The 57,671-nt window shown below is 35.5% G+C and carries 60 protein-coding genes and 1 pseudogene; 20 read left to right on the top strand and 41 right to left on the bottom strand.

The window, feature by feature from the left end; genetic code table 11:
• Positions 1-95: 95 nt before the first annotated feature.
• The 4 genes from BAQ46_RS01995 to BAQ46_RS01980 are packed head-to-tail and all read right to left on the bottom strand — an operon-like array spanning position 96 to position 1,833.
• A complete protein-coding gene (locus tag BAQ46_RS01995) occupies positions 96-284 on the bottom strand; it encodes a hypothetical protein (RefSeq protein WP_016088942.1) in 189 nt (62 codons plus the stop codon).
• Between the two features lie 11 nt (positions 285-295).
• Positions 296-595, bottom strand: a complete 300-nt coding sequence (locus BAQ46_RS01990; protein WP_001006054.1) for a hypothetical protein — start codon at positions 593-595, stop codon at positions 296-298.
• Between the two features lie 25 nt (positions 596-620).
• Positions 621-983 carry a hypothetical protein gene (locus tag BAQ46_RS01985; RefSeq protein ID WP_071741557.1) on the bottom strand — a complete coding sequence of 121 codons (363 nt, stop codon included), beginning with the start codon at positions 981-983 and terminating at the stop codon, positions 621-623.
• A gap of 1 nt (position 984) precedes the next feature.
• Positions 985-1,833 carry a CPBP family intramembrane glutamic endopeptidase gene (locus BAQ46_RS01980; protein ID WP_001067975.1) on the bottom strand — a complete coding sequence of 283 codons (849 nt, stop codon included), beginning with the start codon at positions 1,831-1,833 and terminating at the stop codon, positions 985-987.
• A 141-nt stretch (positions 1,834-1,974) separates the two neighbouring features.
• Between BAQ46_RS01980 and BAQ46_RS01975 the strand changes: the two genes are divergently transcribed.
• Both BAQ46_RS01975 and BAQ46_RS01970 read left to right on the top strand, forming a co-directional pair.
• Complete coding sequence (locus BAQ46_RS01975) at positions 1,975-2,679, top strand: response regulator transcription factor (RefSeq protein WP_000272687.1); 705 nt, start codon at positions 1,975-1,977, stop codon at positions 2,677-2,679.
• A gap of 9 nt (positions 2,680-2,688) precedes the next feature.
• Positions 2,689-4,431 carry a sensor histidine kinase gene (locus tag BAQ46_RS01970; protein WP_071741556.1) on the top strand — a complete coding sequence of 581 codons (1,743 nt, stop codon included), beginning with the start codon at positions 2,689-2,691 and terminating at the stop codon, positions 4,429-4,431.
• A 370-nt stretch (positions 4,432-4,801) separates the two neighbouring features.
• On the opposite strand, the gene BAQ46_RS30530 is transcribed toward BAQ46_RS01970, so the two are convergent.
• From BAQ46_RS30530 to BAQ46_RS01950, 3 genes are all read right to left on the bottom strand, one after another.
• On the bottom strand, positions 4,802-4,954 hold the full coding sequence (locus tag BAQ46_RS30530; protein ID WP_000394952.1) for a hypothetical protein: 153 nt from the start codon (positions 4,952-4,954) through the stop codon (positions 4,802-4,804).
• 182 nt (positions 4,955-5,136) lie between these two features.
• Positions 5,137-5,502, bottom strand: a complete 366-nt coding sequence (locus tag BAQ46_RS01955) for a VOC family protein (RefSeq protein WP_071741554.1) — start codon at positions 5,500-5,502, stop codon at positions 5,137-5,139.
• A gap of 59 nt (positions 5,503-5,561) precedes the next feature.
• A complete protein-coding gene (locus BAQ46_RS01950; protein WP_061131518.1) occupies positions 5,562-6,464 on the bottom strand; it encodes an AraC family transcriptional regulator in 903 nt (300 codons plus the stop codon).
• Between the two features lie 136 nt (positions 6,465-6,600).
• Between BAQ46_RS01950 and BAQ46_RS01945 the strand changes: the two genes are divergently transcribed.
• Complete coding sequence (locus tag BAQ46_RS01945) at positions 6,601-7,086, top strand: RNA polymerase sigma factor (RefSeq protein ID WP_000823996.1); 486 nt, start codon at positions 6,601-6,603, stop codon at positions 7,084-7,086.
• Positions 7,087-7,091: 5 nt separating this feature from the next.
• Entirely contained in the window at positions 7,092-8,210 is a 1,119-nt protein-coding gene (locus BAQ46_RS01940) for an anti-sigma factor (protein ID WP_071741553.1), read from the top strand.
• 40 nt (positions 8,211-8,250) lie between these two features.
• Here BAQ46_RS01940 and BAQ46_RS01935 read toward each other — a convergent pair whose 3' ends face one another.
• Both BAQ46_RS01935 and BAQ46_RS01930 read right to left on the bottom strand, forming a co-directional pair.
• Positions 8,251-9,228, bottom strand: a complete 978-nt coding sequence (locus BAQ46_RS01935) for an HD domain-containing protein (RefSeq protein WP_071741552.1) — start codon at positions 9,226-9,228, stop codon at positions 8,251-8,253.
• Positions 9,229-9,441: 213 nt separating this feature from the next.
• Complete coding sequence (locus BAQ46_RS01930) at positions 9,442-10,548, bottom strand: metallophosphoesterase (protein ID WP_061131512.1); 1,107 nt, start codon at positions 10,546-10,548, stop codon at positions 9,442-9,444.
• Between the two features lie 314 nt (positions 10,549-10,862).
• On the opposite strand from BAQ46_RS01930, the gene cytK2 reads away from it, so the two are divergent.
• Entirely contained in the window at positions 10,863-11,873 is a 1,011-nt protein-coding gene (cytK2, locus tag BAQ46_RS01925; protein WP_000830621.1) for a beta-channel forming cytolysin CytK2, read from the top strand.
• A gap of 145 nt (positions 11,874-12,018) precedes the next feature.
• Here the strand turns inward: cytK2 and BAQ46_RS01920 are convergent, their stop codons facing one another.
• The 6 genes from BAQ46_RS01920 to BAQ46_RS01895 form a co-directional block, all read right to left on the bottom strand.
• Positions 12,019-13,041: an S-layer homology domain-containing protein gene (locus BAQ46_RS01920; RefSeq protein WP_071741551.1), complete on the bottom strand. Its 1,023-nt coding sequence runs from the start codon at positions 13,039-13,041 to the stop codon at positions 12,019-12,021.
• Positions 13,042-13,130: 89 nt separating this feature from the next.
• A complete protein-coding gene (locus BAQ46_RS01915; protein ID WP_061131511.1) occupies positions 13,131-13,382 on the bottom strand; it encodes a hypothetical protein in 252 nt (83 codons plus the stop codon).
• Positions 13,383-13,494: 112 nt separating this feature from the next.
• A complete protein-coding gene (locus BAQ46_RS01910; protein WP_071741550.1) occupies positions 13,495-15,027 on the bottom strand; it encodes a fatty acid--CoA ligase family protein in 1,533 nt (510 codons plus the stop codon).
• Positions 15,028-15,188: 161 nt separating this feature from the next.
• Positions 15,189-15,617 (bottom strand): hypothetical protein, encoded by a 429-nt coding sequence (locus BAQ46_RS01905; RefSeq protein WP_000832616.1) that lies wholly within the window; start codon positions 15,615-15,617, stop codon positions 15,189-15,191.
• 254 nt (positions 15,618-15,871) lie between these two features.
• On the bottom strand, positions 15,872-16,861 hold the full coding sequence (gene lplA, locus BAQ46_RS01900) for a lipoate--protein ligase (RefSeq protein ID WP_000897258.1): 990 nt from the start codon (positions 16,859-16,861) through the stop codon (positions 15,872-15,874).
• Between the two features lie 9 nt (positions 16,862-16,870).
• On the bottom strand, positions 16,871-17,605 hold the full coding sequence (locus BAQ46_RS01895; protein WP_000784663.1) for an MBL fold metallo-hydrolase: 735 nt from the start codon (positions 17,603-17,605) through the stop codon (positions 16,871-16,873).
• Positions 17,606-17,785: 180 nt separating this feature from the next.
• On the opposite strand from BAQ46_RS01895, the gene yhfH reads away from it, so the two are divergent.
• Positions 17,786-17,914 (top strand): protein YhfH, encoded by a 129-nt coding sequence (gene yhfH / locus BAQ46_RS01890; RefSeq protein WP_000567010.1) that lies wholly within the window; start codon positions 17,786-17,788, stop codon positions 17,912-17,914.
• A gap of 39 nt (positions 17,915-17,953) precedes the next feature.
• On the opposite strand, the gene BAQ46_RS01885 is transcribed toward yhfH, so the two are convergent.
• Positions 17,954-18,967, bottom strand: a complete 1,014-nt coding sequence (locus BAQ46_RS01885; protein ID WP_000103718.1) for a LacI family DNA-binding transcriptional regulator — start codon at positions 18,965-18,967, stop codon at positions 17,954-17,956.
• A gap of 197 nt (positions 18,968-19,164) precedes the next feature.
• Between BAQ46_RS01885 and BAQ46_RS01880 the strand changes: the two genes are divergently transcribed.
• The 4 genes from BAQ46_RS01880 (at position 19,165) to BAQ46_RS01865 (ending at position 23,268) form a co-directional block, all read left to right on the top strand.
• On the top strand, positions 19,165-20,106 hold the full coding sequence (locus tag BAQ46_RS01880; RefSeq protein ID WP_071741549.1) for a helix-turn-helix transcriptional regulator: 942 nt from the start codon (positions 19,165-19,167) through the stop codon (positions 20,104-20,106).
• An 84-nt stretch (positions 20,107-20,190) separates the two neighbouring features.
• The gene (locus BAQ46_RS01875) at positions 20,191-20,691 is read left to right on the top strand and encodes a DinB family protein (RefSeq protein WP_000713022.1); all 501 of its coding nucleotides are present in this window, start codon (positions 20,191-20,193) and stop codon (positions 20,689-20,691) included.
• A 581-nt stretch (positions 20,692-21,272) separates the two neighbouring features.
• Positions 21,273-22,010 carry a hypothetical protein gene (locus BAQ46_RS01870; protein WP_000733102.1) on the top strand — a complete coding sequence of 246 codons (738 nt, stop codon included), beginning with the start codon at positions 21,273-21,275 and terminating at the stop codon, positions 22,008-22,010.
• 64 nt (positions 22,011-22,074) lie between these two features.
• On the top strand, positions 22,075-23,268 hold the full coding sequence (locus BAQ46_RS01865) for a hypothetical protein (RefSeq protein ID WP_071741548.1): 1,194 nt from the start codon (positions 22,075-22,077) through the stop codon (positions 23,266-23,268).
• Positions 23,269-23,299: 31 nt separating this feature from the next.
• Here the strand turns inward: BAQ46_RS01865 and BAQ46_RS01860 are convergent, their stop codons facing one another.
• Both BAQ46_RS01860 and BAQ46_RS30990 read right to left on the bottom strand, forming a co-directional pair.
• Positions 23,300-23,605: a DUF2087 domain-containing protein gene (locus BAQ46_RS01860; RefSeq protein WP_000138195.1), complete on the bottom strand. Its 306-nt coding sequence runs from the start codon at positions 23,603-23,605 to the stop codon at positions 23,300-23,302.
• Positions 23,606-23,641: 36 nt separating this feature from the next.
• Positions 23,642-23,857: a hypothetical protein gene (locus tag BAQ46_RS30990; protein ID WP_071741547.1), complete on the bottom strand. Its 216-nt coding sequence runs from the start codon at positions 23,855-23,857 to the stop codon at positions 23,642-23,644.
• A 339-nt stretch (positions 23,858-24,196) separates the two neighbouring features.
• Between BAQ46_RS30990 and BAQ46_RS01850 the strand changes: the two genes are divergently transcribed.
• Positions 24,197-24,907 (top strand): hypothetical protein, encoded by a 711-nt coding sequence (locus BAQ46_RS01850; protein ID WP_071741546.1) that lies wholly within the window; start codon positions 24,197-24,199, stop codon positions 24,905-24,907.
• 90 nt (positions 24,908-24,997) lie between these two features.
• On the opposite strand, the gene BAQ46_RS01845 is transcribed toward BAQ46_RS01850, so the two are convergent.
• On the bottom strand, positions 24,998-27,811 hold the full coding sequence (locus BAQ46_RS01845) for a YhgE/Pip domain-containing protein (RefSeq protein ID WP_071741545.1): 2,814 nt from the start codon (positions 27,809-27,811) through the stop codon (positions 24,998-25,000).
• A 215-nt stretch (positions 27,812-28,026) separates the two neighbouring features.
• Entirely contained in the window at positions 28,027-28,599 is a 573-nt protein-coding gene (locus BAQ46_RS01840; protein ID WP_000963374.1) for a TetR/AcrR family transcriptional regulator, read from the bottom strand.
• A gap of 427 nt (positions 28,600-29,026) precedes the next feature.
• On the opposite strand from BAQ46_RS01840, the gene BAQ46_RS01835 reads away from it, so the two are divergent.
• Positions 29,027-29,872, top strand: a complete 846-nt coding sequence (locus tag BAQ46_RS01835; RefSeq protein ID WP_000984154.1) for a membrane protein — start codon at positions 29,027-29,029, stop codon at positions 29,870-29,872.
• A gap of 54 nt (positions 29,873-29,926) precedes the next feature.
• On the opposite strand, the gene BAQ46_RS01830 is transcribed toward BAQ46_RS01835, so the two are convergent.
• Both BAQ46_RS01830 and BAQ46_RS01825 read right to left on the bottom strand, forming a co-directional pair.
• On the bottom strand, positions 29,927-30,226 hold the full coding sequence (locus BAQ46_RS01830) for a hypothetical protein (protein WP_001148847.1): 300 nt from the start codon (positions 30,224-30,226) through the stop codon (positions 29,927-29,929).
• A 150-nt stretch (positions 30,227-30,376) separates the two neighbouring features.
• Positions 30,377-32,743 (bottom strand): DUF6359 domain-containing protein, encoded by a 2,367-nt coding sequence (locus tag BAQ46_RS01825; protein WP_071741544.1) that lies wholly within the window; start codon positions 32,741-32,743, stop codon positions 30,377-30,379.
• Positions 32,744-32,983: 240 nt separating this feature from the next.
• Between BAQ46_RS01825 and BAQ46_RS01820 the strand changes: the two genes are divergently transcribed.
• Positions 32,984-34,336, top strand: a complete 1,353-nt coding sequence (locus BAQ46_RS01820; protein ID WP_061131501.1) for a DUF4026 domain-containing protein — start codon at positions 32,984-32,986, stop codon at positions 34,334-34,336.
• A gap of 41 nt (positions 34,337-34,377) precedes the next feature.
• On the opposite strand, the gene hemY is transcribed toward BAQ46_RS01820, so the two are convergent.
• The 4 genes from hemY to BAQ46_RS01800 form a co-directional block, all read right to left on the bottom strand.
• Complete coding sequence (gene hemY, locus BAQ46_RS01815; protein ID WP_071741543.1) at positions 34,378-35,799, bottom strand: protoporphyrinogen oxidase; 1,422 nt, start codon at positions 35,797-35,799, stop codon at positions 34,378-34,380.
• A 19-nt stretch (positions 35,800-35,818) separates the two neighbouring features.
• Positions 35,819-36,754 (bottom strand): ferrochelatase, encoded by a 936-nt coding sequence (gene hemH, locus BAQ46_RS01810; RefSeq protein ID WP_000726777.1) that lies wholly within the window; start codon positions 36,752-36,754, stop codon positions 35,819-35,821.
• A 14-nt stretch (positions 36,755-36,768) separates the two neighbouring features.
• Complete coding sequence (gene hemE / locus BAQ46_RS01805) at positions 36,769-37,815, bottom strand: uroporphyrinogen decarboxylase (RefSeq protein ID WP_000252614.1); 1,047 nt, start codon at positions 37,813-37,815, stop codon at positions 36,769-36,771.
• A gap of 179 nt (positions 37,816-37,994) precedes the next feature.
• Positions 37,995-40,112, bottom strand: coding sequence for a transglycosylase domain-containing protein (locus BAQ46_RS01800; RefSeq protein WP_071741542.1), 2,118 nt, complete (start codon positions 40,110-40,112; stop codon positions 37,995-37,997).
• Between the two features lie 127 nt (positions 40,113-40,239).
• On the opposite strand from BAQ46_RS01800, the gene hmoB reads away from it, so the two are divergent.
• On the top strand, positions 40,240-40,737 hold the full coding sequence (gene hmoB, locus BAQ46_RS01795) for a heme-degrading monooxygenase HmoB (RefSeq protein WP_000644055.1): 498 nt from the start codon (positions 40,240-40,242) through the stop codon (positions 40,735-40,737).
• A gap of 187 nt (positions 40,738-40,924) precedes the next feature.
• Here the strand turns inward: hmoB and BAQ46_RS01785 are convergent, their stop codons facing one another.
• The 11 genes and pseudogenes from BAQ46_RS01785 to BAQ46_RS01735 all read right to left on the bottom strand — a co-directional run bounded on the left by BAQ46_RS01785 (position 40,925) and on the right by BAQ46_RS01735 (position 50,230).
• A complete protein-coding gene (locus BAQ46_RS01785; protein WP_071741541.1) occupies positions 40,925-42,343 on the bottom strand; it encodes a PH domain-containing protein in 1,419 nt (472 codons plus the stop codon).
• A complete protein-coding gene (locus tag BAQ46_RS01780) occupies positions 42,336-42,812 on the bottom strand; it encodes a PH domain-containing protein (RefSeq protein WP_001182705.1) in 477 nt (158 codons plus the stop codon). Before BAQ46_RS01780 ends, BAQ46_RS01785 begins: the two co-directional genes overlap by 8 nt.
• A gap of 74 nt (positions 42,813-42,886) precedes the next feature.
• A complete protein-coding gene (locus tag BAQ46_RS01775; protein WP_000606841.1) occupies positions 42,887-43,183 on the bottom strand; it encodes a hypothetical protein in 297 nt (98 codons plus the stop codon).
• A 246-nt stretch (positions 43,184-43,429) separates the two neighbouring features.
• A complete protein-coding gene (locus BAQ46_RS01770) occupies positions 43,430-44,413 on the bottom strand; it encodes a hypothetical protein (RefSeq protein ID WP_071741540.1) in 984 nt (327 codons plus the stop codon).
• A 632-nt stretch (positions 44,414-45,045) separates the two neighbouring features.
• Positions 45,046-45,417, bottom strand: coding sequence for a DUF1304 domain-containing protein (locus tag BAQ46_RS01765; RefSeq protein ID WP_000402491.1), 372 nt, complete (start codon positions 45,415-45,417; stop codon positions 45,046-45,048).
• A gap of 467 nt (positions 45,418-45,884) precedes the next feature.
• Positions 45,885-46,199: pseudogene (locus BAQ46_RS01760) on the bottom strand (L,D-transpeptidase family protein); the annotation flags it as partial.
• Positions 46,200-46,710: 511 nt separating this feature from the next.
• Positions 46,711-46,914 carry a hypothetical protein gene (locus BAQ46_RS30980; RefSeq protein ID WP_249024538.1) on the bottom strand — a complete coding sequence of 68 codons (204 nt, stop codon included), beginning with the start codon at positions 46,912-46,914 and terminating at the stop codon, positions 46,711-46,713.
• 564 nt (positions 46,915-47,478) lie between these two features.
• Entirely contained in the window at positions 47,479-48,930 is a 1,452-nt protein-coding gene (locus tag BAQ46_RS01750) for a PH domain-containing protein (RefSeq protein WP_071741538.1), read from the bottom strand.
• Positions 48,923-49,399 (bottom strand): PH domain-containing protein, encoded by a 477-nt coding sequence (locus BAQ46_RS01745; protein WP_000371358.1) that lies wholly within the window; start codon positions 49,397-49,399, stop codon positions 48,923-48,925. The genes BAQ46_RS01750 and BAQ46_RS01745 overlap by 8 nt, the downstream gene beginning before the upstream one ends.
• A gap of 79 nt (positions 49,400-49,478) precedes the next feature.
• Entirely contained in the window at positions 49,479-49,646 is a 168-nt protein-coding gene (locus BAQ46_RS30525) for a hypothetical protein (RefSeq protein WP_000783813.1), read from the bottom strand.
• 2 nt (positions 49,647-49,648) lie between these two features.
• Positions 49,649-50,230, bottom strand: a complete 582-nt coding sequence (locus BAQ46_RS01735; RefSeq protein ID WP_000164849.1) for a TetR/AcrR family transcriptional regulator — start codon at positions 50,228-50,230, stop codon at positions 49,649-49,651.
• A 155-nt stretch (positions 50,231-50,385) separates the two neighbouring features.
• Here BAQ46_RS01735 and BAQ46_RS01730 point away from each other — a divergent pair, with 155 nt between their 5' ends.
• A complete protein-coding gene (locus BAQ46_RS01730; protein ID WP_000522746.1) occupies positions 50,386-50,529 on the top strand; it encodes a YjcZ family sporulation protein in 144 nt (47 codons plus the stop codon).
• A 40-nt stretch (positions 50,530-50,569) separates the two neighbouring features.
• Here BAQ46_RS01730 and ecsC read toward each other — a convergent pair whose 3' ends face one another.
• Genes ecsC through ecsA form a run of 3 tightly spaced genes read right to left on the bottom strand, consistent with a single transcriptional unit; the run spans position 50,570 to position 53,238 of the window.
• Positions 50,570-51,277, bottom strand: coding sequence for an ecs operon protein EcsC (gene ecsC / locus BAQ46_RS01725; RefSeq protein ID WP_000634130.1), 708 nt, complete (start codon positions 51,275-51,277; stop codon positions 50,570-50,572).
• Between the two features lie 13 nt (positions 51,278-51,290).
• On the bottom strand, positions 51,291-52,502 hold the full coding sequence (gene ecsB, locus BAQ46_RS01720; RefSeq protein ID WP_071741537.1) for an ABC transporter permease EcsB: 1,212 nt from the start codon (positions 52,500-52,502) through the stop codon (positions 51,291-51,293).
• Positions 52,495-53,238 (bottom strand): ABC transporter ATP-binding protein EcsA, encoded by a 744-nt coding sequence (ecsA, locus tag BAQ46_RS01715; RefSeq protein WP_071711167.1) that lies wholly within the window; start codon positions 53,236-53,238, stop codon positions 52,495-52,497. The genes ecsB and ecsA overlap by 8 nt, the downstream gene beginning before the upstream one ends.
• 559 nt (positions 53,239-53,797) lie before the next feature.
• On the opposite strand from ecsA, the gene BAQ46_RS01710 reads away from it, so the two are divergent.
• From BAQ46_RS01710 to BAQ46_RS01700, 3 genes are all read left to right on the top strand, one after another.
• Positions 53,798-54,232 (top strand): HIT family protein, encoded by a 435-nt coding sequence (locus BAQ46_RS01710; protein WP_001016840.1) that lies wholly within the window; start codon positions 53,798-53,800, stop codon positions 54,230-54,232.
• 178 nt (positions 54,233-54,410) lie between these two features.
• Positions 54,411-54,773, top strand: coding sequence for a YtxH domain-containing protein (locus BAQ46_RS01705; protein ID WP_000030300.1), 363 nt, complete (start codon positions 54,411-54,413; stop codon positions 54,771-54,773).
• A 298-nt stretch (positions 54,774-55,071) separates the two neighbouring features.
• The gene (locus BAQ46_RS01700) at positions 55,072-55,629 is read left to right on the top strand and encodes an HTH-type transcriptional regulator Hpr (protein WP_000834918.1); all 558 of its coding nucleotides are present in this window, start codon (positions 55,072-55,074) and stop codon (positions 55,627-55,629) included.
• A gap of 5 nt (positions 55,630-55,634) precedes the next feature.
• Here BAQ46_RS01700 and BAQ46_RS01695 read toward each other — a convergent pair whose 3' ends face one another.
• Positions 55,635-55,970 carry a DUF1878 family protein gene (locus BAQ46_RS01695; protein ID WP_000383660.1) on the bottom strand — a complete coding sequence of 112 codons (336 nt, stop codon included), beginning with the start codon at positions 55,968-55,970 and terminating at the stop codon, positions 55,635-55,637.
• Positions 55,971-56,088: 118 nt separating this feature from the next.
• Here BAQ46_RS01695 and BAQ46_RS01690 point away from each other — a divergent pair, with 118 nt between their 5' ends.
• Positions 56,089-56,283: a hypothetical protein gene (locus tag BAQ46_RS01690; protein ID WP_000172692.1), complete on the top strand. Its 195-nt coding sequence runs from the start codon at positions 56,089-56,091 to the stop codon at positions 56,281-56,283.
• 426 nt (positions 56,284-56,709) lie between these two features.
• Positions 56,710-57,576 carry a peptidylprolyl isomerase PrsA gene (gene prsA, locus BAQ46_RS01685; protein WP_001993409.1) on the top strand — a complete coding sequence of 289 codons (867 nt, stop codon included), beginning with the start codon at positions 56,710-56,712 and terminating at the stop codon, positions 57,574-57,576.
• The last annotated feature ends 95 nt before the right edge of the window (positions 57,577-57,671 follow it).

Below are 57,671 nucleotides of genomic sequence, written 5' to 3'. Positions count from 1 at the left end.
AAGTTCGTACATGCTAAATTAGAACAAGCTTATTACGCGAATTGCTCGAGAACCCTCTATTTACATAAAAAAACTCTTCTACATAAAGAAGAGTTTTACCTACCTTTAGACACTTTCTTCGGTTCATACTCTGGGATAAGAAACGTACTTACAACCCAGCATATTAAACCAGCGCCTTTTATATAGCGTATATATTCATAGTCTTGAAAAAATAAAGTCGTTACAATAAGCGTAAAAAATCCAATTAAAACTAGTACATATCCTATTTGCTTCTTAGATAACATAACGTACCTCCTTAAGGAAGTACATCCATTAATAAGCTAAAATCTTGCAGAGAAAAAGAACTATATTTCATAATCCCTTGTACAGCTAAAAGTAAAATAAGGCCGGTCACACACATATAATTAACGCTTTCTTCACTCTTTTTTTCAGCAACTACACCGCCACTGATACAGAGAATTCCTAACAAATGAAGCGCTAAATACATAAAGAAATAAGCTTCCTCCCAGCGAAGAATAACGTTGACTGTCGTTATTAGCACTATACTAAGCACAATCAAATAAAAAAACTTATTTGATGATATTGTTTCATTCATATAATTTTATACATCCCTTTCAAATTTAGAATGAATGATGTTTCAAAGCTATAAAGTAAATGATTGTTTTCATACTATAAAACAAAAGGAAAGCCACTATTACTTTCTCGAATACGTTATGAACCCACATATACTTCTCTTCATTTTTTCTGAAGATGCGCTTCATCATTTCTTCTACAATTAGACCAAATAGTAGTAAAACTCCTAACACAATGAGAAGAGAAATAATATTTTCTTTTACATGCGTACTAGAAAATAAGTAATACTCCGGAAACACAATCGTATCTACTACAGGTTGCAGCCAATGACAAACGCTTTTATCACACATATCTGTAATAGACGTAGCATCTATAATGTCTTTCAATATTTTTTCAATCGTCTTCTTCATCTCATTTACTCCCCACTACGTCTGAAAAGCTTTTTTCCTGCTCTACATATATAGCGGGCATTTCTTTACTCCAATATTTGCGGTTAACAAATAAAAAGATGAGTACTAAGTTTAATCCTGTTATAAAAATAATAAGTCCTGGAAAGAACGTCGTATAATTTGAGAAATCTGTAAAACTCATTATCTCTTCTTTATTTATTAAAAAAGAAGCACCGATTACAAATGCATTGTTTAACATGTGAATAGCGATTGGCATGAGTAAACTATTCGTACGAATATATACGATTGATAGTACAACGCTAAATACAATTGCACCTAGGAAATCAACATGTAACAATGCAAACAATATTGCTACAACAATGATCGCTATACTCGTTCCCCATTTTGCTGCGAAGCGTTGCAGTAAAAATCCGCGAAAAACAAATTCCCCAATAATTGGTGCGATGAATACGACCATAATAACTTGATAAACGTATCCTCCAGTGCTATCCATAATCGGTTCGCGTAATGCGTTCATAATAAATGTCGGTGTAATCCATGCAAAGCTATACATGTACAAAATAAGATATCCATAACTAAACACGCATAACATGATCGTAATGTATAAAACTTGCACCAGGTTAAATGTTTCATTTCTATTAATAAATAATGAAAATGAAACACGGTGTTTTTTATACTCAAAATAAATCCACGTAATCGGCAGGATATAGAATATAAGAATATTTATAAAAGTAGAATTTTGCATATGAAATGTATTTTCTATCAATTCATTACTGGCTCTTGCAACTACAGTTAATAGTGCAAATACAATTAAAAAATATCTAGCTCGCATCGTTTGAAACGGATTCACACTCATCTCCTCCCCTATGTTACTTTTATCATATCATTTGATTCTTAATTTTTTGAGAAAGAAAACCTTAAAATTTCCTTAAAAATTCCATAAGTTACCGAAAGATGATATGATATTCGAGGAAATTAGGAGGGATTTTTTATGTATGAAGCAAATATTTTGCTCGTTGATGATGAAACAGCAATTTTACAATTACTAACTACCATTCTTGAAAAAGAAGGTTTTTCTCATATTACAACTGCAACATCCGCTGAAATAGCTTTATCTCTCACTCAGCAAAACGATTACGATTTAATTATTTTAGATGTCATGCTTCCTGGACAATCTGGTTTTGATATTTGTCCAATCATTCGTCAAAAAACAGATTGTCCTATCTTCTTCCTCACAGCTAAAACATCTGATTTAGATAAAATATCTGGATTTTCACACGGTGCAGATGATTATATTACGAAGCCATTTAATCCACTTGAAGTGGTAGCTCGTATGAAAGCACAACTCCGAAGACATATGAAGCAAGTTATGCCACACGAACAAAAAGCACAATCCAGTTCATTTGGTAGATTTGAAATTGATCGATATTCCGCAGAGCTTACAGTAAATGGGCGTGTTGTCGAATGTTCCGCCCAGCTATTTCAGCTATTACTCTTCTTTTGCGAGAATCCGAACTACGTATTTTCAAAAGAAGAAATATACGAGAAAGTTTGGGGAGCACCTGCCTATAATGGCGATGACAATACCGTTATGGTCCACATTCGAAAACTACGTGAAAAAATCGAACAAGACCCAAGTAAACCAGAATATATAAAAACCGTTCGCGGGCTTGGCTATAAGTTCATTACAAAGTAGGGTGACGATATGAACTTTAATAAACGACTTATTATCCAGTTTATCATGCAACACGTATTTGTTTTAGTTACATTACTGATTGCTGTAGTAGCTGCATTCACGTATTTAATTTTTCTTGTTACGAGTACTTCATACGAACCGAACATTCCAGATGCTGAAAATTTTATGATTGCAAGATACATTTCTTCAGAAGATGGCGATATTTCGTTAAAAGCTGAAGTAAAAGACTTAATTAAAGAGAAAAATGATTGGATTCAAGTTGTAGAGGAAAACGGAAAAGTTCTCTATCACTTTAATACACCTAGTGACGTACCGACATCTTATACGAAAACATCTTTATTCTCGTATATACAGAATCACATAGAAAGTCCTTATACATTTACATATTGGGAAATTGAATTAGAAGAAAAAAACGTACTTGTTATTTACGGCGGTATGTTAAAAAGCAATGTATTACTGAAAACGATACAGAAAGAGCACCCTTCTGTATCTACAGATTCATTCGCATTAACAGAAGAAGAAAAACAGTTACTTTCTAAAGAAAAGGCTACTCTTCAAATCTTTAATAGCGTTGGCGAAGAAGTATTCTCCTATCCAGATGGAAAGAAAAAAACGTTTTCTGTCATACAAGCTGCTCTTAGCGAAAAGGAACCGTGGAACCATAAAGAAAACACGTCTAGCTTTTACGACACAAATAGCAATCATCTTCTCGTTGTAACTGCCAAAAATGAGTACTACTACCCAGATGATGAAATAGACGATGTATTTGCTAAAAAGTTTCTAATCGGATGCGGATTAATCCTTCTTATCGTATTTGTTTATTTAGTCATTCTTTCTATTTGGTACGGTAATAAATTTGGAAAACCGTTATTACATGCGATGCGCTGGCTTAAAAACATAGCTGGTGGAAAGTACGAAGAGCCTGTTAGTAAAAAAGGAAAACCTATCAGGTTCAGGAAATCTGGTAAAGAAAAATGGTCATTCCGCTTATTTAGTGATGTTACAAATTCACTAGAGCACCTTTCTATTACACTCAAAAAAAATGATGCAATGAGGCAAGTACTGCAGCAAACACGTGAAGAATGGATTACTGGTCTAACGCACGATTTAAAAACACCACTAAGTTCTATATACGGCTACGCATTATTACTAGAATCAAAACAGTATAACTGGACCGATCGTGACATTCAGCAATTTGGCAGCGTTATGAAAGAGAAATCTCAATATATGACCACACTAATTGATGACTTAAGCTTAACGTATCAATTAAAAAATAATAGTCTTCCTGCGCAGCATGTAAACATTGAAATGAATCAATTCGTCCAAAAAGTATTATTACAATTCATTAATAATCCGACACTTCAAAATCAAAATATTGAATTCGTACCAAGCTCAAATAAAATTCAATATTTCATTGAAGAAAAATGGTTCCAACGTATTATTGAAAACTTACTCGCAAACGCTGTAAAACATAATAATGAAACGACTAATGTCATCGTAAAACTTTCGCAAAACGCTACTTCATTTACACTCTCTATTTCAGATAACGGAAAAGGAATGGATGATAAAACGAAAGAGCTTCTATTTGAGCGATATTACAGAGGAACAAATACAGAAGAAAGCAACATTGGAACTGGACTTGGCCTCGCTATTACAAAGCAACTCGTTCATGCTCATAACGGAACGATTTCTATCGATAGCGAACTTGGAAAAGGAACGACGATTATACTTGTGTTTCCGTTTCGTTCATAGAAAAGGCGCTATGTGGCGTCTTTTCTTTTTTGGGAGAGTTTAGCGGTATATGAAATTATATCGGCGATTTTGCGAATATATCGTCGCAACTCACAATATATCAGCGATTTTTCAAATATATCAGCGCAACTCACAATATATCAGCGATTTTCTAAATATATCGACTTACCGACAAAAATCGACAACGCTAACCTACTTCCTCTACTATACAAAGTAAAAATAAAACTATTAACAAATACATTTCTAAACTGTTATACTATAAATAGAAGTATAAACTAACTAAGTTTTGCATAAAATGAAGTAGACGAGGTGCTTCCAACACCCCGTCACTGCAACTAATTACCGCAAGGTGGAAGGTTGCAACTAAAGCTTATTTGCGCTTAGAAGACTTCCCACGCTTCGCAGGCAGACGGGTGGTCTTCTTTTTGCGCTTTTTTGTCGTTAATTTCTTAAATCCCATAACTATACCTTCTCTAGCTATAGTTTTTGTGATTTCCAACAAAATTTGCAAAAGAAATTCCATACGATTACACCTCCTTTCTTCACCAAATGAAGAAAGGGCGTAACCTTCCACCCGCAATATTTAATTGCTATTTTATTTTACCATTTTCAAATGTATTACATATAAAGCAATACAAATTTAACAATCCACTCATAAAAAATAACCTTTCATAACTCACTATGAAAGGGCACTCCATATTTCAGCTATTTTCCTACCAATACAAACACATTCTCATCAGGTGCTTCCATTACCGCAACGTGTCCTAATTCTGTTGGAAATGGTTCACGAATCCATTTAACATCTTTAGTATCTTTTAAACTTTCATACGTTTGTTGCACATCTTCTACTAATACTTCGACTTCCATAAAATGAATATCCGGATGATTGCTTATTACTAACTCCGAACTTTTCTCATCTGGAAACTTCAATCCGATTAACGTCCAAATAACCCCTTCTTCTAGTTCTCTTTCTATAACCCAGTTTTGCTCCATTCCCATTTCTTTATAAAAAGAAACGGATTTTTCTATATCCTTCGTATGTATAGATACACATTCTAGTTTTTTGAACATATTCCCACTCTCCCTTTATAAAAAAGCGAACCATTTCTCAATGACTCGCTCTTGCTCTATTACTTCTTCTTCACCGGTATCCAAAGCTCTACTTGAGCGAACTCACTTTTATCTTCGTGACAACGCTCATCGTATAATTCAAACTCTGTAACGCCGCAATGTTCGTATCCTGAATGCGGGAACCACTCTGAGAATACTACATTCCACGTTTGGTGAATAGACGATACCATTTCTTCATGAGGAACTTTCGGCGTTGTAAATACCGCATATGTTGCTGCCGGGAACGTGCGCTTTGCAATTTCATTTGGTACATTTTCAAAGTCTGTGACTTCCATTCCGATAATATAAGTGAAGTCCCCTGTTTCTAAATTAAAATCAGTACATAATCCAAGCTCTACCCATTGGCTCGTATCTTTACGATTCGGAATTGTCGTTCCAAGATCTTTTTGTAAATATTCTTGCCAAAATGCTGGAATGTCTTGATGGTTCTTCCCTTCTTTACTTGTCGTCTTCAGTTCATAACCCGCCACTAAAAATCCCGGTTTATTTACAATACGATATTCCATTTGTATGCCTCCTAAATACGGATTTAATTTTCTTTGCTTTACATTCACGCTGTAATACATCGGTGTTTCTATTTCCTGCTTTCGATATTCACTCGGTGTCATTTGAAATAATTTTTTAAAAGCTCTCGTGAACGTTTCGTGAGATTGAAAGCCATGTTCAAATGCGATATCAATAATTTTTTCATCCGTATGAGAAAGTTGATAAGCTGCCCGGGCTAACCTCCTCTTCCGAACATACTCCATTACCGTATCACCTACTAACGCCTGGAATACACGATGAAAATGCGACTCAGAAAAACCTGCAATGCGAGCTAACTTACGCAGCGTCTGTTTTTCCATTACATCTTCCTCGATATAATCAATGGACCTTTGAATTTGTGTTTCATAGCTTTCCATCTCTGTTCACCCGCCTTATATGTATTATGATAAAAGAGAATCTTATCCAATTCTTGACGTTTTTTACTATAATTCCATAAAAATTGTAACTTTTTTATATGTTTTTCGTTGTTATGTGTGAAGGGAGGGAAATGTAGTGAAACGTAAACAATCATTAGAAGAAATTTATTCAGAACATATGCAAGATTTATTTCGCTATCTTCTCTCCCTAACCGGAGATTCCCATTTTGCTGAAGATCTCATGCAAGAAACCTTTTACCGCATGCTCGTCCATATTGACTATTACAAAGGCGAAGAAATTAGACCGTGGTTATTTACAATTGCCTACAACGCCTTTATCGATTGGTATCGAAAAGAGAAAAAATATAAAACAACTACAGTGGAAGAATTCCATTTACCAAACGTGCCAAGTACAGAGCACTCTTATTTCATAAAACATGAGATTGCTAGTTGGTTAGAAGGTTTATCTTCTCTTCCGCTTGAAAGACGAAATGTTCTGTTACTACGAGATTACTACGGATTCTCATATAAAGAAATAGCAGAGATGACCGGTCTCTCACTAGCGAAAGTGAAAATTGAATTACACCGTGGTCGAAAAGAAATGAAAAGCATAAAGGAGTGATACGGATGGGTTGTACAGAATTTAAAAAACTATGGGAGAAGTACGAAAACGGAACGCTCATGCATGATGAACAGAAACTGTTAGAAAGTCATATTGAGACATGTGAAGAATGCGAGGCTTACTTAGATCAATTGCTTTCAAAAAGTGAAACAATAAAGAAAAAACTACCACCACAAAACCTGAAAGTTCCGTTTTGGAAAATAAAATGGAAACAACGTTGGCAAACCGTTAGTTTTGTCCTTGCCGTTTGTATTGCAATCTATTTTGTCGACCATTTTTCGTCTTCTCTTTACTTCTATAATATGAAAAAGTTAGTCGAAGTAGATGAAATCCCAGCACTCGCACTAGAAGCAACAATTCCAAATAGTCGTTCCACTGGAGGCAGTACAAAGATTAAACCCTTTTTCCGTACAGAAATTGAAATGAATTTAGTTAAAACGGTCGGTAAAAAAGAAATGCCAATTGGTACAGTAACAACGCGTAGCTTCTTATCATCTGTAACTGACACAAATCAATCATGGGCAAATAAACCCTATTCCAACAAACTTTCCTTTGTTCATCCAAAAATAAAGCAAGATGATCATTTGAAAGAAATCTCTAAAAAAGTTTGGAGTACACTCGGAAAGATACATGAGGGCACCGTTGCAGAAGTAGCGATATCTTTTGACAAACCTTACACTTTACAAGAATTAGCATCCATTCTATATAGCACATTTGAAGCACAAGAAATGCCGCCCACTCCTATATGGTACGCTTTAGACACAGGGCAAGAAAGAATAGATGAAGAAGATTTCATTCTACATGGCGGAGAGGTTATCGGATTTTCAGAACATATAAATCTCCCTGATAATGAAGCAAAACGACCGAAGACAAAAGAAGATGAAGTAATCGAAATGATGCGTATTCTTTCTGAGCATAAAGAAACTGTAAGTAAAACTACTCAGACTTCTGAAAAAGAGCTGAACTTAGATAAGCGTTATGAGTATGTAAAAGATAACGGCGTAAAAGTATATGGCATTGTCATTACTGGGCCGTCGAAAGAATTGTTAAAATTACAAAACTCACCTCACGTACGTTATGCGACTCTTGGAGATATTGAGGTTTGGAATTGGTTTGATCAGTGATGTGGGAAAAGGAGAGCATCTAGGAGTGATGCTCTCCTTTTTAATCCGAAATCACTTTCACATACATCCCTTTCACCGCTTTTTCATAAGCGCTATCACTCATCCGTCTTATGTTTTCTGACACAACAGACGATGGAACGACTTCCCCTTCACGAAGTATCGGAGGATCAATAAGGCGTACTTTATTTTTCTGATACAAATCATAATCGTTTTTATCTTCTTTTACTTTTACATTCGGATGAACTTTGCTTACTAAAGCATGTACTTCTGGATCACTACATTGCTGCAATTTCGAAATTAGCTCATCATCTTCAAGAAGAAAATCATCTGCATGAATAACCTTTTTGTGTAGAGCTAACTTTAGCGTTTTTGCTAACATATCATTTCCATAAATATTCATTGGTTGCATAAAGAAATCGATGACTTCTTTGTAATACGTTTCTGTAAACCACTCTGCTATTTCGATATTTTGAAGGACCATTCTCCCCTCTACTGCGATAATATCCTCTAAAAATCTATGAACCTCTTCTAAAGAAATATACCCATATGTATACATATCTCGTAACGTATAATCCACTCGATCTGCACATAATTCTGGCGCTGACCTTTCCAGTAACGTCCACTTCGAATCATCTAACAAAATCTCTTCATAGTTATAGCCATACTTCGCAAGAATTGCTGGAATTTCTGAATTTTTCACAACAGCACTAAATATCTCTTCATGATAACTTTCATTTCTATTATCAAAAACGTAATCAATCACATGAGAAAAAGCAGTATGCGATACGTCGTGCAGTAAACCAGCAATTTGTTCCTCTACTGAGCCACCGAGTTTCTTAATTAACAACATAACGCCAACTGAATGATCAAAGCGCGTTACATTCCATTCCTCATTTATTAAATAGCTTGCGCCAGTTTGATGAATACCTTTTAACCTTTGCACAGACTTACTTACAATTAATTCTTCTACTACTGGATCCACTTCAAATTCTCCGTATAGCACATCTGATATGATCACTTATAATCCCCCTTTATCTTATAATCGTAACTCTTTTATGAAATCGACACCAACAAAATATTAAATTCAAATATATTGATTTTAAATTATAAGTATTGTATATTATACATGTCTGTTATTTGTTTTAATTCATTTATTTTTATTGAGTGCTCCTTATATGGAGCCTTTTTTATTTGTAAAAATAGAGAGCCATTAGCTCTCTATTACATACACTTATTCAAACGTAACCTCCACCTGTACAATCTCCGACCTACTTCCAAGTCTTAATGGTGGCCCCCAAAATCCGAAACCAGAAGAAACAATTGCGTGGAATGCACCTTTTTGTGCGTATCCCCAGTCTAGTTCGTACATTCTTCTAGTTACAATATGATTCGGTGCCATTTGTCCGCGGTGCGTGTGACCAGATAATAGTAAATCTACGCCAGCATCCGCTGCTTGTTTCAACTCAAATGGTTGGTGATCCATTGCGATAACTGGCATGGATTTATCTACTGTACTCATAAGTTTTTCAAAGCTTTGGCGATCTCGCTCTGTTTTATCTCTTCTTCCAACGAGATAAAACTGATCTTCAATTGTAATTACTTCATCTAATAAAATGCGAATATCGATCTTATCCATCTCTTGCAGGAATTCTGGAACTGCTCGCCCGTAATATTCGTGATTTCCTAACACACCATATACGCCTAGTGGAGCTTTCATTTGTTTCATAATATGTCCCATATTTTTTTGAATGAACACACCTGGATGATCATCGATAATATCACCTGGCAGTAAAATAATATCCGGCTCCATTTCATTTACATGACGAACAAGCCTTTTCAAATGCGAAACGCCAGATAATTTACCGAAATGCATATCAGAAGCCATCGCAATGCGTAAGCTTTTACGTCCCTCTACTTTTTTCGGAATGTGCACCTCATACTTTCTTACTACCGGGCTATATGCATTAAATACTCCGTACGCAAAGATAAAAATAAATGCAGCTAACACAGCTGCCCCTGTCCAAATAATTGCCGCTTCTTTCTCTACTACAAACTGTAAAAGAAAGACTGTAATATTAGCTAACGGCAATAACATAAGCGCGTATTGTATAACCGCAAACCAAATCGAACCTATCGTTCGTAGAAATGGCAAAAACTTAAACACTTGCACGAGAATGTACGCATAGGAAATGAAGCCAACAACGAAAGCGTAATATCCCCAAGACTCCCAGCCAAATACGGCATGAAGCCAAACCCAGCCGTTCCAGCCTATGTAGAGCATAAGTAGTGTGTATATAATTAATATCGTAAATATATTGAGATAACGAAGATTCTTCACAACTAGCCTCCTTATTGATTTCTTCTATTATAACTTGTTATGCACTTATAGCGTAAATATTAAGCACAATGACCTTCACAATAAAAACCTCTAACTGTTTAGTGTTATTGCGTTTGTTACGACGCAAATTGGAGAGTTGATGAGGAGGAGTATATAAACAATACAGCGGCGATTCCCTTGATAAAGACTCATAAAATTTCATTATCCAAAACTCACCTATGTAATTATGCATAACCATCCCTTCTGTTTTATTTTCATGTTACGATATAAATGAAATACGACATATATCGACAAAAATAAAAGGAAGTGATTGTATGAAACGTTCTAAAACATATTTAAAATGTTTAGCATTATCCGCTGTTTTTGCTAGTAGCGCTTTAGTGCTTTCAACACCTGCTGCTTACGCCCAAACGACGTCACAAGTTGTAACAGATATCGGACAAAATGCAAAAACACATACGAGCTATAATACATTTAATAATGATCAAACTGATAATATGACAATGTCTTTAAAGGTAACTTTCATCGATGATCCAAGCGCTGATAAACAGATTGCCGTTATTAATACAACTGGTAGTTTTCTAAAAGCAAATCCTACTATAAGTAGTGCGCCTATTGATAACTACCCAATCCCTGGCGCTAGTGCAACATTACGCTATCCCTCACAATATGATATTGCCTTTAATCTTCAAGATAACAGCGCTCGTTTCTTTAACGTAGCACCTACAAATGCTGTAGAAGAAACGACTGTAACCTCTAGTGTATCTTATCAACTTGGCGGTTCTGTTAAAGCTTCTGCAACGCCAAATGGACCTAGCGCTGAAGCGGGTGCAACTGGCCAAGTAACTTGGTCTGATTCTGTAAGCTATAAACAAACTAGTTATAAAACAAACTTAATTGACCAAACAAATAAAAACGTAAAATGGAACGTATTCTTTAACGGATATAACAATCAAAACTGGGGTATTTACACACGTGATTCCTACCATTCTTTATATGGAAACCAACTGTTCATGTACTCTCGCACATACTTATATGAATCTGATGCAAAAGGTAATTTAATACCGATGGATCAACTTCCAGCGCTAACAAATAGTGGTTTCTCTCCTGGTATGATCGCTGTTGTTATCTCTGAAAAAAATACAGACCAATCTAACCTACAAGTCGCTTATACAAAACATGCCGACGACTACCAACTTCGTCCAGGCTACACATTCGGAACTGCAAACTGGGTTGGAAACAACGTAAAAGACGTTGATCAAAAAACATTTAATAAATCGTTTACACTAGATTGGAAGAATAAAAAATTAGTAGAGAAAAAATAAAGAAAACCGAACCGTCACTTAGGTGGTGGTTCGGTTTTTTATTGAAATAAAAAACTCCTTTAGTTCTTTCGGCAACATAAACAGACTTTTTTTCACTTTATGGAAAGATTCATGTGCCTTTCTACTTAAAGCTAATATTGGTACTTTATTTCAACTTATCCGCCTTCGCAATAAATTGTGCTGCTTCCGCACGACTTACCGCTTTATTTGGAGCCCAGCCATTATCTGTTCCAATTGAAATCTTTTCTTGGATTAAAATATTGGCATACTTCGCACCCCAATGATTGTTTAAGTCAGCAAATTCTTTCGGTAGTTTTATATTTTCATTTCTTTCTAATTTATATGCATTTACTAACATAGAAGCCATTGATGCACGGTTAATTAACCCGCCCGGATTAAAGTTTCCCTTCTCATCACCTTTTACAATACCTGCTTTTTCAACAGCAGCGATATACGGCGTTGCCCAGTGATTTTGTGCATCAGGGAATGATGGCTTTGCATCTTTCTGAATTTCTAACCGTAAAACAGTTGCTACTATTTTTGCAGCGGAACTACGATCAATATTTTCAGCTGGTGCAAATGTACCATCTGGCTTACCGTGTACTGCTTCTTTATCTACTAAATATTGAACTGATTCTTGTGCCCAAGTTGGTACGTCAGAGAATTTAGGCTTCTGTTCAATTGCACTCGCATCGATTTCAAACTGTACTTGATATGTATGATCATATTTAATTGCTGGAATTAATATATGCATTTGCATATTATATTTTTTCGAAAACTCATCAATTTCAAATTGAACAACTTTCGTACCGTTATTTGCTTTATCTTCGGAAATTACTTTTACATCATGGAATGTCCCTACTTTATTCGTATCTTCTACTCTAAGATACTGGAAATAGCTACTATCTTGAACTGTTAACGTAACGATTTTTTTATCACCTTGAATGGTTACTTTTGCATTTTTTAAATATGTAGAAGCAACTGATGTATCATTCGTTTGATCTTTATAAGTCTTTAAAATAACGTCATACGTACCATCTGCTAATTTGCTAGCTGCTTTCATTTCTACTACCGCTTCTGCTTTCGCAATCGGTGCCATCATACCGCTAAATGGAACTACTAACGTTGCTGCTATAACGAATGCATTCATATATTTTTTCTTAATCATTATCAATATGACATCTCCCTTTATATAAATATATCCAACATAACCATCTCATTGATAACGATTATCAATGTCAAATAAAAATAATACTATTATTTTCTACATAAGTACGCCTTCCGCTCGTTATTAAAAAGTAAATAATGCGCCGTATGAACTTTTCGTTCTAAATAATCAATAGAATAAGAGCTTGATGGATCAACTAAATCACCTATCGCTCCTGAAAGATGATCAATGACTTGCTGCAAAACCTCTAGGTTTTTCTTCTCACTTTCCGTATTCATTTCATCCATAATGTCACAAATAAGATATTGTACTCGCCGCAAACGTAATTCCTTCTGCTCCACTTATATCTCCTCCTTATTAGTCATATTACGGTTTAAATATATGGCACCATAGCTTAACCAATGCTAAAAAATAGAAAGGCAACCATCTTCATAAAGATGGTTGCCCCTATATTTAAACTTGCATCGCTTTTTCTCTCAAAGCTCTTCTCAGCAACTTGCCTGTCGTATTCTTCGGCAGTTCTGTTAAAAATTCAATACTCTTTGGTACTTTATATTTTGCTAAATGTAACGCACAGTAATGCATAAGTTCTTCTTCTGTTACGTTCGTTTGTTTCAGAACGACGTACGCTCGCACTGCTTCTCCTAAGTTTTCATCAGGAACACCGATTACGACAACTTCCGCCACTGATTCGTGCATGTACAATACTTCCTCTACTTCACGAGGATATACGTTATAGCCGCCAACTAAGACGATATCCTTTTTGCGATCAACGATATAGAAGTAACCTTCTTCATCCATTTTCGCTAAGTCTCCTGTATACAGCCAGCCGGCCTTTAATGTCGCAGCTGTATCTTCTGGTGCGTTATAATATCCTTTCATAACGTTAGGTCCGCGAACAATTAATTCCCCAACTGCCCCGACTGGTACTTCTTCCCCAAGTTCATTTACAATTTTATTTTCTACATGCCAAATATTTGTACCGATTGACCCTGGCTTACGCGGACGATCTAGTGGATTAAAACAAGTAACTGGTGATGCTTCTGATAAACCGTATCCTTCTGAAACGATAACGTCAAAACGTTGTTCAAAGTTTTGCAGAAGAGCAACAGGCATTGAAGCACCACCTGAAATACAAAGGCGAAGCGTCTTCACATCTTCTGCGCTTGCTTCTTCGAATAAATATAAATAATTATACATTGTCGGTACACCGGCAAAAATTGTCGGTTCGTACGTGCGGCAAATACGGAATACTTCTTTCGGGCTAAATTTCGGTAACATTAAAATCGTTGCCCCGTTCACAATCGGTGCATTGACCGCCACTGTTAAACAGAATACGTGGAACATTGGCAGTGCCGCAACGACGCGATCATCAGCCGTATATTGTAAATACGACGCCACATCGCTCGCATTACTATATAAATTTTTATGCGTTAACATAGCACCTTTCGGTTTTCCAGTTGTGCCCGAAGTGTATAGAATAACCGCTACATCTTCTTCATCTAGTTCTGGGCCTTCGTAAGTTACATCTCCAGCCCCTATCATTGTAGTAAACGTTTTCATTTTTTCAGTTTCTGTATGGTTAAAATCTGATGAGGTTTCGCATATGATGATGTTTTCAAGTGAAGGAAGTCTTGTTGTAAGAGATTGTATAACAGGTAGAAGGACGTCGAGTACGATAATTGTTTTTACATCTCCATTTTGTAAAATGTAATGCATTTCGTCTGCTGTATAAATTGGATTAACTGGAATAACAGTTGCTCCCGCTTTCATTGTTCCGTATAAACCGACCAAAAAATGTGGTGAATTTCCAACAACTAATGCAACATTGTCCCCTTTTCCAATGCCCATTTCTGCTAAATTGCTAGAAAACCTTGTGACCATTTTGTTTAATTGGTCATATGAGACCGACTGATCCATAAATATATAAGCCGGTTTATCCCCCTTCTTTTTCGCCGTTTCAGCCAAAGATTGAACGAGATTCACACAAACCCCACCTTTATAAAATTTAGAATATTTAAAAATTCTAAATTAATTATATTAAAAGAAAATTAAAGTGGCAAGTGTTATTCCATTAACTGCATATAAACAGATCACCTCCTCTTCATTTACTTTGGAAGGATAAGGGAATTTTATTTGCAAGTAATTTATGAAACTAAACCAAAAATCATTTTAGGATAATATGCACTCATCTTTTCTCTAAGTTTAGTAAGTTCCTCTTTATTTAACGTCGTATGCTCTCCAAACAAGTTAATCGCGTCCGCTCCATCTTCATGAAAATACACCGTAACATATAGTGCCGGTAACCCTGCATTGTCTTCATCTATTGAAAAGACGACATCTGGTGTCTTATTAACAGTGCTGAATGTTTCATTTCTTTTCCACTTCTTATTTTGAAACATGTCTTGTATTTCCTGTATCTTTCGTCTGTTATCTGTATGCGTAAAATATATAACATTATCTTTCGCTGGTTTTCCAATCGATAAAAGTATGCGACTTGAGGACGTTTCATCGTTACAAGCTGCTATTCCAATAACGAAGCTGAGCAATAATACAACGTACATTACTCTTTTCATTTCGATCCGCCTCCTTTTGAATATGTATATTCTTTTATAAGAGGCAGATGTCCTGTGATTTTATCGTATATAAAATTATATCGGCGATTTTTCAGATATATCAGCGCAACTCGAAATATATCAGCGATTTTCCAAATATATCGGTCGTAACCCGGAATATATCAGCGATTTTTTAAATATATCAACTTACCGACAAAACATGACAATCTACGCAAAAAGAAAGAGGCTGCCAGTTACGGTAGCCTCCCTTATTTTTAGAAGAACAAATGTAAGAAATCTTCTGTTGTAATATTACCGAAGTAACGTGCGATATCTACGCCTTCTAAAGCTGCAGTGAATGCATCTTTATCAAATTGTACGCCTGTTAGACGTTCTTCAATATCATGCACATCTAGTGAACCGAAGAAGTCACCGTAAATTTTACATTCTGTTACTGTTCCTTTTTTCACTTCAAGACGAACGTCAACTTGTCCAACTGGGAAGCGGTGTGAATGTTGTAAGTTGAACTTCGGAGATTTTCCGTAGTTCCAGTCCCAATTGCGGTAGCGCTCTTCAGAAAGTTTGTGGATTTCTTTCCAATCCTCTTCTGTTAATTCATACGTTGGGATTTCTGTTTCTCCTTCAAAAATTGTTTCTAGAAGAAGTTGTCTAAACTCTTCTGTCGTCATTTCTTCGTTTAGGAACTCTGTAATGTTCGCAACGCGGCTACGGATTGATTTAATTCCTTTGGATTGGATCTTATCCATTTTTACTTTCAGTGCTGATACGACGTGATCGATTTCAGAGTCAAATAGTAACGTACCGTGACTGAACATACGACCTTTCGTTGAGAACTGCGCGTTACCTGAAATTTTTCTGCCTTCAGCTAAAATGTCGTTACGACCACTTAGTTCTGCATTTACGCCTAATTTACCAAGCGCTTTCGTTACAGGCTCTGTAAATTTTTTGAAGTTGCTGAAACTGTCTCCATCATCTTTCGTAATAAAACTGAAGTTTAAGTTTCCTAAATCATGATATACTGCGCCTCCGCCTGATAGACGACGAACGACATGAATACCTTTTTCTTTTACGTAATCTGCATTAATTTCTTCTACTGTGTTTTGGTTTTTACCAATGATAATCGAAGGTTCATTAATGTAGAAAAGTAAATATGTTTCGTTAATATCTAAATTCTTCACACAATATTCTTCAATCGCTAAGTTTATTCTAGGATCTGTAATCCCTTTATTATCAATAAATAACATCGTATCACCTCATGAGTTCCATACGTAGCCACTATGCGCTAGCGTAATATGGCCACTGAAAATTTGTTTTGCTTCTGTTACTAAATCAGCTGGATTGCCTGTATGCGGTAAGTGCGTTAATAAAAGTTCTTTTACATTCGCATCTTTCGCAATACTTGCTACTTCTGTACTATTCATATGCCCTGCTTTTGCAGCCTCTTGATGTGCATACATATTACACTCACAAATGAAAAGATCAGCATCTTTTGTGAATGGAATAAATTCAGGAATATAACTGGAATCTGCGCTATATACTACAGCGTCATTACCTGCTGTAATACGCATCGCAAAGCATGTAACAGGATGAACAGTTTTTAAGAATGAAATCGAGAACGGTCCAACTTGAAGTGTTTCTTCTGGATTGTACGCGATTCCTTTCGTATGCGGTTCATGCGTTAAAGACTGGAATCCACTCTCATCAAACGTATGACCGTATATTGGTAGTTCCGGTAGTTGTCCCTTTGTCGCACTCGTAATTAGTCTCGCATATTGCAATACCCCAATGTCTGCAACATGATCGTGATGATAGTGCGAAAGTACAACTGCATCTATATCAGATGGTGTTATATATTTTTGAAGCTGTGCTAGTACACCACTACCACAGTCTACAAGTAAACGAAAACCATCGTGTTCAAACAAATACCCCGACGTTGCTTCTCCCGCTTCTGGAAAGCCGCCCCAAAAGCCGACAACAGTCATTTTCATATGTATCCATCCTTTCTAAAACCGAGTAGAAATGCATGTTTCACTTACATTCTACATTGTTAACTATAATCCATTTCCTAAACTTTTTCATTAATTTTCAATTTTGTTATAAAACAGTTGTTGACTTTTGTTTTTTGTACTAATACAATGATAGTAAGAAATGGAAATGGAGGGATTGACATGATCGATCAACCAATGGAGTTTTTCAGAAATTTACCGACGAAAACTTGTGCGCACTGTGGGAAAGAAATTGATGAGCAACACGAAGCATACCATAACAAATGTGATGACTGCGTTCACGAAGAATAGTAGTTTGTGAACAGAAAAAAACCTAGCAGACATAGTCTACTAGGCTAATAACATCGTATCCTTCATCGTTGAACCTTTCACCAAGAGCTCCAGTTCAAACTCATACAATTCTTTTTTTCGATAATTTTTCGTATGGATTTTATCCATCATCAGGTCGACAACTTTTCGGGCCATCTCATCGATTGGCTGTTCAATTGTCGTAATACCTGGCTCTGTAATCTGTGATAAAATTTGATTATCAAAACCGATAACAGCGAGATCATCTGGAATGCTCCAGTCATGGCGTTTCGCCTCTGAAATAATTCCAGCTGCTACCTCATCGCCTCCTGCCAAAATCGCGGTAGGATTTTTTTTGTCCTTTAATACTTCATGGAATATTCGTTTTCCATCTTCCCAAGAGAAAGCGTTTTCAAGAAAATCAATCGCTTCTACTTGGCGGCTCTTCTCCGTTATGGCACGTAAAAAGCCCATTTTTCGCTGTTGGCTAACCACTTTGGTTTCGTTACCACGGCAAAAAATAAGATTACGATATCCTTGTTCTAACACATGCTTAGCAGCTATGTATGCTCCTTGCGCATGATCAAACTTCACTGTTGGAATATTTGCTTCCTCAATATATTCATTACATAACACGATTGGACCGTGTTGTAAGTATGGCTCTACATCTTCCCACGGATTTTCTAGTGAACATAGAATAATCCCATCTACTTGTTTCGTAGATAATAATTGTAAATACTCCATCTCTTTTTCCGGTAAATATCTTGTTTGACAAATAATCAGTTTATATTTATGTTCAGAAGCAGCAATCTCGATTGCTTCAATAAATCTACTGAAGAAAGGATTTGTAATCCTTGGAACTAGCACCGCAATTGTTTCCGTTTTTTGTTTACGAAGCCTTCTCGCCGCAGAATTAGGAACGAAGCCTAAATGCTTCATTGCTAATTGAACCCTTTTTTTCTTCTCATCTGAAACATATGGATGATTATTAATCACCCTAGAAACCGTTGTCCTTGATAACCCCGCTAATTTCGCCACGTCCTCTATAGTCGACACGAAATTCTCCCCCTTTGCATGAAAACGTTTTCTTAAATTGATTATATAGTATATTATTGGAAACTGCAATATGGGTTGTTATGATTTTACTATATTAATATTATACATAGGGAAAAGTCTGTTAATGGGAGGGGAAAACATACTGCTTTTAGAAGTTTATAGTAAGCATATTTATAAAAATTTGAAGGTGATATTTCATGAATCGGACAGATCGTTTATTAGCCATATTAATTGAATTACAAAGAAGACAAACTGTTACAGCAAAAAGCTTAGCTGAAAAATTCGAAACAAGTATAAGGACTATTTATCGAGACATGGATGCACTTAACGAATCGGGTGTTCCTATTTATTCAATGCCTGGTCACGGTTATTCATTAATGGATGGTTATTTCTTGCCCCCCATTCAGCTTACGCCTGAAGAGGCTGTTACTCTTTTACTAGGCGGTGATTATATCGAGAAAACTTTCACTTCTTCTTTTTCTGTACATGCACGATCAGCAAAAGAGAAACTTGAAATTGTTCTCCCTGCTGATCAACAAAAGAAAGCCCAGGAATTACGAGAAACTTTTCGTTTCCTTTCTCCTATATTTTCACATCAGCAATCTGAACAAGAAAAACTAGAAAATCAACTTCTTCTATTGCAAGAATCTATTCAAAAAGAACAAGCTATCTCTTTTTCTTATCGGAAACCGAGAGAAACTACAAAAATAAAGCGGACCGTTCATCCTTATGGCTTAGTCAATATTTCAGGAATTTGGTACATCGTTGCCCACTGTTTACTTCGAAAACAAATACGCAATTTTCGTTTAGATCGAATGGATACATTACAGCAAGAACAAGAATTCTTTACAAAGCCGAAAGATTTTTCTTTACAAAACTATAAACCTGAAAGCAATCGGACTGTTACGGTTCATTTATTGTTTCCATCTCATATTGCACATAAGATTATTGAGTCCCGCTACTTTTTTATAGATTCATACGAGCATAGAGATAACAGTTTTCACGTTTTTTTGAAATCAAGAAACATAGACGAAGTATTTCAATGGGTATTTAGCTGGGGGAGCCAAGTGAAAGTACTTGAGCCAAAAATTCTTTCTGAGAAAATCCGTGATGAAGCAAAAAAAATGTTAAAACTTTAATTTCACTACTGACATAATGTTGTCAGTAGCCATCCTTTATATTAGGTATTAGCAAATACATTTTTATAAAAAGGGGTTAACAATATGAAGAAATTTGAGGAATTAGCAACGTATTACATAGAGGAATTAGAAAGGTACTCTATAGAACAATTTAGGACGAAGCCGTCTAGCGAAGAATGGTCCCTCGGTCAAATGTATAGTCATTTAATTGCCTCTACATATATGCAGTTAGATGCAATTGCGAAATGTAAAACTGAAACACCATCAGCAACTAACAAGAAAACGGACATGGGTGAAAAAGTATATAAACTTGGTGCTTTCCCGGATATACAAATCAAAGTACCAAATCATCCTGGATATACACCTGAAAATCCCTCTAATAAAGAAGACATACAGAAACAGCTTCTAGAATTAATTACAATTGTTAAAGACATTGAGCCAACACTTTCTTCTATCCCAAGTGATTGTAAAGTCGAACATCCTGGGCTTGGTTACTTACATGCAGCAGAATGGTTTCAACTTATTTCTATGCATTTTGCACATCATCTTCGTCAGAAAGAGCGATTAGAGAACGCAATTTCATAATTTCTCATAAAGGGAAAATGGAATCCTCCCACCAATATAGTGGGAGGAAGAATAAAATGTTTTAAAGATGGCTCAGATATTTACCTGGCCATCTTTTTAATCATGACTATTAAAATGGAACTATACAAAGTAAACTACTACTTTGTAAGAACCCTCGTTGAAAAACTGAATTGAGACAATTATATACATTACTGAAAGTGAAAGTTCAAATAAAGTACTATTTTTATTTCTCAACAAAAAAACGTAGGGAATATAACAAATTACGAATATCACGTATTATAACAAATGGTACGACTAAAGAATAATTTTTATAAAGCCCGCCATAATCATTCCCTCCTTTTATTCCTTAGACAAATATTCACACAAACTGTATTATACATTTCCATATAATTTATCTACACTTAAAAACATAATAATCTTATTTTTCAAACCTATTACAAGCCAAACTTTCTCAACAATTAATTACTAAAATACGATTTACAGCTATAAAACTATCACTTATCATTAAGGGGAATTTTACCATTTAAATAAAATACAGGTAAAATTCCCAGAAAAAATAAATTGCACAAAGGGGATGGATTATGAAAAAGCTACATGCATTAACATTAACAATGGGGTTACTAGCTTCTACTGTGATTGTACCTACTGCTTCTCTGGCAAAAAGTGATGATTTACCTTACTTAAATGAAATCAAAAAAATGCAGCCCGATGTAAGTACACAAGAGCTAATATCTAGTATTAATGAATTAGCAAACAACACTGGGAATACAAAAGAAGCTGTTTCTGAACAGATTTATAAAGAGCTAAAAGCAGATGAAGAACAAGGCAAAAAAGAAGCAAGTAAAAAAATGAATACTTTAGGAGCTAGTGGTGGTACAGTTTCAGTTGGGAACAGCAATATGGGGGATTTCTTCTATACTGGTTCATACACTGCATACTTAAATCATGGACATGTTGGTATGTATTATAGTTCAAATACAATTGTAGAATCTGTACCAGGTGATGGCGTTCGTACAATTAGTACTACATCCCGTAAAGTAGATAAAGGAGATGCGGTAGTAAAATCCGTAAATACATCTTGGCAAAACAAAAATGATGCGGCATGGTGGGCAAAAGATCGTGTAGGTAAAGATTCATATTCTTATAATTTTGCTACAAATAGAAGTACAACACATTATGGGGCTAAAAACTGTTCTAAACTAATTTGGTCTGCTTATCAACTTCATGGCGGACTAGATTTAGATAAAGATGGCGGTGCTGGTGTATATCCACGGGATGTTCGTGACGCAAAACAAACCTCAACAATTCGTAATATTTAATACTGAAGAAAAAGTGCAACAACTATATTTGTTGCACTTCTTCTTATAAAAGGAGCTCATAACAGTGAAAAAAATAATCGTTCTTATTCTAAGCATAATTTTAATTGTAGCACTCATCTACTTTTTCTTCTTTAAAAACAATAATGTAAATTCAATATCTGAAGAAGATATTGAGAAAAAAGATTTTTTGAAAGATAAACAAGCTGTTATATATCTCTCTTCGACTGCCGATCAAGATATGGATGGCAACGGGATTAGTTATGCGATATTCATCGATAAAAATGCAAAAGCACATGGATATAAAATGAATGGTTTAGAACTCGGAGGAATAGGTGTATCTGATAACAAAAAAGAAATCGTACTAGAAAGTAAAGATAATATTAAATTTATTGGAGATGATTTTAAAAATTTTAAAATGAAATACCAACATACAGGAGATCAAAGGATATATTTAAAAAAACAAGGCTTATTTGTTAACATTTACAATTCAGGTAGTAACTCATCTACTGGAAATTATGATTCGAATGTAATTTTTGGTAATCAAAAACAGATTCATAAAGGAAATATTCCTCATTATCTTATTAGCTCTGGCGTCAATACAGATGAAGTCTTAGTCTTAACTCAAGATATAGATAAAAATGAGCATAGTTTAAAAAAATTACTATTTAATGATTCAACTATGCACCTTGAAGATGTTACAACAATTAATCTTAATAAAAACATGTCGTATTCTAGTTACTCATCTATTTTAAGTGACTCAAATTTTTATTATACGATTTTAATTGAGAACGATAACTCCATTAAAGGCAAAGTATATTTATTACGCATTGATAAAAAATCATTAAAACAAGATTTAATTTTACTTTCTTCCGAGGAGAATTCCACAGCTTCCATACCATTTACAAAAAATAATTCCGCTTATCTACATAACAATGAACTATTTTTTATAAATGGACTAGGTGAGGTCATAACTTTTAATACCGAAACAAATGCAGTCAATCCTAAATTCAAAATTGATTACCATGTAACGGATGGCGTTAGATATAATGAACAAACATATTTTGAAAACGATCAATTATATGTATTACGTTATAATGAAAAGCAAGAACATAAATATTCTATAGAAACATACTCTCTAACAACCGGTAAAAAAATTAAAACTACTAAAATTAAAGATATGGATCAAATTATTACATCTGTTAAAGGTGGTAAATCCATTTACACCTACGATTTTAAAATTTTACATCCGAATAAATAATAAAAAGCTCTGTTTTCCATAACAGAGCTTTTTATTTTAACTCCTCCCACTTCGTCCACATTTCTCTCCCATTTATACGGTACATATTATCCTCTCTGTCCATAAACCCCTGCACAATAAACTCGCGTCTAATCGTACAAAAATCGTCATGATATTGTTTGATGAATGCATTGATTTCTTTTTCCGTATACTGATTCTCCGCATTTAACTTGCTAATTAAATACTCTAACAATACTAGTTTTTTCTTCTTTTGACCTGGAATTGATTTTAGGCGGTCCTCTTTATCAAAAAAGTTACGAATAGTTGTATCTCTGAATTTGATTTCATTTTCGGTCATTTTGTTATCCTCCATCGGTTTTTAAATAATACAACTTTATTGTTTGTCCTTATTATTTTTCTTTATTCTTTCACTTATACTAGCCATAAGGTAATACCCGCTAATTAACACATAGTAGAATAGCAGTATTCCTAATGTATCTTTTATACTTGTATATTCCTCTTTGTGAAGTAAGATAGGTGAAAGGGTGAAAACAAGAAAGAAGATTAGTGGATACAAGATAAAATAGTAAGTGGGATTTCCTTTCATCATATCAACTCCTCTATTCTATGTTTCTCTGTAAATTGTTGTAATTCCTTTTCTTTCGTTTAGACTGCAATTAGAAATTAAAAGCAAGAGCTCCAAGGACAAATTAATTGAGCCTCTGGAATAGCTGAATTAATACAGAAAATAAAAAATCTATTTTCTAAAACATTGGTGTTATTGCAAAGGAATTTTGTATTATTAATGTATAGTAAAAAATTTATAGGAGTATAAGTAAATAGATACGAAATTGTTGATGACGAAAAAATCCCACGAAACATTCGTTTCCATTTATGAAGAGGTTCAAATTTCGAGTTAGTTTTAAATATAATGAATGGAGAATACATAATGGACAATTTATTTAATCAAATTGCAACTTTTTTTAACATATCATTACCTCAAGAAATGATGAATGCTTTCAAAAATCCAATCTATTTGCAGCACAAGAATGACTTTTTAATACGCTTATTATCCTTTGAAGAAGCCATGGAAGTGTATTTATACCTACATGAAGATGTTAATATTTCAGAAGTGTTCCCATTATGGACAGATGATAATTCCAATTATGTAGGTGTTTACATGTTAGGGCCACTAACAGGAAAAGTTTGTTTTATAGACCATGAGGAAATAGATTTATCTCCAGTATATCCTCATGTACAAACGTTAATAAAAGCTCTATTAGAAAGTCCTGAAAGCGATTGGTATGAACTTCCAAGACATTATCCTTGTTCCAAAGAAAATACGGATAAACTGCAACTAAAGCAAGATATACAAACCATTAATGAATTGAAAAACCTTCTTAAAAACGATGAATTAAATGAAGCTAAAAGAACTCAATATTTATTTTCAATTATGGCTTTAACTCCTCGCGCACAATTACATGAAATACTTCCCCTCTTGGACGATTCGGATATGTGGGTACAAGAGAGAGCCGCTGAAATTCTAGGTTTCCATAGATACGTGCCAGCTAGCGAAAAACTAAATTGGGTTAAAGAACATGGCCAACATAACGGGAAATTAGCAGCTGAATTAGCATTAAAAAGAATAGAAATGGAATGAAAGAACGAAAACAAAAAGTAACACTAACATAGTAGACTACCTATAGAAACGATAAGTTAAAAGAAAAAAGCACCAAAAAGGTGCTTTTTTCTACGCTTCAACCGATTGATTTTCAGCAATATTTTTAAACTGTCGTTTGTGCATCCAAGTTAATGAAGCAATTGTTCCAAGTGATAACACAACGATAAAGATCATGAGTATTCCTATGTTTTGCCACATGAAGTTAAAGTCTCCGCTTGATACGACTGCTTTCAGCCCTGATACAGAGTATGTCATCGGTAGCCAAGCATTGAATGGTTGTAAAAACTTCGGAATCAATTCTAGTGGGAATGTTCCAGCACTTGTTGTAAGCTGAATAATTAATGTGATGATGGCGATGAAACGCCCTGCATCACCGAATGCTGTTACTAAACATTGAATTAATGCGATAAACGCTAAACTTGTAACAATGCTAAAGAGTATGAAATACGGAATACTTTGTACTTCTACACCTAATCCAAACAATAATATGACATCAGCTACTACTGCTTGAATAATACCGACTGATAGTAAAACGCCGAACTTACTAATAAACCAGCTAAATCCTGATTTTGGAACACCCACTGTATCACGTAATGGATATACGATTGATAATAGTAATGCCCCAACAAATAAACCGAGTGATAAGAAATACGGTGTAAATCCAGTTCCGTAGTTTGGAACTTCCGCCATTTTCTCCGTCTTCACTTTTACAGGACTTGCAAACATATCATACGTTTTATCCGTTCCTTTTACTTCACCAGTTTTCTCTGCCCCTTCGCCAAGTTTCTCAGCAAGTTCACCTGAACCGTCGTTTACTTTTACAAGGCCATCCGTTACTTTCCCGGAACCGTCTGCTAGTTTATTAACGCCGTCGATTAGCTGGGTTGAGCCGGTTGACATTTTATTTAGACCACCATTTAGCGTACCTATGCCAGTTGTTACTTGACCAGAGCCATCTGCTAGTTGATTTACACCACCTGCCATTTGGTTTGCTCCTACAGATAATGTACCTAAACCGCCTGTTACTTGGCTTGAGCCATCTGCTAGTTGATTTACACCACCTGCCATTTGGTTTGCTCCTGTAGATAATTCGCCTAAACCGCCTGTCACTTGACCAGAGCCATCTACTAATTGAGTTACACCACCTGTCATTTGGTTTGCTCCTACAGATAATTTCCCTAATCCTATTGTCACTTTTCCAGATCCACTTTGTAATTGAGTTGCGCCATCAATTAATTGAACTGATCCCTCTTTTAATTTATCAGCACCTCTTTTTGTATCTCCTAACCCTTCACCAAAATCCTGAAACGTACTAACAAATTTCGCTTGTTCATTCGTTAGTTTCTCAATACCCTCCGTTAAAGCTTTCACCCGTTTTGGATTTGGTAATTCGCTTTGTACTCCACTTGTCGTTTGTTGTATTTCACCTTTTAATTGTTTTACTTCTGCATTTAATTTATTTGTTCCACCTGCAACTCCAACAGCTTTTTGTTGCACTGTCGCTGTACTTTTTGCCGCACTTGTTATAAAGGGTTGCAACTGATCTTGATATTCTTTTGGTAAACTCTCGATTTGCTTTTGCAAATTTGCTACATCTTGCGTTGCAGTTTTTGCATCCTCTGCTGTTGATTGCGTGAATTCATTTAACAGATTTACTTTTTCTCCAGCCTCATTTATTTTCTCATTTACCTTATTTAATGTAGAAGGAGCTTTTGACTGCATTTCCTCTAAACCTGCAATAGAGTTTTGTACGTTACTATTTAACTCCTGCAATCCCTTTTGAATCCCTTGAGACCATTTCTCTAATTGGCTTTGTCCCTCAACAACTTTTCCCATACCATTTGATAGATCGGTTGTTCCTGCTTTTAATTCGCCAGATTTACTTACCAATTTGTTCAAACCACCAGTCACTTGCTCAGATCCATCACGTAATTCGTCAATTCCTTTTTTCATTTCATCCGTTTTTCCATTTAACGTATTCAAACCTGCTGTTACTTTCTGAGAGCCATCTTGTAATTTCTCTATACCTACCTGCATCTCACCCGTTTTGCTATTTAACGTATTCAAACCTACTGTTACTTTCTGAGAGCCATCTTGTAATTTCCCTATACCTACCTGCATCTCACCCGTTTTGATATTTAACGTATTTAAACCTGCTGTCACTTTCCCTGACCCATCTACTAATTTATTAGATCCATCTGCTAGTTTCCCTACTCCATCCTTCATCTCCCCAGACTTTCCTTGAAGTGTATGAAGTCCATCCGTTACTTTACTTGAACCATCATGCAACTCACTTGATCCGTCATGTAGTTTACTTGCTCCTTCCGCCCCATCTGCTAGTCCTTTTGAGACGTCTTGAATGGAATCAAACATTTTCTCTGCATATGTTTTCGTTAACGTACTTGCTACTTCACCTTTAATTTTTTCAATGGCTGTTCCGCCAATTTGGGAAGATAAGAAGTTTAAGCTTTCGTTTGGAATGTATTCTAAGTTTAATGGCTTCGGATCGTCTTTTAATAACGTTGTAGCGTTACTTGAGAAGTCATCTGGAATGCGTACTAACATGTAATACTTTCTGCCTTCCATTCCTTTTTTCGCTTCTTTTTCACTTACAAATTCCCATTTAAAACTGGTATTATCTTTTAAATTATCAACAAGCCCTTTTCCGACCTCAATTGGTTTTCCGTCAAATACTGCACCTTTATCTAAATTGACTACCGCAACTGGTAAATCATCTAACTGTTTATACGGATCCCAAAAGGCCCATAAAAACATACCTGCATATAAAATTGGTACGAATAGAACCGCGATAATTGGAATTAATATTTTTTTACTTTTTATAATTTGTGTGAACTCTTTACGAAGTAACTGATTTCCTTTCATCATTTCTCCCCCTTTTCAAAGTGACCATATTGTTCAAATGGTCACTTTTACCCAAACAAAAAGGCTATACTGATTCATACATATGCCTTATCCCCGAATTTATACTATGCAACTGTTCCTTACTATGAAGTGAATATTTCTATTATCCCTCCTAAATTAAATATATGACCACCTTGTTCAATCGGTCACTTTTTTATAATAATAAAAGGATTATCTTAGTTTGACAATCCTTTTAATAAATAAAATTCAAATAATTCTGCAATTTTCTCTTTTTCTAGCGGTTCATGATTTTTTTCCCAATCAAAAATAAGCGATACATATAAGCGAAGCATAATAAATGCTGTAATTTCTGGATCACATTTGCTAATTTCACCTTTATCAATCGCAATCTTTAAATAGGATTGAATGACAGAAACGATTTCCACATCTACTTGTTGCATCACTTCTTGTACTTCTTTCGTTCCCATATCGCGCTCTTCTTGAATTAACTTAATCATGAGCTGATGTTCTTTTCTGAATTCTAATATGCTATATAATGCTCTATGTACATTTTCAAAAAATGAAACATCTGAACGAATTGCATTTTCTGCAACTTGCTTCATTTCTGTAATTAAATTAGAAATAATCTCGCCAAATAGCTCTTCTTTATTTTTGAAAAAAGTATAAATCGTCCCTTTTCCTACATTCGCTAACTTCGCTACTTGATCCATCGTTGTTGCTTTATAACCGAATGCTGAAAAAGACTTTGTTGCAGCCTCAATAATAGAACGTTTTCGATCTATCGCCACATCGTCACCTCCAAAAATGACCAATTGGATAATATAGTCAATTAGTACATCTTTGATATTACCACACGCTTACATTCTATACAAGTTCTCTTTTTTATTATTTCCAGTATAAAAAATTCCAGTCAAATTGTATCATACTGTCCATAGTTTATCAGAAGAAAAGAGAAAAGGAAAAGGTGTTCTTGAGATATACAGCTAAACCTTACTTCCCAACAACAAATTTCTCTTTTTTTAAATAATCAAATAAAAAAACAAGAAAATCTTTACATTTAATAGTAATATAGAAAATAGACAAGTTTATCCGACTTTAACGGGCAGTAAGACCCTACCTCAAAATTCAGCGAAAGCAAAGAATTTAGGTGGGGATCGGGCTGACCATAAAAGTCCGATTGGTGAAGACTAATAATCAGTGGAGGCTTTTTCAGTCATGATGCGTGCGCTTCGTTTAAATATAAAGCAAGCTTTTTGTAATCGTGTTTCTTTAATTATTATGTTTAGTGGATTCGTTCTTATTTGTATTTATCATTATTATTATGTCATTCGTTATTTAGGGGACGCTGCAAGCGGACCTATATCAACAGATATAAAATGGATTGGATTTCGTGACAATGAAATGGATGTTTATTTATTATTAATGCCAATTATTGCGAGCCTTCCCTTTAGTACAAGTTACAACTCGGATAAATCTGATGGCTTTAAACAGTTTGTAAGTAAAGGAATTAATTTATTTTCTTATTCAATAACGAAATATATTGTTACATTCTTTTGCGGCGGACTTCTTTATACGCTTCCATTTATCTTATCTTTATTATTTTGCAAATTAACCATTCCAGACGGAGAAACGCCGGCTGGTTCAGGCATCATAAATGTTAATGGGATGTTTGCAAACTTATATGAGGCTTCTCCCATTATTTACATTACTGTATATATTGGAATTAACTTTTTATTTGCAGGTTTAATGGCTCTTTTAGGACTTGCTGCATCTGCATGGTCACAAAAAGATTATATGTCGCTTCTATTTCCATTTGCAGCTACCTCCATCCCTTACGTCCTGCTAAATACCGTCTTCCCTACAATAGGCGGAGCACCAATTCATTTATATGATCCAAAACAACCATTGGATGGAATGTCACCGTACATTTTAACGGTGCAATGTGCTTTCTTTCTTTTCGTTAGCTTACTTATGTATATACGAGGGGTAAAGCGGGATAGAAAAAAATATAGAAGAAGATTGCAAAGAAGAGATCGGTGTAGAAAATCATTTCAAGTATAATAAACCTCTAATTTCCTTACTATCTTGAAAATTAGAGGTTTATTTACTATCCTTTTATGGCGTGCCAGCCAATCCCCATAAAATAACGACCCCTACAAAATAAATCGCTTTAATACCTACAACTAAACATAATGAAATAATTGCATATTTACTTAATTCTCTCCTTGCGCCAATTAAAGTAAAAATAACTGCTAAACTAAACGTTATATAAGATGCTGCTGTATGTATTAAGTTATATGTAATATCTAAATTTTGCGTAAGTCCTATTACCTCCGCTACAAATTGAAGCATGACGATTGTACTAAAAAAAATTGCAAGCTGATTTATTAATTTTCCATTTAGTTGTGCTTGCATCATTGACCTCCCCAAAAACTAAATATTCAATTAATTTTACCATAAAACTGCAGAAGACCAATCTATATCATTCTAAAAAATCGCTTATACACTATCCTTATCTATTTTTATCAAATAAAAGAACGCTTAGTTACCTAAGCGCCCCCTACTTTAAGATGCCTTCTTCAAATCAATTTGAGCAAGTACTGGGTCGTGATCACTTACACGTCCGTGCTCTTTCATAATGTTTGAGTTTAAGTGTACTGGATCTACGATTGTGTGCGGTGCGATGTTGTTTGTTACTAAAATATGATCTAGCACTTGTGCATTTCCTTCATGAATATACGTGTAGCGGTTTTCTTTCGGCACTGTGTTTAACATATTTTTCAAGATTGTTCCTTCTAGTGCTTTTAGTGGTTTAGCAAACTCAAAATCGTTCATATCCCCTAACACAACAACTGGTGCATTCGTGTTCTTTTTCTGAATTCCTTGTACGAAATGATTGACTTCTTGTGCTAATTGAACTCGTTTTTCTTCACTTTTTAATACGAGCGGCTGTACTTTTCCAAATGGTGTTGCATCTCCTATTTTTGAGTTTAAGTGATTTGCAACAACAACTAAATTTTGTCCTTGGAACGTAAATTCTGCCGCAAGCGGTTTACGTGTACTTTCAAACAATGGATTTTCGTCTCCAATACGGACAACGTTTTTATCAAGCAACTTCGGTACTGTTGCTAATTTCACGCGTGATGGGTTATAGAAGAAACCGACGCGAATGTTAGCGCCTGGTGCTCCTCCGTCTAAATTATTATTCGGAGCAATTTCTACATACTCATACTTTGGCCCGCGAATTTCTAGCACTGCATCAATGATACGTTTTGCGCTTAACGAAGCATCTGTTGTACCGTCATTAACCGTTCCGTTATTATCTTGCATTTCCTCTACACCGATAATATCCGGCATTTTTAAATTGTATTTAATAGAATACGCTAACGCTTTTACTTTTTCATCTGTTGTTTCTTTTTTATTCGCCGAGAAGTTTTCAATATTATATGTAGCAACCGTTAACTTATCAAGACGCGGCTGAATATTTGCTCCTATTTGCTTAAATCCACCGTCTACTACAGATGGTAATTCCGTTATTGGCGCAATGCGGAACGCACCGTAATCATATCCGACTACTCCTGTTATATTTCCAGTGAAAGTATCTCCTACTTTTGCTACATAATTACGAGGTACTTTTACAGAAAGACGCTCTGGGTTTAATTGATTTTCATCTAATACAGGTGTGCCATATTTCGTTACGACTTTATTTCCGCCATTTTTCACTGTTACATATAAATTCCCGTTTTTCTGAGGTGCAATAATTTTTGGCGTTGGCATCGTAACGCGCATACCTTCTATACTTTCATAAAAATCGATTGCATCTTCATTTGGATCAAATAAACCAAATGCATCATTATCGATAATTTGATAAGGAATTTTCACACCGTTTTCTCCAAGTACAATCGGTGCTGGTAAAACTTGATCTTTTGCGATTACAGCAACGCGGCTCGCTTTAATTTCCGTCGTCGTTAAGTCTGTGTCAAACCTTTCTGCATATCCAGGTCCAACATATTCTTCTACTACTCCATCAACTTGAATAAGATCTCCTACTGCTACATTCGCATCCTTTTTGTACACATACATACCTTCTGAAGTAGCTGGATCATTATCTGGCTGATTATCTTCTATATAAAAACCATTTTTATCAAGCGCTGTTACAACGCCTTCCACATTGTATACTTTCTTCCCGTTGTAAGGAGAAATATGTGATTTTCCTTGAATATCATGAATACGAACTGGTTCATTGTTTACGATAACAAATGAAAATGTTGAAATTGCTGAAGAAGTAAGCCCTTCTTTCTCTGCAATTGCTTTAATCACACTATTTTCATTCACTACAATTTGTCCGTTATAACGAACACTTTTATTTGTAGGGTTAGAGCCATCTAACGTATAGTAGATTGTTGCTCCTTCTGTATTCGTTGTTAACGTTACTGCTGTTCCTTTCGCAATTTCTCCGCCACTAGGCGACGCTACTACATCGCTAACACGGTTTTGTCCTTCTCCTTGAAACTTATGAGCTGTTACTGATTTTAAACCTGGGCTACTAAAATATAATTCAAGCGTCCCTGTTAAACTAACTTTCTTCCCAATATTTTCAGGATGATCTTTCACGTTTACTGCCGCTCTCACATCGCCTTTTGGCAACTGAACAGGCATGATTTTGTCTGGATTCGTTTCATTTGGCGAATCAGCAATTGCTACGTTTGTATCATCAAACTTAGCCGGATCTTTCGTGTATTTCGAAGGACTTTGCGTATATCCGACAATATATCCTTCCACTATCCCCTTCGTTTTCCCTTGCTGCTTAAATACTTGAATTGCTTTTTCTACTGACATAGAAGTCGTTTCTTCTGCTTGTACTAAAGTTCCAGTAAATGAAAGCAATAGTATGAATGATAAAAAGACACTTAACAATTTCTTCACAGCCATTTCCCTCTCCCTATTTCATATTTTCTCAGCATGTCTATCATATCAAATGATTCGTTATATAGAATGATATTTCGACAAGTTTTACAAAAAATTTATTTAATTTACAAGCTTTCAAACTATAATACAAAATAATAATTTTACACCTTATACGAATGCGTTTTATAATATGAAAGAGAAAAAACAGAAATATCGAAATTTAATTGGCATGTAAAATGGATTCATTTGAATAGGAGTGATTGGATGGAAGTACAGACAGAAACATACCGCGCAGCTATGAATGGAACATTAGAACGTCATTTTTCAGATATGATTGCTGTTATACCGACTAGAATTACAATTGAGAAGTTAAAACAACGGCTAGAAACTATCGCTACTAAAGTTGATGAGTTAAAAATTGTTTATAGTGATGAGACAAGCCTTATTGTTGAGTTACACATCGATGAAAAAGTCATACCGTATGAACTGCATATTGATGAGGCGAATGACCCAGAAGAATATAAACTGTACAATAGACAAGATTCTACAATCGTAGATCGTAATTTTGAAGATGCGGCTTTCGGTACTGAAATTTTCACCCGTACGCTATTTGTAGGCGATGTGCTGGACTGCTTTTTCCAGCAGTTACAGTTTTTATGGAACCTTGCGCCAGATTTGTTATTTTTAATTGATTCAAGTGCAGCAATGAAGGTAATATCTAGAAGCTATATTGAATATCACGTTGAAAATGAATTATTACCTGACATTCCTGACTTGTACGTTATTCATTCCGTTTATGAAGACGATAAAGAAGGCGAGCCTACGCAATATTGGTTTCATACACACGGCCTTTTAAGAGCGGGCGTAACAGAAATAGAATTAATTATTCCAAATCGCATTCCTTCCTACTATGGCATTGGTGACCTCTTTCAAACATTTGCGAATAATGCCGTTGAAAATGGACAAGTCCCTATGAATGAGCCTATCGTTATCGCACATAGTCAGCAAGGTTCTATACATACAGTAGCTGTGCCGTGGGAAAAAGGTTTATCTTATATTGGGCATAAAACGAGTATAGATCAATTATCTTCAATTGAGGATGAAGAAGTGAAGCTACAACCAATAGATGCACAAAACACATTCTTAGGCGGGATGGATGACCGAGATGAATACCATCAATCGCCATCTGTTCTCTTGTTCAAATTTGATACTTCAGAAGAATGTATCGAAAGCTTTTTCAAAGAACACGAGGAAGCTACAGGGCTCATGTTCTATAAAACAAATAGTGAAACGGCTCGTATGGCTTACAATGCAAAAAATACTTTCGGGTATTTCAGCAACATTTTTCAAATTGAACAATCAAATGAGGAGTTTCGTTTTCTCGCTAAGTTTGGCGTTTCCTATGAAGAGGGTAAAAGCGAGCATATGTGGTTTGAAATGCAACATATTACAGAAGACTTTATTCAAGGAATACTCATTAATGAACCATATTTTATAGAAGATATGAGTGAAGGAAATAGTTATCATTTAGATTTTGATGACTTAACAGAATGGGTTATTTATGCAGGAGATGCCGTTATAAAGCCAAATAACTTATATATGTTTATTGGTGAATAAGTAACAAAACGCCTTCAATATGATTGAAGGCGTTTTGTTACTTATTGTGCGATTAATTCCGTATTCATTACTTTCTCCAAATGAGAGAGTACACGTTTTGCAGCCCTCTCACCTTGATCAATACAGTCCGGCAGACCAGAACCAGCGTAAGAACTACCTGCCAAGTATATACCCGGCAACTCTTTCTCCATAAATGTTGTGAGTTTCTTCATTCGCTCATTATGACCTACTGTATATTGGGGCATCGCTTCTTTCCAGCGGCTTACGACTGTAAACTCTGGGTCCTCTGTAATATCCATCGTCTTTCGTAAGTCTTCTAGTACAAGCTGAACGAGTTCCTCTTCTGTTTGTTCTACAACCGCTTCATCACCAGGTCGTCCAACGTAACATCGAAGAAGCGTTTTTCCTTCTGGCGTTGTATGTGGCCACTTTTTATGTGTCCACGTACATGCTGTAATTGTGTAATCGCTATTTCTGGATACGACAAATCCTGTACCATCAATATCGCGCTGAATAGCTGATTTCGGAAAAGCCATTGCCACATTCGCAACTGATGTGGATGGAATGTTGCGGAAGAAACGAAATTGCTTGTACTGCGCAAACATAGATGGCAATACTTTATGTGAGCTTGCCACTACGACCGCGTCTGCTTCTATTTCTTTTCCGTTACTAAGAGTAATCGCATAGCCATCACCCTGTTTTGCAACTTTTTCAATGCGAGTTCCCTTTATTATCGTACCTTCATGCATCTTTGATTCGAGAGATTCTACGATAGATTCTAAACCGGTTTTCACTGTTTGGAAGATTCCCTTTTTCGGTTCAGCTTTCTCTTCTTTCGGAGCGAGCGTACGCATACCGAGTGAAATACTACGATGTTTCTGCTCAATTTGATACATTTGCGGGAATGTTGACATTAAGCTCATTTCATCAATATCCCCTGCATAAATACCAGATAGTAATGGTTCTATTAAATTTTCAACCACTTCATTTCCGAGGCGATGTCTGAAAAAGTGCCCGAGTGATTGGTCAGATACTGGCTTTGATCTTGGCATTAATAGATCAAAACCAGCTCTTAGTTTACCAATTGGGGAGAACAGCCCGGAAAATAGAAACGGCGTAATTTGCGTTGGAATTCCCATCATTGATCCGCTCGGCATTTTATGTAACCGATTGTTTACGAGGATAAATGATTGACCGGCCTGGTTATTTACAAGCTCATCGCCAAGACCTAATTCTTTCACTAATCTAGCTGCACTTTCTTTTCGTGCTAAGAAAGAATCCGGTCCGCGCTCAATTGTAAATCCATCTTTTCGAACGGTTTGAATTTTTCCGCCAAGTTTACCCGATGCTTCTATCAGTAATGTATCAATCGGCAAGTTTTTTTCATGAATATTTTTTTGTAAGTTATACATTGCTGTTAATCCAGTGATGCCTCCGCCGATGATCACAACTTTTTTCCTCAAGCAGGCTCCCCCTTTCTTCTTACAGTACAGATTCTTTTTTCTTTACTACAACATCTGTTAAGCAGTCAATAAATGCATCCGATGCGTTTGGCATTTCTGGACGATAATATTTCGCGCCAATTTCATCTGTTACAACTTTACACTCAAAGTCGTTGTCATATAAAACTTCTAAATGTTCCGCAACAAATCCAACTGGTGCATATACGAATGAAGTATAACCGTGCTTTTCATTTAGTTCTCTCGTTAAATCTTGTACATCTGGACCAATCCAAGGATCTGGTGTGTTTCCTGCACTTTGCCAACCTACTGCATAGTTTGCTACTTCAGCGCCTCTTGCAATATAGTCCGCTGTTTCATTTAATTGATCTGGATAGGGATCGCCCATTGCGATAATTTTTTCTGGTAAGCTATGAGCTGATACGATTAATACTGCTTTTTCACGTTCTGCGTCTGACATACCGTTATATATACCTTTCACTGCATCAACCCAATACTGGATAAATTTCGGTTCTTTATACCAGCTATCGATGCCATGAATTGTTAAGTTTCCAAGTTTCTCAGCTTCTTCTTGTGCTCGTCCAACGTATGATTTTACGCTAAACGTAGAATAGTGCGGCGCAAGAACAAGTGCGATTGCATCTTGTATACCGTCGTTATGCATATCTTTCACCGCATCTTCAATGAACGGTTCAATATGTTTTAAGCCAAGATACATATGGTACTCGACTTCATCTTGTACTTCATTTAAACGCTTCTCTAACTTCTTAGCTTGCTCTAATGTAATAGTAGCTAAAGGAGAAATACCACCAATTGCACGGTAACGCTCTGTTAAATCTTCTAGCATTTCAGGACTTGGCTTTCTTCCTCTGCGAATATGTGTATAGTAACGTTCAATATCTTCTTCTTTATATGGCGTTCCGTATGCCATTACAAGCAAACCAATTTTCTTTTTCATACAGCAATTCTCCTTTACTTCGCTAACTGCCCTTTAGAGTATTCATGAATAAATGTAGTTAAACGTTTTAATGTATCTGGATTTACTTCTGGGAATACACCGTGACCTAAGTTAAAGATATAACCCGGCTGTTTCATCCCTTGATCTAAAATACCTTTTACATGTTCTTCAATAACAGACCATGGCGCAAGTAAGAACGAAGGATCCATATTACCTTGTACCGCCTTGTGAACGCCGCGTGCACGTGCTTCTTCAATTGGTAAACGCCAGTCTAAACCGACTACATCAAGCGGTAAGTCGTGCCATTCATTTACTAAGTGTGCAGCTCCTACGCCGTGCATAATCATCGGTACACCCATCGTGCGAACTTCTGCAAAAATACGCTCCATTGCCGGTTTAATAAATACGCGGTAATCTGCTACGTTTACTGTTCCAACCCAAGAATCGAAAATTTGAACTGCTTTTGCCCCTGCGTTAATTTGCGCTTTTAAATATGTAATAACCATATCTGCTAGCTTATCCATTAAAGCGAACCAAGCTTTCGGCTCTGCATACATGAACGCTTTCGTATTATGGTAGTTACGAGATGGACCGCCTTCAATCATATAGCTCGCTAACGTAAATGGAGCTCCTGAAAAACCGATTAACGGTACGTCTAGCATTTCAGTCGTTAATAAACGAATTGTATCTAATATGTACGGTACGTCATCTTCTGGATTGATTTCCCCTAGTTTTTCTACGTCTTGTAAAGAACGGATTGGATTATCAATAACTGGGCCAATACCTGATTTAATTTCTACATCCACACCAATTGCAGGTAGTGGTGACATAATATCTTTATAAAGAATTGCTGCGTCTACGTTATACTGATCAACTGGCAGTTTTGTAACGTAAGCACATAACTCTGGATTATGTGTAATTTCAAATAAAGAATACTTTTCTTTTATCTTTCTATATTCCGGCTGCGAACGACCTGCTTGACGCATATACCATGCTGGTACATAATCAGTACGTTCCCCCCTACATGCTTTTAAAAATGTCTCATTTATAGTTCTTACCAAGACCCTAGCTCCCTTCCTTACCACAATGCTTCGAATACGTTCGATATTTATCTTTTTTTACTATACAGCTTGTAAAAACAAAATGCATAATATTATGTACGTTGTTCATTAAATTGACACAAACATTCTTAAAAACGCTTACTATTTTCACAACATTCTTATTATAACACAGAGAAAAACTATGGTTTAGCTACTTTTGACTTTTCTCCTTCGCGATTCGTTTGTGTGTTATATGGCACAACGTAAAAACTCGGTTTTGAAAAGATGTTAACGAACTTTTCCTCATATTCCCCGGCACCATTTACAGTACCTACATGCGTATGAATTCCATTTTCCACTCTATAAATACGATACATAATTCTTTCATCTGGAAGTGGTGTCCAGCTTAATTTCGCTTTAAATAAACCGAAAGGGCTAAATGCTAATTTCATTTTCACATCTTCAATCTTGCGCAGCCGAATTGGAGCACCGATTGTTTCCACACCTTCTGGTTTCCTAAACTGCTCTTTCTGTTCTACATTTGCTTTCGTTAAAATTTTCTTAAATAATTTTGTTGCTGACGCACTTTCTCCTTGCAACTGATGCTCTTTATCTATGCGGTCATAACCAATCCAAACAGCGCCTACTAAATTTGGCGTATAGCCAACGAACCACATATCCCTCGCCCCATTATCGTCATTTGGTAAGGAAGTTGTACCTGTTTTCCCAGCTAACGCTCCGTTATATACACCGGCTTTCGCTGTCCCTTCCTTTACAACTCCTTCTAACATTTTTGTCATATACCATGCCGTTTGTTTCGAGAAAATTTTCGTTTCTACTTTTGGTGATTCTCCAATGACTGCGCCGTGTCTATTTAACACTTTATCAATAACGTGCGGCTCAATAATATCACCATTTGCTAAAAACGCACGATACATTTTCACAAGATCAAATGTTGAAACACCATTTTTCAATCCGCCAAGCGCTGTGCTTAAACCAGCATCGGCAATGTGAACATTCCCTTTCTCTAAATATTGCTTTCCTTCTTCTACCCCCAACTCGTTTAATAAAGAAACTGCTGGTACATTTGCTGACTCTAAAATCGCATCGTACATCGTTATTTCTTTCGAATATTCACGGTTATAGTTCCGAGGCTCATAACCTTCAAAAGAATGTCTTTCATTCGTCAATAAAGAATACGGATTATACTTTTTCGTTTCGAGTGCTGGCGCATAGACGATAAGTGGTTTTAGCACAGAACCGGGCTGTCTTTTTGCAAAAACGCGATTAAATCCTCTCGGGACGTACTTTCTTCCGCCAATCGCAGCTTTAATGCCGCCCGTACGATTATCCATTAATAAAAAAGCACCTTGCGCCCCCTCTTCTTTCCCAGGGAAATTCCTTGCATCTTGAAACTGGTTATACGCTACCTTTTGAATTTTTTCATCCATCGGTACGACAAACGTATATCCTCCGCGAAGCACTTCTTGATGAGACAATCCGTATAAACGAGCTGCTTCATCTATAACCATATCAATATACGGCATATATGCGAGTTCATTCTCATCTAAGTTTTTATATAGTGCAATTGTCTTTCCTTGATAACGTACGCTTTCTTCGGCAGTCAAATAGCCTTGTTTATGCATAAGTGACAATACTAAATCACGGCGTTCCTTACTCTTCTCTGGAGAAAAATAAGGTGAATATCCGTTTGGCGACTTCGGAAGACCTGCAAGCATTGCTCCTTCTTCTACTGTTAAATCTTCTACATTTTTATTAAAATATAACTTTGCTGCTGCTTGAATACCGTAAGCTCCATGTCCAAAATAAATATGATTCATATACATTTCAAGAATTTGTTGCTTCGTATATTTTTGCTCTAATTGAAGGGAAATTGCGACTTCCTTCAACTTACGCGTAAATGTTTTTTCACGAGTTAAAAAAACGTTTTTAGCAAGTTGCTGCGTAATCGTGCTACCGCCTTCGACCTTCCCTCCAGCTAACGTGTCTTTATAAAGAGCACGAAATATAGACGGGTAATCAATTCCTTGATGCTCATAAAAACGAGAATCTTCCACCGCAACGAACGCCTGCTGCACATATTTCGGAATTTGCTCGATTGGTACGAGGTCTCTATTTTCTACGTATAATTTCGTAATTTCTTTCCCTTTCTGGTCAACGATACGTGATGAAGAGTGGAAAACGAGCTGCTTTTCATCCATCATATAGCCACCAGCTAACACAATTAGTTTATAAAGGACAATCGCTAATAGTAGCGTTGCTAACCCACCTAATAAAGTCCACTTTACTTTCTTCATACATCGGCCTTCTTTCCAAATGATGGTACATTTATTATTTGAAAAAGAAGTATCTTTATGTATATAATCTTCGAAGTTTTTTAAGAGAGTTGATATAATAGAAACAAATAAGTAAGGGGGCATTAAAATGAAGGCTATTATTTCATACGAAACACCTCTAGAACAAGCACATTTCACTGCAAAAAATGATGAAAAAAATATGTTTTATAAAGAAAATACAGAAGAATCTGTAGAAGGATCTCTTAAGTATGATGTACTAGACGCTGTTGGAGAATTTAAAGGACAACCTGGCTATATCGTTTGTAACAACATTTCTGTAACAGACGAAGGTCGCCCAGTATTTGAAAACCGTTTTAAAAACCGCGCAGGCCTTATTGAAAACGAACCAGGATTCCAAGCAATCCGCGTTCTACGCCCATTAAGTAACGATACATATGTCATCTTAACGATGTGGGAAACAGAGCAAAACTTTAAAGACTGGACAGAATCACGTTCATTCGAAAATGCTCATAAAAAACGCCCCGCACAAGCAGAAGGACAAGCACCGGCGCATCCACATGCAGAACAGCAAAAGAGTATTTTCTCTCGTCCGTCTTTCGTGACTACTTTTGATGTGTTAGTTTAGGGTTTTTGTATCGTGGTTTCTCCAAGGATACGGTACATGAAATTATATCGGCGATTTTTCGAATATATCGGCGCAACTCGAAATATATCAGCGATTTTTAAAATATATCGGCGCAACTCAAATTATATCAGCGATTTTTGAGATATATCGACTTATCGACAAATCACGACACAAAAAGGAAACACCGTTACACACCGGTGTTTCCTTTTTCTTTATACCAATTATATATACGAAGCGCATCTTCTTTTTGCATATGCTTCACTTTGTAACGATGCCCCGCTACTGACACGTTAGCTGTACATAGCTCGTCTTTCTTTTGGAAATACGACTGACTGTATCCGACTGCTTGCACATGCCTTCTTCGCATGATTCCTGTATATTTCGCGAGTCCTCGGTATACCATGACTAACTGATTGTCCCGTATCATATAACCACTACTTGTATACCGCGCGTATGCAAGTAACGTAAATATAATACATAGTGGTATGAGAGTGAATAACGCGATATTTTGTTTAAAATATATACTCGCACCTATGATTGGCACAGCGAGTACGGCACTTGTAATCCACCCCATTATTATGTAACGGCGTAATGCTTCTTTTGGTAAAGGAACGATTTCCGCTTCCATTTCATACGGCAACTGTAAATATGCGAGTAACTGCTGCACATCTTTTTTCTTCATAAAAGGATGTAACATCACTTCATTTCCTGCCGCTTCTATACTTTGAATGACTTCTACTTCGACAGAGCAATATCCGAAAGGCTGGCGGAGAATGCCTTCTTTCACCGTAATCGCTTGAATACGGTGTAATTTTAAAACAAACTCTTTCTTATCAAATAAACCTTGCACGATGCGAACTTCATTTCCGTTTCGCTCAATTTTAAAGTTCGCATATTTTAATGCATAACCTGCTGTTGAAATGACCCACGACACTGCCATTAAAATCGCCGCCATAACGATTAATTCATATACACCGTTATCCATCACATACGTTTCTACTTTATTGATAAGCCATTCTGGTAGAAATTGATTAAACTCTGTGTAAAGGATGACTAACATAGAAAACACTAATCCGAATCTACCAGATGTAATAGATGCTGCTAAAATCTCTTTCGTTGTTAACTGATATACCGTCTTACTTCCTTCTTCCGCAGGCCCTTCTTCACTCACAACACTTCTTTCTTTATGTAATAAAGCAATGAGTTCCTTCGCTTCTGCTTCTCTAATACCCGCCAACATCACTTCTGGCTCAGTACCGCCGCCTGCCGCTTCAATATTTAATTTCGTCAGTCCAAGTATTTGATAGATGATGTTAGAAGACGTACTAATATTTTGCACACGTTCTTTATTTAAGTAACTTTCTTTTTTTACAAAGACGCCATGTTTAATATGTAAAATATTATTTTCAACCCAGTACACTTTGAAATACCATTTTATCGCTGAAAAAATAGCCATAATGAATAATAGAGCCAAAAGAATAAGGTGGAAGAAATACCATGGTTCTACTTGACCATCTGATCGAAATAAAACAAGAAAAATAAAAGGCAACAAAGTCGCAATTCGAATACCTAATAAAATCGTGATTGGATGTTGCCTCTTATACATCCTCATCACTCACTTTCGCAAGTTCTCCAATTTGTCTTTTCAACTGCTCTGCTTCTTCTTTCGTTAAACCTGGAATACTATGAGAAGTTGCTGCTGTTGAAATATGTAATTCTGCTAAATTGTACTTTCTCATAATCGGGCCCTGTTCAATCGTTACGTGCTGCACACGAATCATCGGAATAAGCACGCGTTTTACAACGAACATTCCCTTTTGAATCTCAATCTCTTCTTCATTTAATCTGTAACTATAATAGCGCTGACGTAAATTTGGAAATACAAAATAATCGAGCGGAATAAATAGAATAGCTCCTGTGACTAACAAGCCAAACAACCAACCCCACCAATTAAAATTGATCATAAAAAAGAAATACGCAATTACGACTGCTAGTATAACTGCCGCCCCAATTAAAGCATGAATTCGCCACACTTTCAGCATATTAGAATGAATCTCCCTTTCTAACGGCTGCATCTCATCACTCCAATTATATGAATGTATTACTTATATATTAGTTGGTATATACATTTTTGTAAAATTATAGTTTTTTACATCGTATCGAGAACTTCTTTAAAATTCCCTTCATTAATGGAATACACTTGAAACTGAATGTAATCTATCTCATTCGTATCTGGCTTAGCAAATGGCAAAATATTAAATCTAGAAGCCGATCTTCCTAGCATATCTACAATCATAAGAGAAACGTCAATATATTCGAAGTCTACACAGAATACGACTGCTTCTCCCGTACATTCATACTCTTTAATCGCATCGTAAGACTTATTGGCACTAATTAACATTACTTTTAATAGTTGGTTCAAATTTTCTGATTTAAAATTAATCATATACGTGGCTCCTTTTTCAACAAAACACTACAAAAATAGTGTAATCTTATACTTTCATAGCTTCACACATCAATTATATTAAAAATAAAGCTAGTTTTTTATAAATTTTTTGATATAATTACTTACGGGAAAAGGGAAGAATTTTGTCTTCCCTTGTGTTTTTATTTGCATCTAGTACTTTTGCTAGATGCTTTTTTTACGCTCAAAAGGTATCCTCAAACACTTTGAGGATACCTTTCCATTAATTTAGTGCACTTCAACAATTGTACCATCTTCAAATACTTTAAATACGCCAGTAAATCCTGATCCAGCTGCGCCTTCTATTTTATATGTCGTACGCACTCTAATTTGATAATATTTCTTTCCATTCTCTACTTGCGTATTTTCTAGCGTATAATCATAGTCTTCTTTATATTCATTTTTAATATATTCTTTCGCTTTCTCAAAAGTAAATGCATCTTGAGTCTTTCCTGTTTCTACCTTTTGGTTCTTCTCTGTCGTTACCTTCTGGTTCTTTTCTGTTTCTACTTTTTGAGGCTTCTCTGCTGTTACCTTTTGGTTCTTTTCTGCTTCTACCTTTTGAGGCTTCTCTGTCGTTACCTTTTGGTTCTTTTCTGTTTCTACTTTTTGAGGCTTCTCTGTTGTTACCTTTTGATTCGTTGCTACATTAGTTTTTTCTGCCTTCGCTACCGTTGCATTCTTTTCTGCTTCACCAATTTTAGTAATTAATCCTGAAGCCTTTTTATTATATTCTTCAAGATTTTTGTTATCTTTTGTTTCTGAAACTAGCTTATTTAATATATCTTTCGCTTCTGCGTAATTTTTCTTATTTATTAACTCTTCACTTTTCACTAGTTGCTCGCTATACTTCTTTTTTTGTTCGACGATAGCTAATAATGCTGTTCGTTCTTCCTTCGCTTGTTTTACTAACGTACTATTTCCATCCTTCATGTTCTCTACTTTTTCAAATGACTTGATTGATTCTTCTACCTTTGTTTCTTCTTTTAACTTCACAGCTTCAATCATTGCTTTTGTTTGTTCTACAAGCACCTTTGCATCTGAATCATCTTTCTTCTCATCTAGTGCTTTTTCAAATGATGATAAGGCATTTTTATACTCTTTATTCGTTAACGCGGTCTTTCCTTCATCCATTACTTTGTCAAAATTCCCATTACTACATCCAGCTAACATTAAAAATGTAAGTCCAATTACCATTAATAACTTTTTCATTTTTTCTCCTCCTATATATCCCCTAAAACAATAGCTTTATATGTATAAAAGTCTGTGTAGTAATTAGACTGAGCGTAAATATGTACTTTATGTGCGGGAAAGGAAGTACATTTCATTTACTATCATTACTTAAAACTCCTAAATAGTTGGTTTTCTTCTTTTAAAGACAGAAAGGAATTTTAATAATGTGCGCAAAGTTCTCACCAAGCTCTTTACTACACACACTCTTATACACATAGAAAAACTTTTTGAACTTCATATATCTTCTGACGATTTGATACACACTCCGATTTGTAACATACTAAAAAACAAAAAGAAAACAAACTGCAATATAAGTTACGGTTCGTAACTATTTTGTAACACAAATGTAACACACTGTTTTTAAACATACAATAGTTTTTTTACATTATTTTCCCCACCTTCTATATTTTAAAGCGTTAATCCGGTTCTAATCCTTAATGTAATACGTATTTTCATAACAATCGCGCTAAAAAAAGAATTTACATTTTTGATTAAATTGAAGGATATACCCCCTTAAAAAGAAAAAATACGCTATTCTTTCCTATGAGCCTATAGGAAGAAAGAATAACGTATTTTTCAAAAATGAGTTCTTTTATACAAACGCTTTAGTTCTATATCACAATTAAAAGGGCAATCAACGCTAATATAGCTGGAAGTCCTTGTTTTACAATAATTGATTTATTAGATGTGAAACCGCCGAACAGAGCTGCTACTACCACACACATTACAAAGAATAATTGAACCATATAACCAATTGAATTGAGACCAAGTATAAGTCCCCAAATGAGACCAACGGCTAAAAATCCATTATATAAACCTTGGTTTGCAAACATAATGGCTACGTTTCGATCTCCTTCTAAATGCTCGGGTAATTGAAAAGCACGTTTTGCCACTTTTGAATTCATAAAAAACATTTCGAGGATCATGATAAATAAATGTTCTAATGCTACGATCCCGACTAAAATAGCTGCGATTATTTCCATAGTATTGTGCCCCCTCTATCTTTGCTTTAATCTTATAGCTTATATAAAAATCCGACATCGTCTGAATAACACGTTTTCGAAAATTCCTCCTTCTTACTTATTAAAACATTAATTGATACCTCAATATTTGATGCATCAATTAATATATAACTCCTCTTTTAGTTTTGCAAGTTTTTTTGCTCAATTCGTTTTATTTTGTTCCGTCAACTTTGAATCAATTCAAAATCCCTGTTCACTCTCTAGAAACTATAGTGTTTTTCAATAACTACATAAAAAAATCAGCTAAATCATCAAATTAATAATTAGTTGTCTCCAAAGACGAAAATTTTATATCATTTTTATTATTTTAGGGGCAATCCATTTTGCTAGCTCTATGGGCATTTGATTACACCAACAAAACAAAAATTGCATACTTAACAAAAAAGCCTACTAATGAAAGTAGACTTGAATTTTTTTAGGTTATTAACTTAATAATTTATCAGTTCATTTTCAGGGGTTTGAATAATAACAGGTTTTTTCCCTGGATCAATCCATCTTAAAATATCAATCACATTTTGTTTATCTACACCTGTACATCCTTCTGTCCATGAAGTAGAGACATGGAAGAAGATCGCGCTTCCTTTGTATGGTGTACGTGATTCCGTATTATAATTAATTACGAATCCATAATCATATGCTGGGATATACATATTTTCAGCTGACTTCCATCTACCTCTTACGGGCTTTTCTTGTAGCGTATTATAATATGGAGATTTAGAATCATCTACCCAAACATGATTTGGTTTTGCTTCCAAACTTTCGCAACGTTATTTTCTTACATAGCATTTAATTCACTTGATTATCAAAAAGGAATCCTATTATTTATGTATATTAGTGTTATCAGTCTTAAACTACAAAATAAATAATCAAAAGGTTTCCTATAAACTCAACCACTAAAAATCCTCCAATCCATTAAAATGTATAATTAATCTTCAGTTTGCTTTAATCGAAATATACTTATTCCTTTTTCCTTAGCCATGTTTTCAAGATTACTCTCTAAATATTCATAGACTTCTTCAATAGAATCTTTAGACAGAAAAATATGTTCTAAATCCAAAGGATCTTTAACCGTTATACTTTTTTAGAAAAAAGATTTATGATTTGTGGCAAAACACGTATAGTTTCGCACTCTAAATGTAGTCGTCTTCCATTTTTTAAATTGAGAATTAGGTCTAAATTAATTCGAGTCCCAGGAAGGAAAAGAACAGCGGTGAGCTTCTTAACAACAGAAATCTCTATATCGCTAATTTCGCTTTACAGAAACTCTTCTACCGGCTCTTTCTTTTTTTTTATTTTAAGCGCCTCACAAAGTGTGATGGTAATATTATGCTCTCCCAAAGTAGTTATACAAAAAGGGTGTAATTTACTAGCATATGTAGGATAATATCTTCCTTCTAATTCAATAAATGTTGGTAATATTCTATTTTCGGAATACAACAAAAATTCTTCCTTTTTCATAACCATTCCACCTTATAAATATATTATTAAAACAACATTTAACAACAAATGCTTAAATATATCACAAATAAAATCTAAAATTTTACTAATCAGGATAAAGTTGGTATACAATTATTTTACCACAATCTCGAATATATGTATTGTCTTGTCCGTATTTCAGACATTTTTCTTATTTTCACTTATATTTATCGATTTACTGCCAGTATTTTATTTAAGAAAAGAAACACATCCACCTTCCGATTGCTACATTTATGAGCGATTTAACGGGTGATTATACAGCCTTTTCTAATCCTAAGTTGTAATAAATACAAACTGCTGATTTATAAACCACCTATACTCCATCATATGAATACTTTTAAAAGAATACTAACGTCCCTATAACAAATGTTTTAGGAACGAACTCTATTCATAAAAACAAAAAAATTTCTCCTTACCATCGTATATTTGAAGAAACATTATTAAAATAAATAGAATTAATAAAATGAAAATATGAAATTAAAATTATTTTCCATCAGCTTTACACAAAAAAACAGCCCGCCTTCCGCAAAAGACGAGCCATTCCATTTAATTCTCACTTATTCTCTTCTTATACCAATCCTGCATTCTCTCCGCATCTTCTACTCTCGTATGCTCTAATTTATAACTCGATGATGCGCTCGAAAACTTATACGTACATAAATCCGCGCGGCGCTGGAAATAGGATTGCGTCTTTTCCATTGATTGGACGTGTCTTCTTCTAACAAGTCCTGTATATTTTCCAACACTACGATATACAAGCGTAATTTGCTCTCCATTTACACTGTAACCATTTGTTTTAAATGTTGCGTATCCAAGTATAAAGATGAGGATCGCAAGCGGAATGAGTGCCCACATAATGAAGTGCTTTTCAGGGTATATACTTATTCCAATAAGCGGGATAGCTATCATTGCGAAAAAGACAAAGCTATCAATGAGATAGCGGCGTAATGCTGCTTTTGGTAATGAAATCATATTTGTATTCAGTTCGTATGGTAATTGTAAATGTGCGAGTAACTGTTGTACTCGGTCTTTTCGAATGATTGGATGGAGTGTAACTTTTTCTTTTTCGTCACCCGTTCCCTTACTTTGAATCACTTCTACTTGCACAGCACAATAGCCGAATGGCTGACGTAAAATACTTTCTTTTATCGTAATACCTTGAATACGATGTAACTTTAGGACAAGTTCTTTTTTCTCAAGTAATCCTTGTGAAATGCGGACTTCGTCATTTCTTCGATTTACTGTGAAATCTCCATGTTTTAGCGCATAACCGATTGTCGATATAATCCATGAAAGGACGATCAAAATGGCTATCATGAAAATCAAGCCATATATATCGTGGTCCATTACATACGACTTTACGCCATTCTCTATCCATTTCGGAATGTATTCCTCTACTTGGTGATACACGAAAAAGATTAACGAGAATAATAGTCCAAACTGCCCCGATGTAACAGAGGCTAGTAAAATTTCTTTCCAAGTCAATTTATATTCTGTCGTTTGTTTTTCTTCTGTAACGATTTCTTTTTCTATTGCATGTTCCGCTTTTTCGTCTAGCGTTCCTTCTGCTTTCATTTCTGGAGTTGGCTCATTTAGCAAAGCAATAAGCTCAGTTGCCTCTTCTACTGTAATACCGGCTAAACTAACCTCCGCATCATCGCCCCCACCAGCTGTTTCGATTTGGATTTTCTTTAAGCCAAGCATTTGATATAACACGTTAGAACTTGTATTAATCGTTTGAACACGTTCTTTATTTAAGTAGCTCTCCTTCTTCACAAAGAGGCCTTGTTTTACATGTAATACGTTATTTTCAACCCAGTATGTTGTGTAATACCATTTTTCAAACGCTGAAAAAACGGTGAGTAAACCGAATGCAGCGGGAATTAAATACCAAAACGGGAATTTTCCATTTAAGCTAAACATGAAAATAAAGAGTGGTATAAAATCTGTTATTTTTAATTCCAGTAACATCGTGATTGGATGCTGCCTCTTATACATCCTCATCACTCACTTTCGCTAATTCTGCGATTTTCGTTTTCAACATTTCCGCTTCATACATCGTTAAGCCTGGAATGCTGTGAGAAGTTGCTGCTGTTGAAATGTGTAATTCTGCTAAACCGTATTTTCTCATAATCGGTCCTTGTTCAATCGTCACATGCTGTACACGAATCATCGGTACTAATACGCGCTTTACGACGAAAAGACCGTGTTGAATTTCAAGTTCTTCTTCATTTAGTTGGTAGCTGTAATAACGCTGACGTAGTTTTGGGAATAAAAAGTACGAAAATGGTGCGAACACAACTGTTAGCCCAATCATCACATACAAAATCCACGCCCACCAATCAAACTTTATCATGAGGAAAAGGTAAGCTAAAATGACAAGAATACCGATTCCTTCTTCAATTACAGCCCGAACTTTCCACACCTTGACCATGTCAGGGTGAATTTCATTTTTCAATGGATCCATGTAACCACTCCAAATCTAGTAATCTAATATATGAATAGTCTCAATCTATATTTTACATAACCTTACAGAAAATTGAAATTCAATCTTCTTTCTTCTCAGGAATAAAATATCCGAACCAAAGTAGCCAAATGAAACCGATTAACTTCATCCAATTTCCATCCGCTTGAAAAGCTTCTATCATGCCTGGAATTTTATACACCCCAATAAATCCAAGAAAACCGAGCCACCAGTTTTTTTGCATTTTCATCTTTACTCCTCCTTCATGACGTTTTTCACATTTCGAATCCAAATTTCCTTATACTTTAACTGAAATCCCATGAGTATGTAATTGCTCATATTATCAATTACAAGCGCTAGCGTATGAGCGTTTTCTTCCGTTGCATCTTGTGACACAACGCCCAGTCTCGCGCCTTTCTTCAATAATTCGTGGAAACCATTTAAAAACTCTTCTTGTATTTCAAATAAGCGTTTCTGATACTTTTCATTTCGCGCCGCAGTTACGATAAATTCATTTATGACGCGCAGTATTCCTTCTTGTCCTTCATACTCAGAGAGCATATGTAAACCATCTGCGATTAACTTTTCTGCAAAGTTTTCTTTCGTATATTGCTCTTTATCGAAATAACTCACGAAATGATACCCAGAGAAAATTTCTTCAAATAAAAAATCGACTAACGCTTCTTTAGAAGAAAAATGATAATAAATGGCCGGTTTTGAAATACCTACCTCTTTCGCAATCATGGAAAGGCTCATCTTCTCAATGCCGTGCTCTGCCATAAGTTTAAATGAAGCCTCTACAATGTTTTGCGATGTTTGTAAATTCTTTGTCATACTGTACCTCACTTATTTTTACTTACCGGTCGGTAAGTAAATTATAAAATGAAACGAAATGATTTTCAAGTTAGTTAGCGCTCCAGGAGGAATTTATTGGTAAATGGAGAAGAATATAAAACAAAAGCAATATATAACAATAAGGAGGATATCATATGGGACTTGGTGGTAAAGGCGGTAGTGGTGGTAATGGCGGCGGGGAAGCTGGACAAGCTGGCAAAAGTGGATTTTCATTACTCATTGTACTTTTTGTCGTATTGATTATAGTTGGAGTTAGCTATATTGGGCTTGGCTTCTAAGAAAAGGCGTCCTACATTACACATGTAGGACGCCTTGTTTTTAATCCTTATTCAACAATCGCATACGATAACAATTCATCGTTACTTCTCCAAGTCTTTGCAGTAATTGATAGTTTGCATATGCGCCGACCGGGGCACCGATTATTGGTACGAGCTGAAGCATTTTCGCTAAATCGATATAGTCTCGGTACTCTGTTTGGAACTTTTCCCAGTCCATATGATTTTCTTCTTCTGTATCCCACGTTTCGATTGCTTTCCATATTTCTTTTCGGTGTTCATCACTTGAAAAGGCAAGTTGGAAAACGTGAAGGATAAAAAGGCGCTCTTCTTTATCGCTCGTATCAAATCCGTACAATGTTGCTGCATCGAATAAAAATTTAATTTTAATGCCGAGCAACAGCGGAAAGTCAGCAAGGCCAAGGAGAATACCGCCTGCTCCCGTCCCCGCTCCTTCTGCCGCTGCTATTTTTTTATACTCATCCATTTTTTTACGTACTTCATCATCTCGTCTTTGCAATGACCAGTTCGTCTCTTTTAATTTCGGCTTTATAAAGTTTGATCCGGCACTAATTGTTTGCACCATCATCCGAATCGTTTCTGTTAATACTTTTTGCACTTTCGCCGGAATAAGCTGCTGTACTTTCGTCTGCACTTTCTTTGAGAACCGTGTCATCATAGAAGAATCTTTCATGAATGTAGCTTTCCACTGCTCCAGTTCTTTTATAACCTTTTCTTCATATGTAATCATAGGTTCATTCCCTTCAATTTAAACGCTCAATACGTTTTGCCCCGTATTGATAAACGAAACCGATACTAAATACTATGCTTACGACTAGTAAAATTCCTGTCATCATGAAATCTTTCGTAGCAAGTGCAAATATGATTGTAAATACAACGCTGCCAATAATGAGAATTGCATTTAATAAAGTAAGAAAATCTTTCTTCTTCTCTTCTCCGCCTACTGGGTACAAATCAAGCCAAATTTTCATGCGGTGATGTTTCCATAAAGTTAATAGCTGATAACCGATTAAGTATAGGAAGATAAGGCTTACAATAAATCGTCCATATAAAAACGGAATGAAGTAAAGAATAACTCCGCCAAGAGCGAGCAGGCGCACATATAAGCCAAAATAATTACCAGATCTTAAGAACGTTCTCGTATATAAGTATAAATAGGTACGCTTTTCACCGATCATCGAAAGAATGAAATCAAGCCATTTTCTACGTGCTACTCTCTCTTTTAATGCTGGTACATCAACGAACATGTTCGCGATGCGGTACAGCAGCATCATCTTCTTACCTTCTTCAGAAATTAAATACTCCCAGTTTAACGGCTTTCCCTTCACCATTTGATGCAGAATAGCGAGGTATAACACCATCAGAAGGATGATTCCGGCAATAAACATAACGGAAGTACGTTCCACAAGGAAATAAACAAATAAGGCGTTTAAAATAAATCGAATGAACCAATCGGCTCTTTGTATATTTTGATCTGTTAAAAATGACTTTTCCCACGCGACGAATAAGTTCCACGCTTTTACAATGATAAACGCGGTTACAATCCATATGTAACCAGCTCCTGTTTGTTTCATTTGCTGGAAGTATAACGGAGCAAGCGCTGCTGCTACGATTGCAATTATGTATAACTGAATCATAAACGTAAAAAGAAATGCCTTTGTGAAGTATGGTTTTAACTTTTCTTCCACTGGCAGTAAGTAAACGAGATCCGCTTCTTTTAATAACGTTTGAATAGATCCGGCCGTTAATACGAATCCAAGTAACACTGCCATAACGAGCGCAGTCGGAAACGAAGGTGTTAACGTTTGTAACCATTGCTGGTAATAATACGCTCCTGCGCCGATGATGAATACGAAAATAAATTTTAAATGATCATTAAATACGTATTTACTATATGTACGAACTTCTTGTAAAAAGTAACGAAATCGTTCTTTCCATAACGCTGTGCTATTCATAATCTTCTTCCTTCGTTAATGCAATATAAATGTCATCTAATGTTGCACCAGGCATATTAAAGTCAGATTGCAGTTCAGATAATGTTCCCTTCGCTCTTACTTCACCTTGATGCAGAATAATGAATGAATCACAATAACGCTCTGCCGTCGCTAAAATGTGTGTACTCATTAAAATACCTGCGCCGCTCTTTTTCATTTGATCCATCATTTGAAGAAGGGATTGGATCGCTAACGGATCAAGCCCAACGAACGGTTCGTCTACGATGTAAAGAGATGGCTCTACTAAAAACGCACTCATAATCATTACTTTTTGTTTCATCCCTTTTGAGAAATGAGACGGAAACCATTTCAAACGATTTTTCATACGGAATTCTTGTAATAATTGTCCTACACGTTCTTCATATTGTTTTTCATCAACACCGTAAGCCATCGCTGTTAACTTCAAATGTTCTTCTAGCGTTAGCTCATCATATAATACTGGTGTTTCTGGGATGAACGAAAAACTAGAACGGTACGCTGTCATATCATCACGAATTGTTTTCCCATTAATCGTGACAGTTCCTTTTTTCGGTTCCATTAAACCGATAATATGTTTAATCGTCGTACTTTTACCTGCTCCATTTAAACCGATTAAGCCGACAAGTTCACCTTTATTCACAGAGAACGAAACATCTTTTAATACAGGTCGTTTCGTATATCCTCCTGTAACATTTTCTACACGCAATAACTCGCTCATACGACACCACTTTCTTCATTTATATTCGTTCTATATTCATCTTACCAAAAATTACGCTGTACTACATAGTATCGATGCGTTCAAAAAAAATTTAAATTTGTTCGCATATATTATTACGAAAGCGGACATCATAATTATTGAAGAAGGAACACATTGAAAAAGCGACCACCTATTGATGAGTACAACAACATAGTGAAGTCATCATGAAATGGGGTGTCCATGTTGGACAAAGGAATTTACACATAACCAGATTATTTGTTTTATTTTCGAAACGGGGTGTCTCCGAAAGAGCATATACTGTTTTAAAAAGTAAACAATTTCATTTAAAAAGATTGCAATTCATTTCACTTGAAAATGGGGTGTCTACGGCAGAAACTTTAGCCGATTTACCGTGCATTTCTTAAAATAAATGAGGTGTCTGCGAAACGTAAATTACGATAATGCTTTTTCAATCCCTCTTCAGAAAACAGGAAGCTGAGTCAGCTTCCTGTTTTTCGTGTTTGTTCTCTTATGTAATTATGGTAAAATACGGCTAAGGATATTTGAAAGGATGAGATCAATGAATCATACAGCGGATAATTGTATTTTTTGCAAAATCATTGACGGGCAAATCCCTTGCTCAAAAGTATACGAAGATGAACATGTGCTTGCATTTTTAGATATTAGTCAAGTGACAAAAGGACATACTCTTGTTATTCCGAAAGTTCACAAACAAGACATTTTTGCGTTAACGCCAGAAATCGCATCACATATTTTTTCTGTCGTTCCAAAAATCGCAAATGCGATTAAAGCAGAGTTTAATCCAGTTGGCTTTAACCTACTTAACAACAACGGTGAAAAAGCTGGACAAACTGTGTTCCACTTCCACCTTCATTTAATTCCACGCTACGGTGAAAACGATGGTTTCGGTGCTGTTTGGAAATCACATCAAAATGAATACACAATGGAAAATTTACAAAACATCGCAAGTACAATTGCAAATAGCGTGAAATAGTGACACTATAATAAGTAGTCATACATAACAAGCCACTTTCCTAAAGTGATTAAATATGGCACGGCTTGTTTCTCCACTTAAGATGCCAGGGACTGCACACTTTCCTTTCCCTCGTCTTAAAGATATGCATATTTTTTCACATCATGAATACGAACAAAAAATAAGGAGGTCTCCTTTTATGTCAAAAGCTAAATCCTTTATTACCGGTGTCATTTGCGGCGGAGCAGTTGCTGGACTAGCTGTTCTTTTCTCAACTCCTTCTTCTGGCAAAGACATGCGCGGCAAGTTAAAAGAAAAAGGAAATGATATTAAAAAGACTTTAGCTGATATTACAGCTGATACAAAATTATTAAAACGTCAAATCGTTGAAACTGCTTCAGAAGGTAAAGAAGTGTTCCAAGAATTAAAAGACGATATGCACGATACACTTTCTAACTGGAAGCAAGATATTTCTCAAAACAAACGACATATTGAGAAAGAGATTTTGGACATTCAAAAATCAATTGAGAAACTACAAGAAGCTGTTCCGGAAAAAGCGTAAACAAATTCCTGCTTAGTTTTTTGCATATAACAAATATTTTTTATATAAATGGACCTTAACACGGCATATCACATAGATATGCCGTGTTTTTATGCATTTACAATATATGTTATCACTTAACATGTATGGACAACACATGTATTCATGACTCATAAACCGCTTCCATAGTTATGCATGATTTGTATAGAATGTCATTTTTTTAAAAAATTTTCACAATTCTCACAAAAAGACTTTATTAATTTTTATTTTACTGGCATAATAGATAGTAATGAAAAAGAATGTTAAAGTGGGTGAGTATATGAAAAGTGGAGAAAAAGATTACTCGGTAAAAGAAGCGATGATTTTCAGCCAACGCATTGCTCAATTATCGAAAGCGTTATGGAAATGTGTAGAGAAAGATTGGCAGATGTGGATTAAACCTTATGATTTAAACATTAATGAGCATCATATTTTAACAATCGCTTATCATTTAAAAGGGGCTTCTATTTCTGAGATTGCTAAGTTTGGAGTTATGCACGTATCAACGGCGTTTAACTTCTCGAAAAAGTTGGAAGAACGCGGCTATCTTGTATTCTCGAAAAAAGAAGATGATAAACGAAATACGTACATCGAAATTACAGACAAAGGGGAAGAATTACTACTTCGCTTAATGGAGGAGTATGACCCTGAAAATAATTCAGTGTTTAATGGGGCTCTTGCACTTCGTAATTTTTATGGGAAGTTCCCAGAAAACATCGAACTGATTGCTATCTTGCGTAACATTTACGGACAAGACTTCATCGATATTTTTGAGAAATCATTAGAAGATATTGAAGAGAACTTTACAGAATCCGATCAGAAGTTAGTTAAGAAATAATCTATTTATTTTTTCGCAATCATGCTTAAGAATTCATTCATAAGCGGTTTGAATAAACCTTGTTTTGCTAGCGCTTCCGCAGTTTCGTGTACTTCGAGCTGATGTGGAAGCGCTTTTTCAAATTGATCTAACAGCGCATCGAACAAAAGAAGGCCTTCTGCTTTCTCCGCTACATATTGTTCGTTCAGTTTTTCACAAAGATGTAGTATACGTTCAACATCTTTTTTACGAGCTTTTTTCTTTATGATCAAAGAATAAAATGGACACTTTTCTTCATCAATCATTTTAAATAGTAGGTCTACGTAGTATTCAGCTTGTTCTAATCTTCTAACAACGTCCATTTTCTCCCTCACTTTCTAACACAAAGTCTTCTATTTCTGAATTTTATAACACGAACAAAATATCGTATGATACAATATATAAAGTATATGTATTTTAGCCAAAAGGAGGTCTCGCCTCATGACACTTATAACAGTTGTTTTTGTCGCATTCGCACTTCTTGTTATATTTTACACGAATTTCATGACACATACACTGTGTGAACGAAAACAAATATCTGCGAGCCGCCAACCCGGTGTCTTTCGGGTTATTAATGTATGTATAACAATTTTATTAATTTCTAGTTATATAGAAATTATATTTCATGGAAAGTGAGGAAGGAAAGCCCCTTCCTCACTTTTTTCCTCTATAAGCAAATTATACCTACAATAACCAATAAAATAAACAGTACAAGTAATAAAATAAGTTGAGAATTCATCCCCCATCCCCTCCTCTTTTCTGTATATGCGACATACGCCCAATATGGCACACCTTCAAAATCTGACACGTACTGGTTAATTTTTCTTTATCAATATGAAAACACGTCGAAATATGATATATTAAATTTTGTACATATTGCTTATACTATGAAATAAATGACACGCATCTTAACTTTATCCTAAAGCCTCGGTAAGCCCTGTTAAGCGCGCTTTACCAATATACAAAGCAAAAGTATCAGTGAGACTTAATCGGGCTCTTATGAACTAAAATTCATTGGTGTAGGATAAATTAAAAATACATAATAGTAGGAGTGTTTATCGAATGAAGAAAGCTATGCTTGCCTTAGCCGCAACAAGTGTAATCGCATTATCAGCATGTGGAACATCATCATCATCAGACAAAGTTGTTACTTCTAAAGCTGGTGACATTACAAAAGAAGATTTCTACACGCAAATGAAACAACAATATGGTAAACAAGTACTAAACAACATGGTTATGGAAAAAGTACTTATTAAAAACTACAAAGTTGAAGACAAAGATGTAGACAAAAAGTTCGATGAAATGAAAAAACAATACGGTGATCAATTCGATACACTATTAAAACAACAAGGTATTAAAGAAGAAACTATAAAAAATGGTGTGCGTGCTCAATTAGCGCAAGAAAAGGCTATCGAGAAAACAATCACTGATAAAGAATTAAAAGACAACTACAAGCCTGAAATTAAAGCAAGCCACATTCTTGTAAAAGATGAAGCAACTGCGAAAAAGGTAAAAGAAGAACTTGGACAAGGTAAATCTTTCGAAGAGTTAGCGAAACAATACTCTGAAGATACTGGTTCAAAAGAAAAAGGTGGCGACTTAGGATTCTTCGGACCTGGCAAAATGGTTAAAGAATTCGAAGAGGCTGCTTATAAGCTGAAAAAAGATGAAGTAAGCGAACCTGTGAAATCACAATTCGGTTACCACATCATTAAAGTAACAGACATTAAAGAGCCAGAAAAATCATTCGAACAATCTAAAGCTGACATCAAAAAAGAAATCGTTCAGAAGAAATCACAAGACGGCGAATTCATGAACGATCTTATGATGAAAGAAATCAAAAAAGCTGACGTAAAAGTTGATGATAAAGATTTGAAAGATCTTTTCAAAGAGCAAAAAGCTGACGCTAAGAAAGACGAAAAGAAATAATGAAATAAAAAGCTTGGGCTTCGTGAAGTGAACCCGAATAGTGGCACATGAAAAAAACACCTCCTGAATTCGCATACTAAGTATGCAAATTCAAT

The sequence above is a fragment of the Bacillus paranthracis genome (assembly GCF_001883995.1).
In the GTDB taxonomy this organism is placed as follows: domain Bacteria; phylum Bacillota; class Bacilli; order Bacillales; family Bacillaceae_G; genus Bacillus_A; species Bacillus_A paranthracis.
Note: the sequence above shows the minus strand (reverse complement) of the source record. Positions and strands in the feature narration are given on the sequence as shown.

What these genes read in the sequence shown, in the direction of transcription:
- ecsA (WP_071711167.1), bottom strand. Translation starts at nt 53,238, where the DNA reads ATGAGCGAGTTATTGCGTGTAGAAAATGTTACAGGAGGATATACGAAA.
- BAQ46_RS01745 (WP_000371358.1), bottom strand. Translation starts at nt 49,399, where the DNA reads ATGGATCCATTGAAAAATGAAATTCACCCTGACATGGTCAAGGTGTGG.
- cytK2 (WP_000830621.1), top strand. Translation starts at nt 10,863, where the DNA reads ATGAAACGTTCTAAAACATATTTAAAATGTTTAGCATTATCCGCTGTT.
- hmoB (WP_000644055.1), top strand. Translation starts at nt 40,240, where the DNA reads ATGAAGGCTATTATTTCATACGAAACACCTCTAGAACAAGCACATTTC.
- hemH (WP_000726777.1), bottom strand. Translation starts at nt 36,754, where the DNA reads ATGAAAAAGAAAATTGGTTTGCTTGTAATGGCATACGGAACGCCATAT.
- ecsB (WP_071741537.1), bottom strand. Translation starts at nt 52,502, where the DNA reads ATGAATAGCACAGCGTTATGGAAAGAACGATTTCGTTACTTTTTACAA.
- BAQ46_RS01950 (WP_061131518.1), bottom strand. Translation starts at nt 6,464, where the DNA reads ATGGAAAGCTATGAAACACAAATTCAAAGGTCCATTGATTATATCGAG.
- BAQ46_RS01875 (WP_000713022.1), top strand. Translation starts at nt 20,191, where the DNA reads ATGAAGAAATTTGAGGAATTAGCAACGTATTACATAGAGGAATTAGAA.
- BAQ46_RS01800 (WP_071741542.1), bottom strand. Translation starts at nt 40,112, where the DNA reads ATGAAGAAAGTAAAGTGGACTTTATTAGGTGGGTTAGCAACGCTACTA.
- BAQ46_RS01860 (WP_000138195.1), bottom strand. Translation starts at nt 23,605, where the DNA reads ATGACCGAAAATGAAATCAAATTCAGAGATACAACTATTCGTAACTTT.
- BAQ46_RS01985 (WP_071741557.1), bottom strand. Translation starts at nt 983, where the DNA reads ATGAAGAAGACGATTGAAAAAATATTGAAAGACATTATAGATGCTACG.
- BAQ46_RS01780 (WP_001182705.1), bottom strand. Translation starts at nt 42,812, where the DNA reads ATGCAGCCGTTAGAAAGGGAGATTCATTCTAATATGCTGAAAGTGTGG.
- ecsC (WP_000634130.1), bottom strand. Translation starts at nt 51,277, where the DNA reads ATGATTACATATGAAGAAAAGGTTATAAAAGAACTGGAGCAGTGGAAA.
- BAQ46_RS01905 (WP_000832616.1), bottom strand. Translation starts at nt 15,617, where the DNA reads ATGAAAAGAGTAATGTACGTTGTATTATTGCTCAGCTTCGTTATTGGA.
- BAQ46_RS01710 (WP_001016840.1), top strand. Translation starts at nt 53,798, where the DNA reads ATGAATCATACAGCGGATAATTGTATTTTTTGCAAAATCATTGACGGG.
- BAQ46_RS01735 (WP_000164849.1), bottom strand. Translation starts at nt 50,230, where the DNA reads ATGACAAAGAATTTACAAACATCGCAAAACATTGTAGAGGCTTCATTT.
- BAQ46_RS01990 (WP_001006054.1), bottom strand. Translation starts at nt 595, where the DNA reads ATGAATGAAACAATATCATCAAATAAGTTTTTTTATTTGATTGTGCTT.
- BAQ46_RS01880 (WP_071741549.1), top strand. Translation starts at nt 19,165, where the DNA reads ATGAATCGGACAGATCGTTTATTAGCCATATTAATTGAATTACAAAGA.
- BAQ46_RS01765 (WP_000402491.1), bottom strand. Translation starts at nt 45,417, where the DNA reads ATGGAAATAATCGCAGCTATTTTAGTCGGGATCGTAGCATTAGAACAT.
- BAQ46_RS01955 (WP_071741554.1), bottom strand. Translation starts at nt 5,502, where the DNA reads ATGTTCAAAAAACTAGAATGTGTATCTATACATACGAAGGATATAGAA.
- yhfH (WP_000567010.1), top strand. Translation starts at nt 17,786, where the DNA reads ATGATCGATCAACCAATGGAGTTTTTCAGAAATTTACCGACGAAAACT.
- BAQ46_RS01750 (WP_071741538.1), bottom strand. Translation starts at nt 48,930, where the DNA reads ATGTATAAGAGGCAGCATCCAATCACGATGTTACTGGAATTAAAAATA.
- BAQ46_RS01700 (WP_000834918.1), top strand. Translation starts at nt 55,072, where the DNA reads ATGAAAAGTGGAGAAAAAGATTACTCGGTAAAAGAAGCGATGATTTTC.
- BAQ46_RS01845 (WP_071741545.1), bottom strand. Translation starts at nt 27,811, where the DNA reads ATGAAAGGAAATCAGTTACTTCGTAAAGAGTTCACACAAATTATAAAA.
- BAQ46_RS01820 (WP_061131501.1), top strand. Translation starts at nt 32,984, where the DNA reads ATGGAAGTACAGACAGAAACATACCGCGCAGCTATGAATGGAACATTA.
- BAQ46_RS01690 (WP_000172692.1), top strand. Translation starts at nt 56,089, where the DNA reads ATGACACTTATAACAGTTGTTTTTGTCGCATTCGCACTTCTTGTTATA.
- BAQ46_RS01995 (WP_016088942.1), bottom strand. Translation starts at nt 284, where the DNA reads ATGTTATCTAAGAAGCAAATAGGATATGTACTAGTTTTAATTGGATTT.
- BAQ46_RS01825 (WP_071741544.1), bottom strand. Translation starts at nt 32,743, where the DNA reads ATGGCTGTGAAGAAATTGTTAAGTGTCTTTTTATCATTCATACTATTG.
- BAQ46_RS01695 (WP_000383660.1), bottom strand. Translation starts at nt 55,970, where the DNA reads ATGGACGTTGTTAGAAGATTAGAACAAGCTGAATACTACGTAGACCTA.
- BAQ46_RS01870 (WP_000733102.1), top strand. Translation starts at nt 21,273, where the DNA reads ATGAAAAAGCTACATGCATTAACATTAACAATGGGGTTACTAGCTTCT.
- BAQ46_RS30525 (WP_000783813.1), bottom strand. Translation starts at nt 49,646, where the DNA reads ATGAAAATGCAAAAAAACTGGTGGCTCGGTTTTCTTGGATTTATTGGG.
- BAQ46_RS30990 (WP_071741547.1), bottom strand. Translation starts at nt 23,857, where the DNA reads ATGATGAAAGGAAATCCCACTTACTATTTTATCTTGTATCCACTAATC.
- BAQ46_RS01970 (WP_071741556.1), top strand. Translation starts at nt 2,689, where the DNA reads ATGAACTTTAATAAACGACTTATTATCCAGTTTATCATGCAACACGTA.
- BAQ46_RS01705 (WP_000030300.1), top strand. Translation starts at nt 54,411, where the DNA reads ATGTCAAAAGCTAAATCCTTTATTACCGGTGTCATTTGCGGCGGAGCA.
- BAQ46_RS01770 (WP_071741540.1), bottom strand. Translation starts at nt 44,413, where the DNA reads ATGAAAAAGTTATTAATGGTAATTGGACTTACATTTTTAATGTTAGCT.
- BAQ46_RS01895 (WP_000784663.1), bottom strand. Translation starts at nt 17,605, where the DNA reads ATGAAAATGACTGTTGTCGGCTTTTGGGGCGGCTTTCCAGAAGCGGGA.
- lplA (WP_000897258.1), bottom strand. Translation starts at nt 16,861, where the DNA reads ATGTTATTTATTGATAATAAAGGGATTACAGATCCTAGAATAAACTTA.
- BAQ46_RS01920 (WP_071741551.1), bottom strand. Translation starts at nt 13,041, where the DNA reads ATGATTAAGAAAAAATATATGAATGCATTCGTTATAGCAGCAACGTTA.
- BAQ46_RS01775 (WP_000606841.1), bottom strand. Translation starts at nt 43,183, where the DNA reads ATGATTAATTTTAAATCAGAAAATTTGAACCAACTATTAAAAGTAATG.
- BAQ46_RS01975 (WP_000272687.1), top strand. Translation starts at nt 1,975, where the DNA reads ATGTATGAAGCAAATATTTTGCTCGTTGATGATGAAACAGCAATTTTA.
- BAQ46_RS01830 (WP_001148847.1), bottom strand. Translation starts at nt 30,226, where the DNA reads ATGCAAGCACAACTAAATGGAAAATTAATAAATCAGCTTGCAATTTTT.
- BAQ46_RS30980 (WP_249024538.1), bottom strand. Translation starts at nt 46,914, where the DNA reads ATGAAAAAGGAAGAATTTTTGTTGTATTCCGAAAATAGAATATTACCA.
- prsA (WP_001993409.1), top strand. Translation starts at nt 56,710, where the DNA reads ATGAAGAAAGCTATGCTTGCCTTAGCCGCAACAAGTGTAATCGCATTA.
- BAQ46_RS30530 (WP_000394952.1), bottom strand. Translation starts at nt 4,954, where the DNA reads ATGGAATTTCTTTTGCAAATTTTGTTGGAAATCACAAAAACTATAGCT.
- BAQ46_RS01850 (WP_071741546.1), top strand. Translation starts at nt 24,197, where the DNA reads ATGGACAATTTATTTAATCAAATTGCAACTTTTTTTAACATATCATTA.
- BAQ46_RS01785 (WP_071741541.1), bottom strand. Translation starts at nt 42,343, where the DNA reads ATGTATAAGAGGCAACATCCAATCACGATTTTATTAGGTATTCGAATT.
- BAQ46_RS01730 (WP_000522746.1), top strand. Translation starts at nt 50,386, where the DNA reads ATGGGACTTGGTGGTAAAGGCGGTAGTGGTGGTAATGGCGGCGGGGAA.
- BAQ46_RS01835 (WP_000984154.1), top strand. Translation starts at nt 29,027, where the DNA reads ATGATGCGTGCGCTTCGTTTAAATATAAAGCAAGCTTTTTGTAATCGT.
- BAQ46_RS01940 (WP_071741553.1), top strand. Translation starts at nt 7,092, where the DNA reads ATGGGTTGTACAGAATTTAAAAAACTATGGGAGAAGTACGAAAACGGA.